This window comes from Pseudomonas sp. GM21, assembly GCF_000282215.1.
In the GTDB taxonomy this organism is placed as follows: Bacteria; Pseudomonadota; Gammaproteobacteria; order Pseudomonadales; family Pseudomonadaceae; genus Aquipseudomonas.
Genome location: NZ_AKJS01000005.1, coordinates 1 through 56771, shown reverse-complemented (window position 1 = coordinate 56771; position 56771 = coordinate 1). Strand labels below are relative to the sequence as shown.

The following is a 56771-nucleotide window of genomic DNA, read 5'->3' as shown; positions in this document are numbered from 1 at the left end:
ATCGAAGCCGAATGGCTCACCCGCGTCGACATCGTGCTGAACGCTCGCTGAAATTGAAAAGGCCTTCTTCGGAAGGCCTTTTTTATGCTCGCGATTAAGCAAGCGACACAATCCCCTGTGGGAGCAAGCTCGCTCCCACAAGTTTTGCGTGTTAACGCACCGTCAGGATCGGGCTACCCAAACGCTCCAGCAGCGTGGCCTGGGCACTGCGCGGGTTCTGGTTGCCAGTCGGCGTGTTACGGACGTAACGACCGTCCGACTGCAGGCTCCAGCTATGGGTGTTATCAGTGAGGTACAGCTCCAGCTCTTTTTTGACCCGCACAATCAGCTTGCGACCTTCCACCGGGAAGCAGGTCTCGACGCGCTTGTCGAGGTTGCGCTCCATCCAGTCGGCACTGGAGAGGAACATCTGTTCGTCGCCGCCATTAAGGAAGTAGAAGACCCGTGTGTGCTCCAGGAAGCGACCGATGATCGAGCGCACATGGATATTGTGCGAGACCCCGGCGATGCCTGGACGCAGGCAGCACATGCCGCGCACGACCAGGTCGATACGCACCCCGGACTGACTGGCCTTGTACAGCGCACGGATGATCTTCGGATCGGTCAGCGAGTTGAACTTGCCAATGATATGCGCCGGCTTGCCGTCGAGGGCGAACTGGGTCTCCCGGGCAATCATGTCCAGCATGCCCTTCTTCAGCGTGAACGGCGCGTGCAGCAGCTTCTTCATGCGCAGGGTTTTACCCATGCCGATCAACTGGCTGAACAGTTTGCCGACGTCTTCGCACAAGGCGTCATCGGAGGTCAGCAGGCTGTAGTCGGTGTAAAGACGCGCGTTGCCGGCGTGATAGTTGCCCGTGCCCAAGTGTGCGTACCGGACGATTTCGCCCGCTTCGCGACGCAGAATCAGCATCATCTTGGCGTGGGTCTTGAAGCCGACTACGCCGTAGATCACCACCGCACCGGCCGCTTGCAGGCGGCTGGCCAGTTGCAGGTTGGATTCTTCGTCGAACCGCGCTCGCAATTCGATCACCGCCGTGACCTCTTTGCCGTTACGCGCCGCATCCACCAGCGCATCGACGATTTCCGAGTTGGCGCCAGAACGATACAGCGTCTGACGTACGGCCAGCACGTGCGGGTCCTTGGCGGCCTGACGCAGCAGGTCGACCACCGGGGTAAACGATTCGAACGGGTGCAGCAGCAGAATGTCCTGCTTGCTGATCACACTGAAAATGTTCTCGCTGTTTTGCAGCAGTTTCGGGATCTGCGGCGTGAACGGCAGGTATTGCAGCTCGCGCTGGCTGTCCAGGCCGGTGATGCTGAACAGACGCGTCAGGTTCACCGGGCCGTTGACCTGATACAGCTCGGACTCGCTCAAGTTGAATTGCTTGAGCAGGTAGTCGGACAGGTGTTTCGGGCAGGTGTCAGCCACTTCCAGACGCACCGCATCCCCGTAACGACGCGAGAACAGTTCGCCGCGCAGTGCACGGGCCAGGTCTTCGACGTCCTCGGAATCAAGTGCCAGGTCGGCGTTACGGGTCAGACGGAACTGGTAGCAGCCTTTGACCTTCATGCCCTGGAACAGGTCATCGGCGTGGGCGTGGATCATCGACGACAGGAACACATAGTTGTCGCCCGCACCGCCGACTTCTTCCGGCACCTTGATGACTCGCGGTAGCAGGCGCGGCGCCGGGATAATCGCCAGACCGGAATCGCGACCGAAGGCGTCGATACCTTCGAGCTCGACGATGAAGTTCAGGCTCTTGTTCACCAGCAACGGGAACGGGTGCGTCGGATCGAGACCGATCGGGGTGATGATCGGCGCGATCTCGTCGCGGAAATAACGGCGAACCCAGGTCTTGAGCTTGGTGGTCCAGTGCCGACGACGAATGAAGCGGACCTGATGTTTTTCCAGTTCCGGCAGCAGAATGTCGTTGAGGATCGCGTACTGGCGGTCAACATGACCGTGCACCAGTTCGCTGATGCGGGCCAGGGCCTGATGTGGTTGCAGACCATCGGCGCCAGCTTGTTCACGAGCGAAGGTGATCTGCTTCTTCAGGCCAGCCACACGAATTTCGAAGAACTCGTCCAGGTTGCTGGAGAAGATCAGCAGAAACTTCAGCCGCTCCAGCAAGGGGTAGGACTCATCGAGCGCCTGTTCCAGCACGCGGATGTTGAACTGCAGTTGCGAGAGCTCGCGATGGATGTACAGGCTGCTGTCATCCAGTCCGGGAATGGAAATCGCCGGGGTCGGGGCTACGGTTTCGGCCACCACCGCGGGCGGAGCGGGCTCCAGCTCCGGCGGGGTTTCGGCGATTTGCTCGACCACAGGTTGAGCCTCTTTTACAGCAACTTCAGTGAGTCCTTCGGTATTCATGGAATGTTCCTGTGAGGGCTATTTTTGCTCTCGTAACAATTGAGCGGCACGGACGGCGAAGTAAGTCAGGATGCCATCGGCGCCTGCTCGTTTAAAAGCGGTCAGGGATTCGAGAATAACCCCTTCGCTCAACCAGCCATTCTGGATCGCCGCCATGTGCATGGCATATTCGCCGCTGACTTGATAAACAAACGTCGGCACTTTGAATTCTTCTTTGACCCGGTAAAGGATGTCCAGATACGGCATCCCTGGCTTGACCATGACCATGTCCGCGCCTTCTGACAAGTCTGCCGCCACTTCGTGCAGGGCTTCGTTGCTGTTGGCCGGGTCCATCTGATAACTGGCCTTGTTGGCCTTGCCCAGGTTCAGCGCCGAACCGACCGCGTCGCGGAACGGACCATAGTAGGCGCTGGCGTATTTTGCCGAATAGGCCATGATCCGCACGTTGACGTGATCGGCCAGTTCCAGGGCTTCGCGGATCGCCTGAATGCGGCCGTCCATCATGTCGGATGGGGCCACCACCTGGGCGCCGGCTTCGGCGTGGGACAGGGCCTGCCTGACCAGCGCATCGACGGTAATGTCGTTCTGCACATAGCCGTCTTCGTCGATGATGCCGTCCTGACCGTGAGTGGTAAACGGGTCCAGGGCAACGTCGGTGATGACGCCCAGCTCAGGGAACTGCGCCCTGAGTGCGCGGGTCGCGCGCTGGGCAATACCGTTCGGGTTCCAGGCTTCGGCGGCATCCAGCGTCTTGAGCTCAGGCGGCGTGACCGGGAACAGCGCCAATGCCGGAATCCCCAGCTCGACCCACTTCGCGGCTTCTTCCAGCAACAAATCGATGGTCAGGCGTTCGACGCCCGGCATCGAGGCCACCGCTTCGCGGCGGTTTTCACCGTCCAGGACGAACACCGGCAGGATCAGGTCATCGACGCTCAGAACGGTCTCACGGACCAGTCGACGCGAAAAATCATCACGACGGTTGCGGCGCAGGCGGGTGGCTGGAAACAAACGGTTGGCGGGGGTAAAGCTCACGGCAGACTCCTGAGCTCGCGCTGGCGGGCGAGCGTGACAGTTATAAGCGATCATTATGACTAACGCATTACAGTTATGTGCACCCTGTGACAGGTAGTCGCATTCCATTGTCCTTGTAGGAAATGTTCACGTCGAGACACATTTGGACACTTTCATGAATGTGCACGGCAGGTTAGGCTGCGCGTTCATTTCGCCAGCATCCAGACAATGCTCCAACAATTTCTGCACGACTTTGGCTACTTTGCCCTGTTTCTCGGCACGTTCTTCGAAGGCGAAACCATTCTTGTGCTCGCGGGCTTCCTCGCGTTCCGCGGATACATGGACATCAATTGGGTGGTGGTCGTGGCGTTCTTCGGCAGTTATGCCGGTGATCAGCTGTGGTACTTCATGGGGCGCAAGCACGGTCGCAAATTGCTGGCGCGCAAACCGCGCTGGCAGATGATGGGTGATCGGGCGCTGGAGCACATTCGCAGGCACCCGGACATCTGGGTGCTCAGCTTCCGCTTTGTCTACGGTTTGCGCACGGTGATGCCGGTGGCCATCGGCCTGTCGGGCTATCCACCGGGACGTTATCTGCTGCTGAACGGCATTGGTGCGGCGATCTGGGCGACTGCACTGGCAGCCGCGGCTTATCACTTTGGCGCCGTGCTGGAGGGTATGCTCGGCAGCGTCAAGAAGTACGAACTGTGGGTGCTCGGCGCCTTGTTGGTACTGGGCCTGGGCCTCTGGGCGCGTCGACGTTTCAAGAATGCCCGTCTGGCGAAGAAAGTCTACGCCGACGAGCAAGCCCTGAAAGCCGCACGGGTCAATGTCGAAGCGCCTAAGACGCCAGGCGAGTGAAGCGGTTTCTGCAACAGTAGAGACCGATAACGCTGAACAGGCTGTAACTGAGCAGGCCGATCCAGCCCAGCGCGCTGGCCGGCCACAGCCCGACCACCGGCGCCAGCCACACCAGCGGCACATTCGATGCCAGCCGCAGCAGCTCTAGCTTCAACGCCCAAGAACGACTCTCCAGGGCCACGCCCAACGTAAACAGCCCCAGCGCCACCACAATCCAACCGAGCACCAACGCGGCGGTTGGCAGGCTGCGCTCCAGATTCATCAAATAGCTACCCAGCGCGATGTAGGCGCAAAACTGCAGCACCACATACAGTTGTTGACGGCTGTCCAGCGGCACCTCGAATTTACGGAAAAGACTCAAGTCAGGCTTTGCTCGTCGGGTATCTGGCTGCCACATCCGCCGGTCGCCAACCGGTGCGCATGAACCAGATCCGCAGCTTGTCCCATTTGCTCTCGGCACGCCGCGCGTCTTCCCACAACTGCACATAGAACTGCACGTTGGCCCACAACGGATTCCAGCTCGCCAACGGCGTGGTCACGCCAAAAATCACCGGTTCATTGTCGTCTTCTTCCTGAAACGAGCCAAATAGACGGTCCCAAATAATGAACACCCCACCGTAGTTGCGATCCATGTAGAGAGCGTTCTGCGCATGGTGGGCACGATGATTGGAAGGCGTCACGAAGAACCCTTCGAACCAGCCGAGTTTGGGGATGTGTCGGGTATGCACCCAGAACTGATACAGCAGATTCAGCGCAGCCACACTAACGAACACCAGCAGCGGCACGCCGAGCACAGCCATCGGCAGGTAGAAAATAATGAGGTCCATGACGCGCCCTGATCGGAATCTTGAGGACAGAGGCTAGGTGTAACCGCGTATTAACCCTATGGCAACGAGCGTCAAATTAGTGGACATTTAACGCCATGAATCTGGAGAACAACCCATGAGCAAAAAAATTGCAGTGATCCTTTCCGGCTGCGGCGTGTACGACGGCGCCGAGATCCACGAAAGCGTGATTACCCTGCTGAGGCTGGACCAGCGTGGCGCTCAGGTACAGTGCTTTGCCCCGAACATCGCGCAATTGCATGTGATCAATCACCTGACTGGTGAGGAAATGCCCGAGTCGCGCAATGTCTTGGTGGAATCGGCGCGGATCGCCCGGGGCAACATCAAGGATATTCGCGAGGCCGATGTCGACGAATTTGATGCGTTGATCGTTCCCGGTGGATTTGGCTCGGCCAAAAATCTGTCGAACTTCGCCATCGAAGGCGCCGGTTGCACCGTGCAACCCGATGTCCTGGCATTGACCGAAGCCTTCGCCGAAGCAGGCAAGCCAGTCGGCTTGATGTGCATCTCGCCGGCACTGGCGGCGAAGATTTATGGCCCGGGGGTGAACTGCACCATCGGCAACGACGCCGAGACCGCCGCAGCCATGAACAAAATGGGCGCGACCCACACCGATTGCGCCGTGACCGAAATCGTCGAAGACCGGGCGCGCAAACTGGTGAGTACACCGGCGTACATGTTGGCGCAGAGCATCAGCGAAGCAGCGTCCGGCATCAACAAAATGGTCGACCGCGTTCTTGAGTTAACCCACGAAAACGACGCCTGACCCGGTTCAAAATGTGGGAGCGCAAGGCTCAGGGTTTGCGGGTCAGCCGGGTAAGTATCCGGTCCAGCGCATTGGCAAACGCCTGCTTCTCTCGTTCGCCAAACGGTGCCGGCCCACCACCCATCTGCCCCTGTTCCCGCAGGTCAGTGAACAGATTTCGCACTGCGAGCCGGTCGCCCATGTTCTGCGCATCGAATTCCTTGCCTCGCGGGTCCAGCGCAGCCACGCCCTTCTTCACCAGGCGGTCCGCCAGCGGCACGTCGCTACAAATCACCAGTTCACCCGGCACCGCGTGTTCCACCAGATAATCATCGGCGGCGTCCGGGCCGCTCGGCACGACGATCAACTTCACCAGTGCCAGCCCCGGCTTGATCTGCGGCTGCCCCGCCACCAGCACCACTTCGTACTGACGCTTGAGGGCGAACTTTACCACCAGATCCTTGGCCGCTCGAGGGCAGGCGTCGGCGTCGATCCAGACTCGCATCATGTTTTCCTCTTCCAAAAAAAATCGTGAGCAGGCTCGCCCCCACAGGTTATACGCCATCCTGTGGGAGCGAGCCTGCTCGCGATTGTGAGCGCAGCGAATGCTGTTTAAGAAACCTGCACCCGCTGCTTCTCGGCCAGCCAACTACGGCCATACAGCACAACAATCGCAATGATCGCCACCGCCTGAGCACTCAGCGAATACGCATCGGCATGAATGCCCAGCCAGTCAAATTCGAAGAACGGCACCGGTCGGGTGCCGAAGATCCCGGCTTCTTGCAACGCTTTCACACCATGCCCGGCGAACACCACCGACAGCGCGCACAGCAGACCGGCGTTGATGCTGAAGAACAACGACAGCGGCAATTTCGCCGAACCGCGCAGGATGACCCACGCCAGGCCCACCAACATCACCAGCGCCGTGGCGCCGCCGGCCAACACGGCGTTGTGCCCCGCAGGCCCGGCCTGCAACCACAGGGTTTCGTAGAACAGAATCACTTCGAACAGCTCGCGGTACACCGAGAAGAACGCCAGGATCGCAAAGCCGAAACGCCCGCCGCCGCCCACCAGGCTGCTTTTGATGTAATCCTGCCACGCCGCCGCATGGCGACGGTCGTGCATCCATACCCCCAGCCAGAGCACCATGACGGAGGCAAACAGCGCCGTCGCGCCTTCCAGCAACTCACGCTGCGAGCCACTGACATCGATCACGTATGCCGCCAGCGCCCAGGTCGCCAGACCGGCCACCAGCGCCAGGCCCCAACCGACGTTGACGCTGCGAACAGCCGACTGTTGGCCGGTGTTGCGCAGGAAGGCCAGGATCGCCGCCAGCACCAAAATGGCTTCCAGACCTTCACGCAGCAAAATCAGCAAACCGGAGATGAAGCTCAGGGACCAGCTCAGGCCATCGCTGCCCAACAGGCCTGCGGATTCCTTCAACTTGGCCTTGGCCGTGTCTAGACGCTGCTGGACCTGGGCCACCGGCAAACCGTCCTGCAATGATTGACGGTAGGCCATCAACGATTTTTCAGTGTCTTTGCGCACGTTGGCATCGACATTGTCGAGGGAGCTTTCGACCAGTTCGAAGCCTTCCAGATACGCGGCGACAGACAGGTCATAGGCCTGATCGTGATCGCCGGCACGGTAGGCGGCGATGCTCTTGTCCAGGGTAGCGGCGGTGTAATCGAGCAATTGCGCCGGGCCACGCTTGACCTGCGGCGGTTGCGCCCGCTGCGCACGGAACGTGGCGGCGGCTTGTGGGCCATCAGCAGTCAGCACTTCCGCCGGTGTCTGACGCCCGAGGTCGGCAATGTTGTAGGTCGTGGCGGATTTTGCAGCGGCTGGATCAGCGCTGAAACTGGCGATGTAGGTCGCCAGGTCCCAGCGCTGACGATCGTCAAGCTGATCAGCGAAGGCCGGCATGTCGGTGCCTTCGATACCCTGGCCCAAGGTGCTGTAGAGCGCGTAGAGGCTCAGATGATCCAGGCGTGTCGCATCACGCAGATTGGACGGTGGCGGCGTCAGACCCACCCCCGCCGGGCCGTCACCAGCCCCCGCATCACCGTGGCACACTGAACAATGCTGGGCATACAACGGCGCACCCCGAGTCGGATCCGGGGTAATGATCGGCGCCTGACTGATTTCATAAGTTACGGCCAGCTTCGCACCGAGTTGCCGGGCCTGGCGAGCCACGTCCGCACCGTCCTGACGGGCCGCGATAGCACTGGCCAGCGAGCTGACGCCCTGCTCCAGCCCGGTTTTCTCCGGCTTGGCCGGCATCGCACCGATCAGGCCTTGCAAGGTTTTGATGGATTCCAGCTGCCCGCGGTATTCGGACTCATCGATCACCTTGCCCGCTTGCACGGTTTGCGGGTAATCCGCGCTGATGTAATCGAGCAAATGCAGCGCTTGCGGCGCGCCTTCCACGGTGTCGGCCAGCAGATTGGAACTGCATAAGGCAAACAACGGAAGTACCAGCCAGGCCAGAAAACGGGACGGGGCAGTCATGAATGAATCTCAATTGGTAATACGAAGTAACACATTGTTCCCTCCCAATGACTTTCACTCAAGCTTTGTTCGCGCGCGCCGGGGTATCTGTGCTTGTCCGGACATGAAAAAGGCGACCTCAAGGGTCGCCTTTTTTATACCTGGGTGCTTTTAAACGGCGGCTTTGCGCAACGTCGCCATGAACGCCGCCGCGCCGATGAACAGCCCGGCAAAGGTGCGGTTCATGCGTTTTTGCTGCGCGGGTGTGCGCAACAGGCGCAGCACCTTTGAGGCCAGCCCGGTGTAACCGGCCATGACGATCAAGTCGACACAGATCATGGTCACGCCGATGATCAGGTACTGGGCCAGCAACGGTGCATGCGGGTCAATAAACTGCGGCAACACCGCGAGCATGAACACCAGCGCCTTGGGGTTGCTGATGTTGACCAGAAAACCCCGGAACACCAACGCCATCGGTTTGCCAATCTGACGCACTGCCGCGTCATCGCTCATGTCGCTGGGCAACGCGCGCCATTGCTTGATGGCCAGGTACACCAGATACGCCACGCCAAACCATTTGATCGCATAGAAGGCGGAGGCTGAAGCCGTGAGGATCGCGCCCACACCGGCGCCGACAATCGCGATTTGCACCGCCAGGCCCAATTGCAGGCCCAGGGCATTCCAGTAACCGCGCCAGAAACCGTACTGCAAACCGCTGGACATCGACGCAATGGCGCCAGCACCGGGAGAAAGACTGATCACCCAGCAGGCGGCAAAAAACGCCAGCCATGTTTGAAGCTCCATTGCACACCTCGACTCAGACTCGTGACAGACGCCTAAGCTAATGCGGGTTTGGGTTGGTGACTACCAATTTTTTGCCGGATGTTGCGGCTGCCGACCAGCGTTTACAGCCTTAGACCGCCATCGTCGGGCAGCAGAAGGCCTACTTTCCAAACCCGTTGGAAGGGAAAACATCCGTCCCGCGCCAGCGGCGAACCGAGCGCTGGAAGAACAGGCTGTTAGGCACCTGAACCATGGCACTGCCGGTGCCGAGTTCTTCCGCTTCGATCAACGTGGTGTAAAGCAGATTGATCGCCACCACCCGACCTTTGACGCCGGGCTTGTCGGTGGTGTCCACCAACTCGACCACGTCGCCGAGGCGAAACGGGCCGACTGTGAAAATCAGGATCGCGCACAGCAGGTTGGAGAGCACGCTCCACATAGCGAAGAACGCGACCGCCGCCACCGCGACGAAGCCAGACAGCGCGGTCCAGAGCACCGTGGCCGACACCCCGAGGCGCTCCAGCACGAAAATCAACGCACTGCCCATGATCAGCCAGCGCAGTCCACCTCGCAGCGGCATCAGCAACTGCGGCGGAAACGGATAACGCTCGCCCAGCCGGTTCAGGCCCTTGGCAACAAAGCGCTGGGCTAAATAACCGGCCAGCAGAATCAGCAGGATCTGTAAGACGAGCCAGAGGGGATCGATCCACACCGCCGGCAACGGCAGCTTGAACGCCTCCATCAAGACAGCGCCTCCAGCTCCGCCTGCATGCTTTCCAGCTGTTCCAGCGCTTCCATCCAGGCTTCTTCCAGTTCGGCTTCGCGCACCTTCAGCCTGGCCTGTTCGGCCAGCAGATCGCGCAAGTCGTTCTTGCGCGCCGGTTCGTAGATATCACTGTCGCCAAGGCTGGCATCGATCTTCGCCAGCTTCTCGTGCAGCTTGCCCAGTTCGGCTTCCAGCTTGTCAGCCTCACGTTTGTGCGGCGCCAGTTGCTGACGCAGCGCAGCAGCGGCCTGGCGCTGGGCTTTCTTGTCGGTCTTGTCCGGATTGACCGGGGTGTTGCTGACGGGTGCGTTGCGCTGACGATAATCGACCAGCCAACGGGCGTAGTCTTCCAGGTCACCGTCAAATTCCTCGACCTTGCCGTCCGCCACCAGATAGAAATTGTCCGTGGTGCTTTTGAGCAAATGACGATCGTGGGAAACCACCAGAACTGCACCACTGAACTCCTGAAGCGCCATGGTCAGCGCCAGACGCATTTCCAGGTCCAGGTGGTTGGTCGGTTCGTCGAGCAGCAGCAGGTTCGGCCGATCCCAAGCGATCAACGCCAGGGCCAGACGGGCCTTTTCGCCACCGGAGAAATTCAGCACTGGCTCATCAATGCGCGCACCACGGAAGTCAAAACCACCGAGGAAGTCGCGCAGGGTCTGCTCACGCTCGGTCGGGGCCAGACGCTGCAAGTGCAGCAACGGGCTGGCCTTGGCATCGAGAGAGTCCAGTTGATGCTGGGCGAAGTAACCGACGACGGTGTTCTCACCACGGGTCAGGCGACCCGCCAATGGCTCAAGCTCACCGGCGAGGTTTTTGATCAGGGTCGATTTACCGGCGCCGTTCGGGCCGAGCAAACCAATGCGCGCACCAGGGGTCAGTTGAAGCTTGACCTTCTCCAGCACGGCTTTGTCGCCGTAACCCAAACGGGCATCGGACAGGTCGATCAGCGGGCTGGAGATTTTCTGCGATTCACGGAAAACGAAATCGAACGGCGAATCGACGTGGGCGGCAGACAGCTCTTCCATCCGCTCCAGCGCCTTGATCCGGCTCTGGGCCTGACGGGCCTTGGTGGCCTGGGCCTTGAATCGGGCAATATAGCTTTCCATATGCGCACGTTGCGCCTGCTGCTTCTCGTACGCCTGCTGTTGCTGGGCCAGACGTTCGGCGCGGGCGCGTTCGAAAGCGCTATAGCCGCCGCGATACAGCGTGATCTTGCGTTGATCGACGTGAGCCACGTGATCGACCACGGCATCGAGGAAGTCCCGGTCGTGGGAAATCAGCAACAACGTGCCGGGGTAACTTTTGAGCCACTCTTCAAGCCAGATGATGGCGTCGAGGTCCAAGTGGTTGGTGGGTTCATCGAGCAGCAACAGGTCCGAGGGGCACATCAATGCCTGCGCCAGGTTCAGACGCATCCGCCAGCCACCAGAGAAGTCTCCTACCGGGCGATCCATCTGCTCGTTGGTGAATCCAAGGCCGGCCAGCAGCTTGCGGGCCCGCGCGTCGGCGGTGTAACCGTCGGCACTGTCGAGTTCCGAGTGCAGGCGGGCCTGAGCGGCACCGTCATGCGCCGCTTCGGCTGCGGCGAGGTCGCGTTGCACCTCACGCAGGCGAAGGTCGCCATCGAGCACGTAGTCGACCGCCAGGCGTTCGAGCGTCTCGATTTCCTGACGCATGTGGGCGATGCGCCAGTCGGCCGGCAGGAAGCAGTCACCCGAGTCCGGGTGCAGTTCGCCCCGGATCAAGGCGAACAGGCTCGATTTGCCGGCGCCGTTGGCACCGATGAGGCCGGCTTTATGGCCGGCGTGCAGGGTCAGCTCGGCGTCTTCTAGCAGACGTTGCGGGCCACGCTGTAAAGTCAGGTTCTGAAGTCGAATCATAATGGCGGCGGAGTCTACCAGCTTCGCTCGCAACTGGCGCGAGTAGCACTATGTCCTCTGACCTGTGGAGCTTTTCCCTGACGACTTACGCCCGTCCTGGCGTTGAACGCGCTTGCCTGCAATTGCAGTCGGCAGGCGTCAATGTGTGTTTGCTGCTCTGTGGATCGTGGCTGGGACAACGTGGCGTCACCTGCAATGAACAACGATTACAGCGGCTGCGCGTCGTGGCACAACCTTGGGATGCGGATGTCGTGCAACCGCTGCGCGCATTGCGTATGCAATGGAAAGACTGCGCGACTGAGGATGCAGAACTGAAAAAGTTGCGCGAACAAGTGAAGGCCCTGGAGCTGGAAGCCGAGCGGCATCTGCTGTTGCGACTGGAGCGATCGGCACAAAACTGGCCGCAGGGTGAGGCGACCGATCTAACGGCCTGGCTGGAAGGTGTGGCGGCCGGCGCCGCCAACCTGGACCGCGACGCGCTGCATCAGCTGCGCGTCGCGGTAACCGGCACTTAGGAAGCGCTGGTCGGGGTGGTTGCTGCGATTGATGCGGCGGCCGGCGTTGGCGCTGGCGTGGCTGTCGAAGTGGCAGCTGCTAGAGCAGACGTCGCTACCGGAGCCGGGTTGGCTGTCTTGGCAACTGGCGCGGCGGCCGGTTTGGCAACGGCAGGTTTTGCAGCAGCAGGCTTGGCTGCTGGTTTTGCAGCCGGTTTTGCAGCCGGTTTTGCAGCAGCTGGCTTAGCGGCTGGTTTCGCTGCGGCTGGTTTGGCGGCAGTGGCTGGCTTGGCGGCAGCTGCGGGTTTCGCGGCAGCAGTTCTGACAGCCGGTTTAGCGGCAGGTTTGGCTGCAGGTTTTACAGCCGGTTTAGCAGCTGGCTTGGCTGCAGCTTTTACAGCCGGTTTAGCAGCGGCGGTTTTCGCAGCGGCCGGCTTGGCAGCAGGTTTCGCAGCGGCTGTTTTAGCGGCAGGTTTTGCAGCGGGTTTGGCTGCTGCGGTTCTTGCTACTGCGGGTTTGGCAGCGGGCGATTTTGCAGCCGGTTTGGCCGCAGCAGTTCTCGCAGCGGCTGGCTTGGCGGCAGGTTTCGCAGCAGCTGTTTTAGCAGCAGGTTTCACCGCAGCCTTGGCAGCAGGTTTAGCCGGTGCTTTTGCAGCAGCGGGCTTGGCAGCGGCTTTATTGGCAGGTGCCGCAGCAGGTTTGGCCGCACGCAGGGACAATGCCTTGCTGACAGCCTCTTGCACACGACCGACGCCCTGGGCCAGTTTCAGGCTTTCTTGAGCATCGCGCTTGAGTTGCAGAATGTAGCCGCGGGTTTCCGATTGACGATCCTTGAGGGCATCGAGCAATTCCTCAAGCTCACTCACCGCGCCCTTGGCTTTGGCTTGTGCCTTGGCCTTACCGGCCGCCGCAGCGTCCTGCAATTTGGTACGGGACTTGTGCAATTTTTCCTGCGCTTTTCCGCGCTGCTTTTCCAGTTTGGCGAGCAGTTTTTCAGCATCAGCCAAGGCTTGGGAACAAGCGTTTTCCAAATGCTCGAGCAGGCTGCCCGACAGTTGTTGGAGTAAGTGCAATGGGGTATTTACAGGCTTCTTGGTGGCCGACATGGTTTACCTCCTGGCTGACGTGGGTGCGGCTCATACTAGACCTCTGCTGCTACCGCCGCTAGGGCATGTTGACAGTATCGAATGCGCTGCGTTGCAACGGATAGAAAATCTTCTGCGCTTGCGCAAAACCAGTTCACCTTTGTGCGCATTCACACTGGCATAATCCACCGCATCTCAGGCCGGAGAGTGCCCATGTCGCGCTACCTTTTTTTATCGCTGTGCGTGTTTTTTTCGGTGGCTCAGGCCGACGAAAAAACTGCCGCAAATAACGCTCACGACCTTGCCTACAGTCTGGGGGCGAGCCTCGGCGAACGCTTGCGCCAGGAAGTTCCCGACCTGCAACTCCAGGCACTGCTGGAAGGCTTGCAGCAAGCGTATCAAGGCAAGCCACTGGCATTGAAAGACGAGCAGATCGACCAGATCCTGGCCGAGCATGAAGCGCAAATCGCCGAGCAACCGGCGCTGCCGCAAAGCGAAGCCGCGCTCGAAAAAGAGCAGCGCTTTCTTACCTGGGAAAAAGCCAAACCGGGCGTTCGCGAATTGGCGGATGGAGTATTGCTGACGGAGCTGACACCTGGTAACGGAGCCAAGGCTGGCCCTGACGGCAAGGTCCAGGTTTTGTACGTCGGGCGTCTGCCGGATGGCACAGTGTTCGATCAGAACAGTCAGCCGCAGTGGTTCAGTCTCGACAGCGTGATCAGCGGCTGGCGCAGCGCGCTGCAAAACATGCCGGTCGGTGCGAAATGGCGCCTGGTGATTCCATCGTCTCAGGCCTATGGCGCGGAAGGTGCCGGCGACCTGATCGCACCGTTCACACCGCTGGTATTTGAAGTCGAATTGCGCGGCGCCACCAGCTGAATTGCGGACACAAAAAACGGCGCGCATAGCGCACCGTTTTTAGGTTGCAGGAAGAGATTCAGGCCTGAACCGAATCTTCTTCCTTGTGAGCCGTGTGCAACACTTCGATCAGGCAATCTTCCAGCTCGAAGCGTTCGTGCAACAGGCCGCCCAATTCCTTGAATTTCTCCGCGACGCACTTGCCTGCATCACACAGGTCATTGAACGCCAGCAGCTTCTCGGTGATGACATCGATGCGCGGGTAGAGGGTCTCGGCCAGTTCCAGACCACGCTTGTCGTTGAAAGCCTTGGCCTCCCCCGTCAACTGCTCGTAGATCTCGAAGTGTCCGGCAGACACGTAATCGACCAGCACGCCGCAGAACTCCTGCAACGGCTTGCGGTTTTCGCCGAGAGCTTCTGGCTTGGCGCCGAGAGCATCATAGGATCGAACCAGCTCGTGACGTTCCTGCAACCAACGATCGATCAGCAGATGTACTCCACCCCAACGTTCCTGAGCATTCTGACAACTTTCGAGCATGGTGATCTCTCTTCCCTTGTGGGTCATGCTGCCCTACACCTGTCGCACACTTGAAGGTCAAGTACCGGTCAGGCAGAGCGCCATCGAGCAACATAATACCAATGACACGTGCGGGCCAGATTATGCCCGCGCGGCTGTGGCTTCAAGGTACGCAGCAGATAAAGTTCATACAAGTGTTTAATCGCTCAATTGCACCCGGTGCGACGACTCGCCGCTGAGCGGTCGCTCACACGCAAGCCAGACGATGTGCAACAACTGATAAATTCCCAAAATCGTCATCGCAACAAAGAACAGAAGACTCCACTCCGGTACGCTCAGGTCAAACAACGTCCAGGCAATCTCGGCACAATCGGCATCCCCTTGGAACATCTGCGTGACTTGGCATAACCAGGGCATGTTCTCGTACGCCGCGTCCAGGTTGGGCGGGCACGTCAAAAGCTGATGCAAAGGATCACTCTGCAACAAAATCTGCCGCCACGCCGTAATCGTGCCCGCGAGGCTGCAGAAAAATCCGAGCAACCAATACAGGAATGATCCAAAACGCCCGGGTCCCTGCACGGAGGCGGTCAGGCTGATACCCGTTAGCAACGCCAGGCAAAACCGCTGCAAAAGGCACAAGCCGCAGGGCCTGAGACCGACCGCATATTCCAGGTAAAAGGAAACACCCAAGGCCAGGGAGCCGGTAATGAAAATCATGAAAAACAAGGAGCGTGAGCAGGCCAAAGACATGGCTTTTCCGTACCAGTAGAGACAGGTGGTTACGGTAGAGGAAAGCGCGCCAGCCTTTCAAGGCAGGCCGGCACGGACACTTCACCAGAAGCGTAGGGATTTCCCGACAGCATCGAGAGGATTTGATGTAGTCCTCTGTAGGACGAAGCCGACCAGGGACTACAAAGCTAAACACGCGACGAATTTCGAGCGCCAGAGAACGCCTCTCCGCCCTTGTAGATACCGTCTTGAACCTCACCGGGCAATCGCGTTTTGTCAGGCAAATCCCAGACGCAGCCTCGCGTTGCTCGTCAGCTGCTACGGGGAGGGTGGTGAGTCAGAGATAGTTGAGGGGACTTGTAGCAGCTGTCGAGCAACGCGAGGCTGCGTTCGCAAGCAGCCGGACGCAGGCTGTGCCAGCTGCTACAAACCAGCTTCAGGCGTGAGCCAGCGCCGGAAGCGGTGCCGCCAGCAGGCGCTCATCGAGCATGCCCAGGCCTTCCTGAAACAGCTGATTACTGCGCTCCGTGTCACCCAGTTGCGCCAGCAATCGCGCCAATTCGGCACAGGCTTCCGGATTGCGCTGCACCCGCAGGCTGCTTTCCAGATAATCTCGCGCCTTGCCCCACAAACTGTTTTGCAGACACAAGCGGCCCAGTGTCAACAACAGGCTTGGGTCGCCCGGATGACCTTTGAGCCAGCCCTCGGCATTCTGTAGCTGCCGAGCCGGATCGCTCCCGCGAACCAGCCCATACAGGCGCGCCAGATGACTGTCGTAATTGCGCTTGAGGGCCGTGCGCAACACCTCCTCTGCCTCGACCTGCGCGCCAAGTTGCCGCAGCTGCTCGGCATAGGCCAGCACCAGTTGAGGCTCCTGACGCTGAGCCGAGGTGAGCTGCTGCCAGGCGCGATTGAGCGATTGCAAACCGACCTTGCCGTCCTCTTCCTGATGCGCCGCCAGAGACAGGTTTTCACCCCACGCACGGCGCTCCAGTTCGGCCAGTTCGGCAGGCGGCAAGACTTTATCCTTGCGCAGCTCGGGCAACAGGCGGATCACTGCCGACCAGTCACCCCGCTGCTGAAGCAGGCGCTGCAACTGGCGCAACATCTGGGCGTTATGGGGGTGACGCTCATGCATGACCTGAAGCGTTGCCAAGGCGCTGTCGGTGTCGCCACGGTCGGCCTGCAATTGTGCGTGGTTCAAGGCAATCGCCAATTCGGCCTGCGGCTGGCGTTCGAGGGCACGTTCCAGCAAGTTGTCGCTTTCTTCGTAATGACCTTGTTCGTTTGCGGCACGAGCAGCGCCCAGGTAATAGAGCAATGGCTGGCGCTCGGCTTCGGCAGCCCGCTGCAGATGACGCTGCGCACTGGCCCAGCGACCTTCCGCCAAATCCAGCTGACCGTGCTCGATCGCCACTTGCACCCGTCGGCTGCGATTACGGCGCGACCAGGGATTGACCACGCCGCTGGAGGTCATCACCAGCTCAACTAACACCTTGATGCCCCAGAACACCAGCCACAATACCGCGAACAACGCCAGGGTCGCCCACAGGCTCGACTCGTAACGAAAGCTCTTGTAAGCAACCAGCACGTAACCGGCATGCTCGGCAATCGCCAATCCCAGCGCGGCAGCAGCGGCAATTACCAGGAACACGATCACATAGAGGCGTTTCATGGCGTTGCCTCCTGAGCGTTACCTGCGGCCGGTTTATCCATTGGTTTGATCGAGTCTTCGGCGTTTACATTACGCCGCTCCAGATAACCCTGGACCGCGCTTAACGTGGCGGTCAAATCCGGCGTCACGACGGTGACCCGCTGTTTGCTCAATTCACTCACTTGCTCGAGCATCACTTTGCTTTGTGGGTTGTCCGGGTTGAAATTACCGGTCAGAACATCTCGCGCCTCCGCCAGCGCCTGAGTGTAAACCGCTGCCTGGCCGTTGAGCGCGGCCCATTGCGCCTGTTCCAGCGCCAGGCTCAGGGCCAGACGCACCTGGCTCAGGCTCTGCCCGGCCAATAGTGGCCTGACATTTTTGTCGGCGTTGAAGTCAATGCGGATGTAGTGGGAGATCTGATCCCACCACTGCGCCCAACGACTGGCTCCGTCGCCATCGGCGGTCAGGCCCAGCAGCGAATCCCCCCGATCCTTGTACTCGGGCGCCAGCTCGGTGAGGTCGATCACCTGATCACGCAGAGCGCCCAGCCGCAGGAACAACCCGGTGCGATCCGGCTGCTCGGTGCTGCGCAACGCCACCAGGGTTTTGGCCACTTGCTCGCGAGCGGCGAAGGACCCTGGATCGTTCTGCTCACGAAGAATGTCGTCGGCACCCTGCACCAGCGCCTGGGCGCTGCTGATGTCCTGCAATGCAGACAAACGCAGGCTGGCCAGACGCAGCAAGTGCTCGGCCTCGGCCAGACGCCAATCCTTGCGGCTGGCGCCGAGGATGGTTTCCAGACGCTGGTTCAGGCGCTGTTGATCGCCCTGCAACTGTGCCACCAGACGGGCGCGCGCTTCGAGTTCATCGACGGCAGGCAGCTGCTCCAAGCGGGCGCTAATGCGCTGTTCATTGAGCTTGAGGCTTTGCGCCTGATCGTTCAACGCCTGCACCTGAGCCAGTTGCTGCTGGTTATTGGCCTGCAGGTGACGCACCTGCCAGACGCCCCAGCCACCCACTGCAATACCGGCAGCGCCGAGCAACAGCGCAACGATTGCCAGCCCATTGCCTCGGCGCTGCACGGCGGCAGGCGGCGCAGTTTCATCCGGAGTTTCAACCCGTGCATCGAGCACTGGCTGGACGTCATCTTTAGGCAAGGCAGTTTCGCTCACGTATCCATCCTTTGCATTAGAGAACGGGTTCGGGATGCTCCCGTAACGCCGTCAGCAAAGCCGCGGCACTGGCACCGCGACAATCCACAACTGTTTGGGCCCCGGCAGCACGTGCCAGCTCGGCGACCCTGGGGCTTGGAACAAACAACGGCAACCGCGCCAATTGAGGCCAGGCAGCGCCGGCCAGTTGATGCAGATGCTCAAAACCTTGCCCACTGCTGACCACCAGCCCGTTCAAGCGTTCCGCTTCGATCCGGCCAGGCAGTGCCGTCAGCGGGTAGTGAGGCAGGCCGCGACGGTACAACTCCAGATATTCGACACTAGCACCAAGCTCGCGCAAACGCTCAGCCAGGAGCTCGCGCCCACCCTCCCCGCGCATGATCAATACTCGCGGATCGGGCTGGGTGATCACCTCGCGCAACTGCGCAAGCTCAAGCAATGCTTCGCTGTCATCGCCTTCGGCTGGACAGGTTACGTCCAGCCCGCCATCTTCAAGGATTTGCGCGGTGGCGGCGCCCACACTGAACCACTTCAGCGCGGGGGGTTGCGGCCAATACCGGCCGAGCAGTTCGACACCGGCTCGGGCCGCGGGTTTACTGACCACAATCACCGCGCAAAAGCGATCCAGCCTCTGAATCGCCGCGCACATTGTGTCAGAGACTGGAATCGGCTCGATTTCCAAAAGCGGCAAGCTGCTGCTGAAAATCCCCGCATGCGCAAGAATTTCGCCCAGTGCTGCGGACTCATCCGCAGGGCGCGTGAGCAGCAAGCGCCAACCCGTCACTCGTGTCCCGCCTCGCCATAAACTGCTTTCAGAATATCGTCAGCGCCCTGGCTCAAAAGATCCTCGGCCACTTGCACGCCCAGGGCCTCGGCGTCGGCGCGTGGTGCGCGGGCCTCGGCACTGAGCAACAGACCGCCACTAGGATCACCGACCAGACCACGCAACCAGATCTGCTCGCCTTCGAGCACGGCGTAGCAGGCGATCGGTACCTGGCAACCACCATTCAAATGTTTGTTGAGCGCACGTTCGGCGGTCACGCGAGTGGCGGTGTCCTGATGATGCAACGGCGCCAGCAAGGCATGAATTTCGCTGTCCGCCGTGCGGCATTCGATGCCCACCGCGCCCTGCCCACCTGCCGGAAGGCTGTCGTCGACACTGATCGCCGAGGTAATACGATCTTCGAAGCCCAGACGAATCAGGCCAGCAGAGGCGAGAATGATGGCGTCGTATTCACCGGCGTCGAGCTTGGCCAGGCGCGTATTGACGTTGCCGCGCAGGAAGCGGATTTCCAGGTCCGGCCGACGGGTCAGCAACTGGGCCTGACGGCGCAGGCTGGAGGTGCCGACGATGCTGCCTTTTGGCAGCTCATCCAGACTGGCGTAGGTGTTGGAAACGAACGCATCGCGCGGGTCTTCGCGCTCGCAGATGCAAAACAGGCCGAGGCCTTCGGGGAAGTCCATCGGCACGTCTTTCATGGAGTGCACAGCGATGTCGGCTTCGTTTTCGAGCAGTGCGGTTTCCAGTTCTTTGACGAACAGGCCCTTGCCGCCGATTTTCGACAGCGGTGAGTCCAGCAGCTTGTCGCCGCGACTGACCATGGGCACCAACGTGACGAGCAGACCGGGATGGGCCTCTTCCAGACGGGCTTTGACATACTCGGCCTGCCATAGGGCCAGAGCACTTTTGCGGGTGGCGATGCGGATTTCGCGAGTGGACATGGATCAATCCGTACTGAATAGATACGGCGGATAATAACAGCTCAGCCAAATCCACTTTGACTTGTATCAGAGACTGCGTGGCCTCCCTGGCCTCGATGTCCTGCAAGCGGGTGTAAAATTCGCCGCTGAATGACGGTTTAAAGCTGCTGCATCATCTTGCGCACGCCGGCCACATGCCGTCGGCTGACAATCAATGCGTCACCGTTCAAGCCTTTAAGGAACAGCTGGAAATGCCCCAGAGGCGTGCGCTGCAGACGTTCGATGCGCTCGCGGGCGACCAGAGCGTTGCGGTGGATACGCACGAATCGATCGCCAAACTCATCCTCAAGGGCCTTTAACGGCTCATCCAGCAACACTTCGCCGCCTTCGTGGCGCAAGGTCACGTATTTGTGATCGGCAATGAAGTACACCACCTGATCCAACGGGATCAGCTCGATGCCCTTGCGGGTTCGGGCGCTGATGTGGCTACGGGGACCGCTGCCACTTTCAGCGGCGGGGCGTGTCAGGGCGGCGAGCTGGATACGATTGGGTCGCTCGGCTTTCTTTAATGCTTCGTGAAGATGTTCAGTACGCACAGGTTTCACCACATAGCCTACGGCGCTGGCCTGTAAGGCTTCCACGGCAAATTCATCGGGTCCTGCACAAAACACCACCGCGGGCGGAGTTTCGCGTTCGCACAATCGCGCAGCCACTTGCAGGCCATCGAGGCCTGGCATGCGGATATCGAGCAGCACGATATCCGGCTTGTGGCTGTCGATCAGTGCCAACGCCTCTTCGCCGTTCGTGGCGCTGGGCTCCAGGACACTATATCCCTCGAGTTCACCGACCATTCGGCTCAGGCGCTCGCGGGCCAGGGGTTCGTCATCAACGATCAGGACATTCATATTGCGCTGGATTCCTGCGTGAGTCTCGCACAAGGATAGCGTAGACAGGTGAAGTGACGTCCGTCACCGCGATCCACGCTAAGACTAGCGCGAGGTCCAAAAAGTGCCGCAAAATCGGCGGCTAAATTTTCAACTGCCGCGTGATTGGAGGCTCTGGCCCGCGTTGGCGAGGGATTCCCGCAGGGTTTGCCGATACACAATATGATCACCCTCTCTTCTTATAGTCGGTTGTCGCGCCAAGAAGTGCGCGGATCCTACTGTCCAACTGTAGACGGTTGCCGGGACGATATTGCTCAATTGAAAAATATCGTTGCGCAATTTTCCCAAAGACTCACCTTGAGTATGGACCGCGGCATCAGAAAAAAACCTGTCGACCAGTGTCAGCGACAGGATTGGCAACCCTGTTATTATCCGCCACAGCTTTCTACGTCACTTTTCTCCAGCCGATACGAGCGAATTCATGAGCACTGACAAGACCAATCAGTCCTGGGGCGGCCGCTTCAGTGAACCCGTCGACGCCTTCGTCGCCCGCTTCACCGCCTCCGTCACTTTCGACCAGCGCCTGTATCGCCACGACATCATGGGTTCGATCGCCCACGCCACCATGCTGGCCAAGGTCGGCGTACTGACCGATGCCGAACGCGACAGCATCATCGATGGCCTGAACACCATCCAGGGTGAAATCGAGGCTGGCCAGTTCGACTGGCGCATCGACCTCGAAGACGTGCACATGAACATCGAGGCGCGCCTGACCGACCGCATTGGCGTCACCGGCAAAAAATTGCACACCGGCCGCAGCCGTAACGACCAGGTTGCCACCGATATCCGCCTGTGGCTGCGTGACGAGATCGACCTGATCCTGAATGAAATCACCCGCCTGCAAAAAGGCTTGCTGGAGCAGGCCGAGCGCGAAGCCGGCAGCATCATGCCCGGCTTCACCCACCTGCAAACCGCGCAGCCCGTGACCTTCGGGCACCACATGCTGGCCTGGTTCGAAATGCTCAGCCGCGACTACGAGCGTCTGGTCGACTGCCGCAAGCGCACCAACCGCATGCCATTGGGCAGCGCTGCGCTGGCCGGTACCACCTACCCGATCGACCGCGAATACACTGCGCAGTTGCTGGGCTTCGACGCCGTCGGCGGCAACTCGCTGGACAACGTTTCCGATCGTGACTTCGCCATCGAGTTCTGCTCGGCGGCAAGCATTGCGATGATGCACCTGTCGCGCTTCTCGGAAGAGCTGGTGCTGTGGACCAGTGCGCAGTTCCAGTTTATCGATCTGCCGGATCGTTTTTGCACCGGCAGTTCGATCATGCCGCAAAAGAAGAATCCTGACGTGCCGGAACTGGTTCGCGGTAAATCCGGCCGTGTCTTCGGCGCCCTGATGGGCCTGCTGACCTTGATGAAGGGCCAGCCTTTGGCCTACAACAAGGACAACCAGGAAGACAAAGAGCCGCTGTTCGATGCCGCCGATACCCTGCGCGATTCATTACGGGCCTTTGCCGACATGATCCCGGCGATCAAACCCAAGCACGCGATGATGCGCGAAGCCGCGCTGCGCGGTTTCTCCACCGCCACCGACCTGGCCGACTACCTGGTGCGCCGCGGCCTGCCGTTCCGTGACTGCCACGAAATCGTTGGCCATGCGGTGAAATACGGCGTGGAAAGCGGCAAGGATCTGGCGGAAATGAGCCTGGAAGAACTGCGCAAATTCAGCGACCAGATCGATCAGGACGTGTTTGCCGTGCTGACCCTGGAAGGCTCGGTCAATGCCCGCGACCATATCGGCGGTACTGCGCCAGCGCAGGTCAAACTGGCAGTGGTTCGCGGCCAGGCGTTGCTCGCCAGCCGCTAAAAGCTTCGCGGGCAAGCCCGCTCCCACAGGGTCCGGTGTGTTCAACACTTTCCACTGTGGGAGCGGGCTTGCCCGCGATGACTGACTACAGAACACTACAAAACCTACTTCTTGGACGCGATCATCGCCATAAACGCTGGCATCGCCGCTTCCTTGTCCGCCGCAATCTTCTGCACATGGGGATTCTGCTCAAGCCGCTGCAACAGCGCTTTGGCCGCCGGCATTTCTGCCAACAAATCGACTCCAAACAGCTTCTGCCCCACGGCACACGCCAACGGCACGCTGTACAGGAAATACAAATCGGCAATGCTCAGACTATCGCCCGCGACATAAGGCGCGAACTTGCCGTGCCGCGCCAATGACGCGAACCCCAGCAGCAACTCGGACTTGGTCCTCTCCTTGATCGCCTCTGGCACCGGCGTGCCGAAAAACGCCTCGCCGTAGCACATGCGTCCCGGCAACTCTATGTACAGCTCGATTTCCTTGGCCAGCGCCAGCACCTGGCCACGCTCGAAAGGGTCGCCTGGCAACAGCGGCGTGCCTTTCTGGCTTTGCTCAATGTACTCAAGAATGATGGCGGTTTCATTAACGAAACCCTGTTCGACGCCCAGCACTGGCACCTTGCCGCGCGGGCTGATGGCCAGCGCTTCTGGGCTCGGGCCAGGGTAAAACAGCACTTCTTCGAACGGCAGTCCCTTCTCCAGCAGTGCCAGTTTCACCATGTTGTAGTAGTTGCTGACAGAGAATCCATAAAGCTTAAGCATCACAAAGCCTCCAGGCCGTGCGGGGTTGGCAGTCCTGGTTTATAGAACGCCCCAGCGTTTCTTGCCAGCAGCATCACAGCGCTGAATGCAGGTAAACTGGCGGCCTTAACTTGAGGAGCCTGCCATGAGCGAGCCAACTGATATCGAAATCGACGAAGAAGAGTTCGCCGAAAACACCCTGATCGAAGCCATCGAAAACCAGATCGAAAGCGACAACCCGCCAGCCGCCAAGGCGACCTTCAACAAGCTCACGCTGGTCGGTTACGAGCGTGAAGAAATCCTCAACCTGATGGCCCATGTTTTAGCGGTAGAAATCGACGCAATCCTCGAAGAAGACCGCGCGTTCAATACCGAATGGTACGAAACCGCTCTGCGTGCGCTACCCGAATTGCCGCCGGAAAAGAAGTAAGCAAAATGGATGGGAGACAGGCTTCAACACAAATTGTCACCCATCATTCCTGCCTTCCCCCAGACCCTGACTACACTGGAACGCACCCCGCTGCCGAACCACTGCCGGGGAATGCTTCCCGAGGTGAAAAAACCCTGATGCAGGCACTGGACATGCCGCACAAGTGGGCTCACCTTAGGGGCGCTGTCGTCTAATTCCTAGAAAGTCTGGAGTCCTTATGTCGCTTACCCCTGAGTTGGTTGCCGAACTGGAAATCCTCGCACTCTTCAACCTGGACAGTTCCCAGGAAGGTTTGAAAATTCATCAGACCGCTGCCCCGAAAGCCATTGCCGCCGCCCAACGCCTGTTTGAAAAGGAACTGATCGACCAGCCCGATGGCGGTTACCTGACCAGCCTGGGGCGTGATGCCGCACAAAATGTGCAGACTCTGCTGACCATACTGAGCGTCGAAGAAACAGCCTGAAGATCACCACATCGCCCACGGGAACCCCTGCAACCGGGTTTTCCGCGGGCACACCCTGTGACCTTCGCACCCGCGCGATAAAAATCTGACGTCAAAAAACGAATTCAGCTTAAGAGTGGCAGGCCCGAGGCGCTAAACTGCCTCCATCCGCCGACCCCACTTCCGAGCCTCGCGAGCCGGTTTGAGCTGACATGACCCGCACCCATGAAATCCGCCCCGATCTGGACGAGGGAATCGACCGCAAGGTTCTCAGTCAACTGCGCGCACGCTTTCTAAAGCTCAATGAAGGTCGCATGGCCCGGGCCATGGAAGGTTTGTCGACCCGCCAGCAAACGGTACTGACGCTGCTACCGCTGTTTTTCCACGTTAATCACCCGTTATTGCCGGGGTATGTATCCGGCAGCACACCGGCCGGGCTGTCGAACTTCGAGCCGGATGCCAACGCCCTCGCGGAAGCGCAACGCCTGACCCGCTCGTTTTCCTACAAACCGCGCCACGGCAGCAATCCGCCGCGACCGATCCACGGCCTGTTCTTGATGGGCAGCCTTGGCACGCTGGCTCAAGCCGATCAAAGCGACATGGACGTTTGGGTCTGCCATGCGCCGGACCTCAACGAAAGCGAACTCGCGGAGCTGCGTAAAAAGTGCCAGCTGCTGGAAGTCTGGGCTGCCAGCCAGGGTGCCGAGGCGCATTTCTTCCTGATCGACCCGACGCGCTTCGTGCTTGGTGAGCGCGATAACCAGTTGAGTTCCGAAGACTGCGGCACTACCCAGCACTACCTGCTGCTGGACGAGTTCTACCGCACCGCCATCTGGCTGGCGGGCCGCACACCGATCTGGTGGCTGGTACCGGTCTACGAAGAATCAGCGTACGACCGATACACCCACACGCTCCTGTCCAAACGCTTCATCCGCGCCGACGAAAGCCTGGACCTGGGGCATCTGGCCTACATCCCTCCCGGCGAATTCATCGGCGCCGGGCTCTGGCAGTTGTTCAAGGGCATCGAGTCGCCCTACAAGTCGGCGCTCAAGCTGCTGCTGACCGAGGTCTACGCCAGCGAACACCCGAAGGTTCATTGCCTGAGCCTGCGTTTCAAGCAAGCCGTGTTCGCCAATCAACTGGACCTCGACGAATTGGACCCTTACGTAGTGGTCTACCGCCGTATCGAGGAATACCTTAAGGCCCAGGGCGAACCGGAGCGGCTGGAGTTGGTGCGTCGAGCGCTGTACCTGAAGGTCAATCGCAAACTCACCGGTAACAGCCGCACCCAGAGCTGGCAACGATCATTGCTTGAGCGCTTGGCCCGGGAATGGGGTTGGGATCAGCGACAACTGGCGCTGCTCGATAGCCGCAGCCAGTGGAAAGTGCGCCAGGTCAGCGCTGAACGCCGCGCCTTGGTCAACGAACTGAACCACAGCTATCGCTTCCTGACCCAGTTCGCCCGCACTGAACGCACCGTCAGCCTGATCAACAAACGCGACCTCAACGTGTTAGGTCGACGGCTGTATGCAGCCTTTGAGCGCAAGGCCGACAAGGTCGAGTTCATCAACCCGGGCATCGCCCCGGACCTGGCCGAAGACACGCTGACGCTGGTGCAGGCGCCCAACAAGAAAGAGCCGGGGCAAACCCAATGGGGCTTGTACAACGGCAGCCTGACCGCTCAGGAGTGGGAGCATTTCGCGCCGCTAAAACGCAGCCGCCAACTGCTCGAATTACTCACCTGGTGCCACCGCAATGGCGTGATCGACAGCAGCACGCGGCTCGCCCTGCACCCCGGCACCAGCGACCTGAGCGAGTTCGAACTATTCAACCTGCTCGGCAGCCTGCAACAGAGCATCGCCCTGCCCTTGTCCACCGTCGCAGAGGAGCCTTTGCTGCGCCCCAGCGTACCGAGCGAGGTGTTGATTCTGGTAAACGTCGGCGTCGATCCGCTCAAGCACCATCGCGACCTGAACATCCTGATGACCACCGAGCGCACCGACTCACTGAGCTATGCCGGGGTCCGCGAAAACCTGGTGCTGACGCTGGATCAGGTCACACTCAACAGCTGGAACGAAGTGCTGGTCAGCCGCTTCGACGGCGCCCACGCCCTGCTCGACTGCCTGTGCGCTTACCTCAACAATCTGCCGAGCGGGCCACAGCAGCCCAGGCTACGGGTGCGTTGCTTCTGCCATAACCGTGCGCAGTTCATTGCAAGACGGGTAGAAGAGGTGATCGATGCCGCGCAAAACCTGCTACTGAGCAACCTCAATCACCGCTACCTGATACAGGTCCAACAGCACTATCACGTTCTGGAATTGGTGCCGGGGCAGGTTAATCATGTCGCCATTGCCACGTTGCCTGCGCTGATCGATTACCTGGGGAAGGAGCAGACAGGGTACAGCCCGCTGCACCTGGACCCGATGGCGCTGGAAGACCACGACCTCGCGCTGATCCTGCCGATGGGCCAGCCCGAGTGCATTCAGGTGTTCTACAGAATCTTTGAGGATCAGGCCGATCTGTATGTCCTGGACGAGTTGAATGCGCTGTGGCAGCAACGCTTGCCCTATCACGACGAACACAGTCTGTTGGTGCCACTGCAACGCTTTCTGCAATCGATCCAGTACCGGCGTGATGCCTTGTTGCCAATGGACGCCGCGCAGCCCTTGAGCCTGGACACGTTGTACTACCAACTGCTGCCGTCCGGCCCAGGGCGAGCACGCCGAGTCGAAGCGCGACCGGCGCCGCAAACGCCGGTCAACAAACCGTTCTACGACGTACAGGCAATCATCGGTAAAGCCGCACCGGACAAGGTGCAGGTGACGTTGTATTGCAATCAACGAGAGTTTTCGGAGCTGGAACATGGCGACCAACTGTTCAGCGTGGTCGCACAAGAAATCGTTGAGCAGCGTCGCGAAACCGAACGCTATCGCTGCTATATCACCGACCTGGACCTCTCGGGCCTGCTCGGTGACAGTCAGAGTTCCAGCAATCTGTACCTGCGATACAAGGCCGACCTGGAGCGCTCGTTAAACGAGGCGCTCGAACAGGTCTGAGGGGCGTTATTCCGGGAAGTCGCCGCCATGGGCAGGTTGTGATTCGACTTCCAGCAACGTCAGCTTGAGGGTCTTGCCGCCCGGTGCCGGCCAGTCGATGTGCTGACCGACCTTGAGACCCAGCAGCGCACTGCCGACTGGCGCCAGAATGGAAATCCTGCCTTCGTCAGCGTTGGCATCCTTGGGATAAACCAGCGTCAGGTGGTAGTCCTTGCCACTGCTTTCTTCACGGCAATGCACGCGGGAGTTCATGGTCACGACATCGGCAGGCACTTCGTCGTGACCGACCACGGAATCGGCGCGATCGAGTTCGGTTTGCAGCGCGATAACGCCCGGCAGCGTGTCATCCAGGCTTTCGATCAGGCGTTCCAGACGTTGTACGTCCAGACGAGTAAGGGTGATGGAAGGTGCGGTCATGATTGAGGCAGACTCCTTTCTTCTGCACAGAAAAAGCAAAACCCCGCCAGAAGAAGACGGGGTTTTAACGAGCCTCGATGGGTTGAGGCGTTTCTGGACACTATCACAGCTCAATAAATATACAAGCCAGGGACGACAGACACACCTTGCAGCTGGCGAAGCAGCTGGCGAAGCCTGCGTCGGCCGGTCGTGCATGGTGTCAGATGCAGGTTTTGCGCTTGGCAGCCTGCGCACAAATAACGCGCCGCCGCTCATCATCCGCCGAGCGCCATTCGCGGATGTCTTCGACATGGCGAAAACACCCGAGGCAGACTTTCTGCTCGTCCAGCCGGCACACACCGCTGCACGGCGAGGGCACCGCCGGGCTGACATTGCTGTAGGGCGGTTTAGGCGCGCGGACGGGCACGGGCTGGGTCACGATTTCACAGACCTTCGAAATCCAGTTCGGCGTCAGCTTGCTGCTTGACGATGCGCTCAAGCATCTCGCCCAGTTGCTCATCGCTCTTGTCGCACATCCAGCGCTTGCTCTCTTCGTCGTAGTCGAAGTGGAAGCCGCCAGACACAGCCGCCAACCACAGCTGACGCAGCGGCTCCTGACGACTGAAAATCAACTGGCTGCCGTTTTCGAACTTGACGGTTAGCACACCGGCCGAGCTCTCCAGATCGATATCCAGGTCACACTCGTCGAAAACATCTTCCAGCGTCTGCTGGGTGGCATCGACCAGATCGTGGAAACGGGCTTCGGTCAAACTCATTGCGGCAACCTCAAAAAGTGTCTGTTCACGCTCAAGCGCCGCAAGATACGGGCGAGCCCCGGTGATTGCAAAGGATAACGATCATGGGCCCTTCCTGCAGACCTGGAAACCTGTGGGAGCGAGCCTGCTCGCGATGAGGCCATCATATTCAAGATCTTTGTAGACTGACACTCCGCCATCGCGAGCAGGCTCGCTCCCACAGGGGTTGCAGTATTCCGCCCGAGGCTGATCAGCAAAGAGCCAAGCCCCGCCGGACGGGTGCTCCATCGCATAGGCAAGCTGTCGGGTGGCCGGTATACTCCGGCGCAATTAATGCATTTTCAAGGATTTCGCCATGAAGCGCCTGATCTCGTCCTTTGCTGCGCTCGCTTCGCTCGTCGCTTTTGCCTGCTTGTTATCGGCCTGCGGTCAAAAAGGCCCGCTGTACCTGCCTGATGAAGACATGGATCCTGTCGAGCAGGCCAAGTCGTCGCAGCAGCAGCCTGCATCCAAAGCACACAAGCACGACGTCTACCAATAAGGGAACGCCATGGACGCTTTTAATTACCGTGGCGGGGAGCTGTTCGCCGAAGGTGTGGCCTTGTCTGCCATTGCCGAACGTTTCGGCACACCGACCTACGTCTACTCCCGCGCGCACATCGAAGCTCAGTACCTGGCTTACGCCGATGCGCTGGCCGGCATGCCGCATCTGGTTTGCTTTGCGGTCAAGGCCAACTCCAACCTGGGTGTGCTGAATGTCCTGGCGCGTTTGGGCGCTGGTTTTGACATCGTCTCCCGTGGCGAGCTGGAACGTGTTCTGGCCGCTGGCGGCAGCGCCGACAAGATCGTGTTCTCCGGTGTCGGCAAGACCCGTGACGACATGCGTCGCGCCCTGGAAGTCGGCGTGCACTGCTTCAACGTCGAATCCACCGATGAGCTGGAACGCCTGCAAGTGGTTGCCGCCGAGCTGGGTGTTCGCGCGCCGATCTCGCTGCGTGTGAACCCGGACGTTGATGCCGGCACGCACCCGTACATTTCCACCGGTCTCAAAGAGAACAAGTTCGGCATCGCCATTGCTGACGCGGAAGACGTATACGTCCGTGCCGCGCAGCTGCCAAACCTGGAAATCCTCGGCGTCGATTGCCACATCGGTTCGCAACTGACCACCCTGCCGCCGTTCATCGATGCCCTCGACCGCCTGCTGGGCCTGGTCGACCGCCTCGGCGATTGCGGCATCTACCTGCGCCACATCGATCTCGGTGGTGGTTTGGGTGTGCGCTACCGCGATGAAGAGCCGCCACTGGCTGGCGACTACATCAAGGCTGTGCGCGAGCGTCTCGACGGTCGTGACCTGGCGCTGGTGTTCGAACCGGGTCGCTTCATCGTGGCCAACGCCGGCGTGTTGCTGACGCAGGTCGAGTACCTCAAGCACACCGAACACAAAGACTTCGCCATCGTCGATGCGGCCATGAACGACTTGATCCGCCCGGCGCTGTATCAGGCCTGGATGGACGTCACCGCTGTGCGCCCTCGAGATACGGCGGCTCGTGCCTACGACATCGTCGGCCCGATCTGTGAAACCGGTGACTTCCTGGCCAAGGACCGTCAGCTGGCCCTGGAAGAAGGCGACCTGCTGGCCGTGCATTCGGCTGGCGCTTATGGGTTTGTCATGAGTTCCAACTACAACACCCGCGGCCGCGCCGCTGAAGTGTTGGTGGACGGTGATCAGGCAGTTGAAGTGCGTCGCCGTGAGACGGTAGCCGAGTTGTTTGCTGGCGAAAGCCTGCTGCCGGAGTAACCCCATGCTGCTGCGTTTTACCAAGATGCACGGCTTGGGCAATGACTTCATGGTCCTCGACCTGGTCAGCCAGCACGCGCATATTCTGCCCAAGCACGCCAAGCAATGGGGCGACCGGCACACCGGTATCGGTTTCGATCAGTTGCTGATCGTCGAAGCGCCGAGCAACCCGGACGTGGATTTCCGTTATCGGATCTTCAACTCCGACGGCTCCGAAGTGGAACAGTGCGGCAACGGTGCGCGCTGTTTCGCCCGCTTCGTGCTCGACAAGCGCCTGACCGCAAAACGGCAGATTCGCGTCGAAACCAAAAGCGGCATCATCGAGCTCGATGTGCGTAGCGATGGCCAGATCAGTGTCAACATGGGTGCGCCGCGCCTGGTGCCGGCCGACATTCCGTTTGTGGCCCCGGAACAGGCCCTGAGCTATCCGGTTGACGTCGATGGCACGTCGGTCGAACTGGCTGCTGTGTCCATGGGCAACCCCCATGCCGTGCTGCGGGTCAGCGACATCAACAATGCACCGGTGCATGAACTGGGTCCGAAAATCGAACACCACCCGCGCTTCCCGGCGCGGGTCAATGTCGGTTTTCTTCAGGTCATCGACCGCAGTCGTGCGCAGTTGCGCGTCTGGGAACGTGGTGCCGGGGAAACCCAGGCCTGCGGAACCGGCGCCTGCGCAGCCGCAGTGGCCGCGATCAGCCAGGGGTGGATGGATTCGCCGCTATTGATCGACCTGCCTGGCGGGCGCTTGTCCATTGAGTGGGCAGGCCCTGGCCAACCGGTCATGATGACTGGCCCGGCAGTACGCGTATATGAAGGACAAGTGCGTCTTTGAGTGAGCGAAATCCATGACCGATAAGCCCCAGGCTCCCGCCCTGCACACCGACGAAGCCCCTAGCGAAAGCCTTGAGGCGGCGGCGATTGCCGCGTACCTGGAGGCTCATCCGGATTTCTTCGTCGAACACGAAGAACTGCTCCCGGCCATGCGCATTCCGCACCGGCGCGGTGACACCGTGTCCTTGGTCGAACGCCAGATGACCATCCTGCGCGACCGCAATATCGAGCTGCGTCATCGTCTCTCGCACTTGATGGACGTGGCCCGCGACAACGACCGCCTCTTCGATAAAACCCGCCGCCTGATTCTCGCGCTGATGGACGCCACCAGCCTGGAAGATGTAGTGATCAGTGTCGAAGACAGCTTGCGCCAGGACTTCCAGGTGCCCTTTGTCAGTCTGATCCTGCTGGGTGACAACCCGATGCCGGTGGGCCGCTGGGTCACTCACGCCGAGGCGCAAACGGCCATCGGCGGCTTGCTGACGGAAGACAAAAGCGTCAGCGGCAGCCTGCGTGAACACGAACTGGATTTCCTGTTCGGCGAAGAACAGCGCAAGCAGATCGGCTCCACCGCTGTCGTCGCGATCAGTCACCAAGGCATTCACGGCATCCTTGCCATCGCCAGCCGTGATCCGCAGCACTACAAAAGCTCGGTCGGCACTCTGTTCCTGAGCTACATCGCCGAGGTCATGGGCCGCGTGCTGCCACGGGTCAACAGCTCCCTGCGCTCGGTACGCTGACCATGGAACGGCAACTGGACGCTTACTGCGAACACCTGCGCAGTGAGCGACAGGTGTCGCCTCACACGCTGTACGCCTACCGCCGCGATCTCGACAAAGTGCTGGGCTGGTGCGTCAAACAGAACATCGACAGCTGGGCCGCACTGGATATCCAGCGCCTGCGCAGCCTGATCGCCCGCCTGCATTCCCAAGGTCAATCGTCCCGCAGCCTGGCGCGGTTGCTATCGGCGGTGCGCGGGCTTTATCACTATCTGAATCGCGAAGGTCTTTGCGACCACGACCCGGCCAATGGCCTGGCGCCACCCAAGGGTGAGCGCCGCCTGCCGAAAACCCTCGACACCGACCGTGCGCTGCAACTGCTGGAAGGGGCGGTGGAAGATGATTTCCTGGCGCGGCGTGATCAGGCGATTCTGGAGCTGTTCTATTCATCGGGATTGCGTCTTTCGGAGCTGACCGGGCTCAATCTGGATCAACTGGACCTGGCCGACGGCATGGTTCAAGTTCTGGGCAAGGGCAGCAAGACCCGTCTGCTGCCGGTCGGTAAAAAAGCACGCGAAGCGCTGGAACTCTGGTTGCCGCTACGGGCCATGACCAACCCGGCGGACGACGCCGTGTTTGTCAGCCAGCAAGGCCGGCGCCTCGGCCCACGGGCCATTCAGGTTCGCGTCAAGGCTGCGGGAGAGCGTGAGCTGGGGCAAAACCTGCACCCGCATATGCTTCGGCATTCCTTTGCCAGCCATTTACTGGAATCTTCGCAAGACTTGCGCGCGGTGCAGGAACTGCTCGGCCACTCAGACATCAAGACCACCCAGATCTACACCCACCTGGACTTCCAGCACCTGGCCACGGTTTACGACAGCGCTCATCCACGGGCCAAACGCATTAAGGGCGATGACTCATGACCATCCAATTGATCACCTTCGACCTCGACGACACCCTGTGGGACACCGCCCCGGTGATCCTCAGCGCCGAAGCCGTCCTGCGTGAATGGCTGACCGAGCACGCGCCGAACCTTGGGGGCGTGCCGGTAGAACATTTGTGGACCATTCGGGAGCGAATCCTGAGCAGCGAACCGGGGCTCAAACATCGCATCAGCGCATTGCGCCGTCGGGTGCTGTTCCATGCGCTGGAAGAGGCGGGCTACGACCATAACCAGGCAAACGATCTCGCCGACAAAAGCTTTGAAGTGTTTTTGCATGCGCGGCATCAGATCGAAGTATTCCCTGAAGTCGAGCCGACCCTGATAACACTGGCCAAGCACTACGCCTTGGGCGTGGTCACCAACGGCAATGCCGACGTGCGCCGGTTAGGGCTGGCGGATTACTTCAAGTTTGCCCTGTGCGCCGAAGATATCGGCATCGCCAAACCTGATGCGCGCCTGTTTCATGAGGCGTTGCAACGGGGTGGGGCGACGCCCGAGACGGCCGTGCATATTGGCGATCATCCGGGTGACGACATTGCCGGGGCGCAGCAAGCAGGGTTGCGGGCGGTCTGGTTTAACCCGCAAGGCAAGGTGTGGGAAGCTGATCGCCTGCCTGACGCGGAGATTCGTAGCCTGACCGAATTGCCGGCATTGTTGGCCCTCTGGAATTCCCAACACTGACATTGAATTCACACCCCCCTGTGGGAGCGGTGAAAGTCAGATTTTTGTACCACCCATGAAAAAGCCCGCGGCGACGGCGGGCTTTTTCAGAAAGCAAGGGCAGTCGCTTAGATAGGCCGGCTGCCGTACTTGTTATCAGGCTTCTTGGGAGGATCGGCGACCACGTTGGCCTCCACTTCCTGCACCTTGCCGCCCTTGGCCAAAAACTCTTCCATGGCCCGCGCGAGTGCATCGCGTTCCTTGTTCTTGGCTTCAACGCTCGGCAGTTCGTCGACCGATACCGCTGCCTTGGCTTTGCCCTTGGCGGTCGGAACGGGCGCTTCACCGCCATCGTCTTCAGCGACGTCTTCGGCCGCTGCTTCCAGACCTTCTTCGGTTTCGTCGTCGTCGCCTACTTCGAGGTCGTCGTTTTCCAGATCATCGTCGCTCATGTTCTACCTCATGACTTGCGAAAAGCAGATTAGTTATAGCCCAGCTTCACCGTCTGTCGACAGTCGCCGGAAAAAATTCAATAACCGCTGGTGACCAGCGGTTCATGCCTCTTCACCGTGTACGGTGGCGAGGACTTTACGGGCACCGCCAAAATCACGGTGCTCGCCCAGATAAACACCTTGCCAGGTCCCCAGCGCCAGTCGGCCTGCCGAGATCGGCAAACTGAGCTGACAGCCAAGCACGCTGGCCTTGAAGTGCGCCGGGAGGTCGTCCAGGCCTTCGTCGTTATGCTCATAGCCGTCTGTTCCTTGTGGGACCAGACGATTGAAAAACCGTTCGAAGTCACGACGTACCGCCGGATCGGCGTTCTCGTTGATGGTCAACGACGCCGAGGTATGCTGCAGCCACAGATGCAACAGACCAACCCGACACGCCTTGAGTTCAGGCAGGCCGGCGAGTAACTCGTCCGTTACCAGATGAAAGCCCCGGGGCCTTGCCCGCAGGGTAATCAGAGTCTGTTGCCACATACAGTTCTCCGCACGTTCGGGGCGCATTCTAGCGCGCTCTGGGAAAAAACAAAGGCCCTAATATTCCTTCAATCAAGTAAGCCATCGGCCGCAGAAAAACGCCCGTCGTAAACGCCCCTGAACGTGTACGAAAAAACCTTTCAGCAGTTCCTTCACTGACAAACGCCAGACAAAAAAATGCCCGGCAAGCCGGGCAAATTTTTGTGCGCGTCTTACACGTTGTAGCCGCGTTCGTTATGAAGTGCCAGGTCGATGCCGACCGCCTCTTCTTCTTCCGAGATCCGCAGGCCCATGACGGCGTCCAGGACCTTGAGAATGACGTAGGTGGCGATCGCGGTGTAGATCACCGTGAAGCCCACGCCTTTGCACTGGATCCAGACCTGTGCGGCAATGTCGGTGACGGTGCCGAAACCACCCATGGACGGTGCAGCGAACACACCCGTCAGGATCGCGCCGAGGATACCGCCGATACCGTGCACGCCGAAAGCGTCCAGGGAATCGTCATAACCGAGTTTGCGTTTGAGGGTCGTGGCGCAGAAGAAGCACACCACGCCGGCTGCCAGGCCAATGACCAGCGCGCCCATCGGGCCCACGGTGCCAGCCGCTGGCGTGACGGCTACCAGACCGGCAACAACACCTGAGGCGATGCCCAGTGCACTTGGTTTGCCATGAGTGACCCACTCGGCGAGCATCCAGCCCAGTGCAGCAGCGGCTGTTGCGATCTGGGTCACCAGCATTGCCATACCGGCCGTGCCGTTGGCCGCCGCAGCGGAACCGGCGTTGAAGCCGAACCAGCCGACCCACAACATCGCGGCGCCCATCAGGGTGTAACCGAGGTTGTGCGGAGCCATCGGGGTGGTCGGGAAGCCTTTGCGCTTGCCCAGTACCAGGCAGGCAATCAGGCCGGCCACACCGGCGTTGATGTGCACCACGGTGCCGCCGGCGAAGTCGAGCACGCCCCAGTCCCACATCAGGCCGCCGTTACCGGACCAGACCATGTGCGCAATCGGTGCGTAAACCAGAGTGAACCACACGCCCATGAAGACCAGCATGGCAGAGAACTTCATCCGCTCGGCGAAGGCACCGACGATCAGCGCTGGGGTGATGATGGCGAAGGTCATCTGGAAGGTGATGAACACCGCCTCAGGGAACAGCGCCGCAGGACCGGTCAGGCTCGATGGCGTGACACCGGCGAGGAATGCCTTGCCCATGCCGCCGACGAAGGAGTTGAAGTTGACGACGCCCTGCTCCATGCCAGTCGTGTCGAACGCGATGCTGTAGCCATAAATGACCCACAGGACGCTGATCAGACCGGTAATGGCGAAGCACTGCATCATCACGGAAAGAATGTTTTTGGACCGAACCATGCCGCCGTAGAACAGCGCGAGGCCAGGAATGGTCATGAACAGCACGAGGGCTGTCGAGGTCATCATCCAGGCGGTATCGCCGGAGTTCAGGACTGGGGCTGCCACTTCGTCTGCCGCCAAAGCCAGGCCGGGCATTACGAGGGACAACAGGGCTCCTAGCCCTGCGAATTTACGCAGAGTCATATTGTTTTCTCCTGGGGCGTTGGGTTTGTGGCGGCTTAGATTGCGTCGGTATCGGTTTCGCCGGTACGGATGCGAATCGCCTGTTCCAGATTGACCACGAAGATCTTGCCGTCACCGATCTTGCCGGTGTTGGCCGCCTTGGTTATCGCCTCGATAACCCGATCCAGATCCTTGTCGTCAATGGCGACATCGATCTTCACCTTTGGCAGAAAATCGACCACGTATTCCGCGCCGCGATACAGCTCGGTGTGACCCTTCTGCCGACCGAAGCCTTTGACTTCAGTAACGGTAATGCCCTGCACGCCGATCTCGGACAACGACTCGCGCACGTCGTCCAGTTTGAACGGCTTGATGATGGCAGTGACTAGCTTCATGAAAACTCTCTCCCGAATTGGTGGACTTGCCCCAGGAAAACAAACCCGTCTCAAGTCTAAGCGCAGTGCCTGGCTTTGTAACGCATCGTCGGCCTTGAATGCCCGTCCGATTCCAGCTAACCACTCCGTACGAAACACTTCCCCCCCGTTTCGCCTGGCGCACTGCATTCGACACAGCGACTGCATCAGTGCATGGGTTGATTGTCACTAAGCAGAAAGCTTGCCATCTCGACAAAACCTACTGAATTCAACCCCTTGGCCAATACCGCAGTCCGCCACCCTGATTTACCCGAGAACTAACGCACAACAACAGTGCGCCGCCGTCCGTCCGCATGCGCGAAAAACGTGCGCCACCTGGCTACCGGAATTGACTATAGACACTGCGTGATACACTGCCCGCCAATGTTTCCAGGACCTTTCCCATGCTCGCGCCCAAAGACTTCCTAGACGCCCTGACGGGCACCGCCTCCCGCCTCTTCAGCGGCGATACCCCGCTGCCGAAAAGCGAAATCGAAAGCCAGTTCAAGGCATTGCTGCAGAGCGGCTTCAGCAAGCTCGACCTGGTGAGCCGGGAAGAGTTTGATAGCCAGATGGTTGTGCTGGCTCGCACCCGCGCACGGTTGGAGAGTCTTGAGGCGAAGGTGGCGGAGCTGGAAGCGAAGCTGAATCCGCCTGCCGAGTAACACCGCGATTCCACAGTGAAGTCCAATCCACTGTGGGAACCCAATCTACTGTGGGAGCGAGCCTGCTCGCGATAAGGTCGGAACGACCTTCAGATTTACCTGTAGGAGTTGCCGAGGGCTGCGAGCTTTTGATCTTCAGCCCGCAACAGTCCCGGCAACGTCCTACAAGAAAACCACCGCCGTCCGATTGCGCCGCAATGCCTCCGGTTTCTATGCTCACCCAGCTGAATAATCAGCTCTGGGTTTGGCGACCCGGAAGACCCCGACGCAACGCGACCACATTCGACCGAGGATTTTATTCCCACCTCGAATTATGGCGGCTGTGCGTGGGAGACCTTCGGGTCTGCCGGTTCTCGGGTGTCACCGGTTCGCCAACCCGCGCATGGCTGCCACCCTTTTCGTTTGGCGACGATCAGAGGCAGTTTTCTTCATTTGATCCCGAGAACTGCTTGATGGACGAAAACTATCTGATTCCTCACATCTTCACCCGCCACAAACTCCACCTCCACGCCCTCCTCCTCGAAAACCAGCCCTGGTTCAGTGCCCGCGACCTCGGCCGACTGCTTCGCCTTTACCTGGACGAACGCGCCGTCCGAAAACTCGACCCCGATCAACATCAAGTCGCGCGAGTCGTCATCCACGGCACCATCGAAAACACCCTGCTAATCAGCGAATCCGGCGTCTACGCCCTGCTGGTCTACCACTACTGCCCCGAATACCGAACCCTGCGCGAATGGCTGACCCACGACGTGGTCCCCACCCTCAGGGATGCACAGCAACCGACCACAAACGAACGCCCGATCCTGAGCCTTTTGAACTGGCCTGAGATGTCATTGAGTTTGCTGCACTGGAATAACCAGCCGTGGGTTCGGTTGCAGGATATTCCGCAGATGCTGCCTGGCCTGGAACGACCAAAACGTGCGGTTAACGAGTCGTGGTGGAAGCGTGCTTCGCGAGTACTCCAATCGTATTGAGCACCCGACGTTCAACCACGACCGGCTTCGGCGATCCGCGCATCGTAGGTCGATTGCAGACTTAGCCAGAAGTCGGGGGTGGTGTTCAGAAGGATAGAAAGTTTGTTGGCTAGATCAGGGCTGACACCTACGTTCTGCGCCATCAGCTCACGCACCTCAACCTCGGACATACACAACCGGACCTGAAGATCAGCCACCGCAGTACCTAACGGTTCAAGAAACTCCTTTTCAAGGATTTCGCCGGGATGAATCGGCCGCATACCATTAGCGTTCATTTCTCCTCCAGAGCACTTAATTTGCGGTGAGCATAAGCAGCTCCTTTTCACACACAAGAGCGCCAGCGCTCTTTCGCCGAGGTCCTTCAACGATCTCGGCACGGTCTTACAAAAATCTGCTTCAGCAGCGGGTTGCACCCAATACCTGCCCCGACGCAACATTGGTAGCAGCTGGCGCAGCCTGCGTTCGGCTGCGCAGCAGTCGTAAACTCGAAACACACGGTGGATCAGACAGACTTTGCCCGTTGAATGCACGCCTGCTGCGCAGCCGAACGCAGGCTGCGCCAGCTGCTACAGATCGTGCGCCCCAGCAACATCCTGCGAATATTTCCCTCTTCTTCAGCCACGCTCAATCAAGACGCCCCGTCTACCCTTACAAAAACCGCAGGAAGCGGCCCCCGTAAAGCTCAAGGAACGACCATGTCCCTCTCCATCGTCCACAGCCGCGCCCAGATTGGCGTGGATGCGCCCGCCGTCACCGTCGAAGTCCACCTGGCCAACGGTTTGCCATCGCTGACAATGGTCGGTTTGCCCGAAGCGGCGGTGAAGGAAAGCAAGGACCGGGTTCGAAGCGCGATCATCAACTCCGGCCTGCAATTCCCTGCGCGGCGTATCACGCTGAATCTAGCCCCGGCGGATTTACCAAAAGACGGCGGACGATTTGATCTGGCGATTGCCTTGGGGATTCTGTCAGCCAGTGTGCAGGTGCCGTCGTTGACGCTGGATGATGTGGAATGCCTGGGGGAGCTGGCGCTGTCGGGTGCCGTGCGGGCGGTGCGCGGGGTGTTGCCAGCGGCGCTGGCCGCGCGAAAGGCCGGACGGTCGCTAATGGTGCCGCGGGCCAATGCTGAAGAAGCATGCCTTGCCTCAGGGCTTAAGGTGATCGCGGTGGATCATTTGCTGGAAGCGGTCGCGCACTTTAATGGGCACACACCGGTCGAGCCTTACGTTTCCAACGGTTTGCTTTACGCCAGCAAACCCTATCCTGACTTGAATGAAGTGCAGGGCCAACTCTCGGCCAAGCGCGCTTTGCTGATTGCGGCGGCGGGGGCCCATAACCTTCTGTTCAGCGGACCACCGGGGACGGGGAAAACGCTGTTGGCGAGTCGTTTACCGGGGCTGCTTCCTCCTTTGGCCGAAAATGAAGCACTGGAAGTCGCAGCCATTCAATCCGTTACCAGCTGCGTCCCCTTGAGCCACTGGCCACAACGCCCGTTCCGCCAACCCCACCACTCCGCTTCCGGACCGGCACTGGTGGGCGGCGGCTCGAAACCGCAACCCGGCGAAATAACCCTCGCCCATCATGGCGTTTTATTCCTCGATGAACTCCCGGAATTTGATCGCAAGGTGTTGGAGGTTTTGAGGGAGCCGCTGGAATCCGGCCACATCGTGATTTCCCGCGCCAAAGATCGAGTGAGGTTTCCGGCCCGCTTTCAATTAGTAGCCGCAATGAACCCGTGCCCCTGTGGATATCTTGGCGAACCCAGCGGCAAATGCAGTTGCACTCCGGACATGGTCCAGCGTTACCGCAACAAACTGTCGGGGCCGTTGCTGGACCGAATCGACCTGCACCTGACCGTCGCCCGGGAAGCCACGGCGTTGAACCCCGCGCTGAAACCCGGTGAAGACACCGCCACCGCCGCAGTACTGGTTGCCGACGCACGCGAGCGACAACAAAAACGCCAAGGCTGCGCGAACGCCTTCCTTGATCTGCCGGGCCTGCGCGAACACTGCAAGTTATCCACAATCGACGAAACCTGGCTGGAAACGGCGTGTGAGCGATTGACCTTATCGCTGCGAGCGGCCCATCGACTGCTCAAAGTGGCGCGCACCTTGGCGGACCTGGAACAAGTCGACGGTATTACTCGCGAGCACTTGGCCGAAGCGCTTCAATACCGGCCAACCTCAAACTAGCAAAGATTATTCTTTGCTGAGGTCCACCAACGGCGCCTCCCTCACCTCAGTCTCCCGCCCACCCTGTATATCGCTCACCGTCTTCAACGCCTTATCCACAGCCCCCTTATCCGCCAACAAGCTATACCTGATCTGAAACTGCCTCTGCTCTTTAGCCCCAATCATCGGCACCAAACCGATCGGCCGCTGATACCGACGGTTGTAAGAAAAACTCGTCCCCGGCTCCAGCCCGGTCACATACCCCTGCCCTTGTGTATCAGTGTTCTTCCACAACGAAAAAACCGGCAACTGCTGAGTATTAAACCCAACCGACACCCCAAGGCTGCCTGCCTTGTTATGCAGCACGGTCAACGTGTCACCTTTGGCATCGCCATAAGGCACAACGTTGTAAACCGTTTCGTCATAGTCCTTGGTCGGCGCGCGATAGGTTTGCCAATCCGCCAGATCCCCTTTGGCCTTGTCGTTGAACGGCGACACCTGCTTCACCGGCGCAGCAAATCGGGCGCCCTGCTCAAGGAACGGCGTACTGAAGTTACTGTGGTAAAGCGCTTGGTATTCCTTCGGATAATCACCGTTGTTGGTCAGGGTGTCATTGAGGGTAAACGCTACGCTACCGGGCTCGGTGACCAGTTCGGTCATCACCGAGAAATCGACTTTCTTGAACGCCTGCTCTTTGAGTTCGCCGCGCAGGCTGATCGCGTAAGGCGGTTTTTCATCGATATGCAGGGTAACTTTGCTGGCCGGGATGTTGGCGGCGCGGCCATGCAGGGTCAGCAGTTCGCCGTTGTCCATGCCAGGATGACCGACCCATTCGTAGCCGCAGCGAGTGACGAGCTCGTTGAAGCCTTCCAGCCAGCCCAGGCCGCCACGACCGTTGAGCTCGATGAAGGACGGATTGACCACGTCCTTGACCGGCGAATCCCAGCCCATGCGCACATGACCGACCGACGCCTGCAGGACGTTCATACCACGAGTCGGCACTACCGAGAGTTTCATCGTGCCGTTATCGATGTCGACGATGCTGACGCCCTCTTGCCGACCGCCGTGCAAGGTACGAAGGCTCACTGAGAAGGGTTGGTCAGTCTTCACACCCAGTTGCTGGCTAGTGATCTGCCAGTTTTGTGCGGCTTTGTCGCTGTCGAGCAGGACGTAATCCCAGGCCATGGCGTGGGAGGCGGACAACGCGCCAAGGGCGACGACGAGTTTGAGTGGGGTCATGGGGAAAGCCTTTCTTGGAGTTGTGCATTTTTATAGCGCTGATGAAACGATTCAGCAAGCTTAAAAAACGTACTCCCGAGCGAACCCAACCCAATTAAATTTGACCTCATGCAACCTCCGCACGCTTACGTTAGTCTCATGAGGTTTAAACCTCCGGCAGATTGACGGCGATATCATGATGACATTAAGGTCGCCCGCTAACTGCAGGAGCAGGTACAGACAGTTTTGTCTGTCATTTTTGCGCAACGGATCGTATGGAGTTTGAATGCGCGGGGCACTATTACGCAGCGGTAAGAGCGGGTCATTCACTGCCCTCGGCGAAACAGGTCAACCGGTCTACCGGGCAGCCCTTCAATTGCGCGAAGCCATTCGCCGCAAGAACCCCGATTTGGTCGATCATCTGGCCATCCCTCAAAGCGATGAACTCGGCAACCAGATCGATTGGTACAGCGCCCTCGACGGCGATGTGATCCCGTGGAGCAGCGCGACCGAAGAAGAACGCGCCCCTGCCCGCCGCCAACTTGAAGCCCTCAAGACCGCGCTGGAGGAATTGAGCCAGCGTTTCCTGAGCACTGAATCCGGCGAACAGCAGCAAGGCGACAAAGCCGTGTTCGGCAAGTTGCTCAAGCGCGTGATTCATATCCCTGACGAAAACTTCGTTTACCTGGTGCAAGGCAAACCGGTGCTGACCTTTTGGGGTTTCGAGCACGCCGGTACCGACCTCAATCGCGATCCCCTGCACTGCCTCTATCAGACGCCGGCCCCCGTGGTCGAAGCGCCTGTTGTTGCGCCCGTCGCACCGGTGGTTGCCCGTCCGTGGTGGCGGCGCTGGTGGTGGCTGTTGCTGCTGCCGCTCCTGCTGTTGCTTTTGTGGCTATTGCTCGGCCTGCGCGGTTGCGTCCCGCTTCCGTTGGTGGCGGTAGACCTGTTGCCCAAGGGCGTCGTGCCGGTGGAAAAACAGCTGGAAGAGCCACCACTGACTGGCAATGTCAGGACGTTGAATGGCGTGCCGGTGACAGGCACCGTTATCGGCTCCACCACAGGAACCGGCACCGCCGTGACCGGAACACAGGGTTTGGAAACGCCCGGCGTCGAGGGTAACGAGGCTGACGCGGCACCCGCCGACGTGTCCAAGGACCCTTCCACAACCCCTTCCACAGACCCAGCCAAAGACCCGGCTGCCGAATCCCCAACCGCGCCACCCGAAAACAAAACCGCGCCGCCGGATGTCACATCGCCCGAGGCCGAAAAATCCGCCGCCGCAAAAGCCGGCCCTCCCCTGAGCATTCCGCCAGACGCCGCCGACGGTGCCGCCAAGTTTCTCGACGGACAGTACAACGCAGGCGCCGGGATACAGGACCGCCGGACCGGCAAACCGCTGCGTCTGGAGTACCAGCTCAAGGACGGTAAGGGCCAAGTCACCGTACACCAGGCCGACGGTTCGAAATGCAGCGGGCCGGTAAGCGCTACCATGAAGGGTGGGAGCCTGGCCATCGACAGCCAGGGCCAGGCCGTGTGCGGCGATGGCAGCACTTACGAGATGCCCAAGGTCAACTGCCGCCCAGGGGCGACCACGGTCGCGGACTGCACCGGCGGTTACGGAACAGAACAATTCCCCATGTCCATGCGGCAAGCGGCCGAAAAAACGGAATAACCCGACATGTTGCCTGAAGTCACTCAATTCGAAGACACCGTCACGCTGGTCAGCGACACCGGCATCCAGTTCATGGATTTCGCGCTGCGCCTGGATCCCCGCAAGGAACCGGCGGGCGAGTTTGCACCGATGATCAGTGGGCTGATCTGCCGCCTGGCGTACAACCAAGAGAAAGACTTCTTTTTCTACGAGCCCGAACCGGAAAAGGTCGAAAAAGCCAAACCTGCGTTCAGCGTCGACATGAAAAGCAGTCTCGATTTGCTCGACGGCATCTGGCTGCCGACCCCGTTTTTCCGCTTCATGCCGCCCCATCGCTTCGATGAGGGCCCTACGAACTGGTCGCGCATGCGTCTGGTGAAACTGGCGACACCCGACATCGACGGTAACACCCACCGCCTGACGATGGCGTTCGACAGCCGTGTGATGCCCAAGCGTGACGGCACGGCTTACCTGGCGCCAAACGAAGAAGACATCAGTTCCGGCGTGTCTTTCAAACTGGCGACCAAGGCCAGCGAAACCCGCTGGTTCCTGGCGCAGCCGTGGGTCAACGAGTGGCTGCTGGAAGTGTTCAACGAGGGCAATGCCCACCGTTCGCGCGCAGAGCTGGACACCGATATCCGCGCCAGCTATCACCTGGCGCACTACCTCAACTTGCTCAGCCTGCTGAGTACGCCGTCAGCCGCCCAGCAGTCGACGGCCCGGGCGAAAGTTGAAATCCCCGAACTCAAAGTGGTCGCCAACGACAGCAATGGCCTGGTCAAACCGATTCCGGTGGACCTGGTGCTGGACGTCGGCAACTCGCGCACCTGCGGCATCCTGATCGAAAACCACGGCCAAGCCGGCTCCGGGCTGAAGCAGAACTACGTGCTGGAACTGCGCGACCTGATCACCCCCGAACACACCTACAACCTGCCGTTCGAAAGCCGCGTGGAGTTCGCCCAGGCGTACTTCGGCAAGGACCACTGCTCGGTCAAGAGCGGCCGGCACGATGCGTTCCAATGGGCGACGATTGCCCGTGTCGGCAATGAGGCCAGCCGTCTGGCCAGCCGTCGTCGCGGCACCGAAGGTTCCACTGGCCTGTCCAGCCCGAAACGCTATCTGTGGGACGAAAACGCCTATGGCCACGGCTGGCGCTTCAACTGCTCGTACATCAAGACCGACAACGAGCCGTACGCCACCGCCGCGCCGTTCTCGCACCTGATCAACGAAACCGGCGAGGCGCTGTACAGCCTCGAAGAAGACGATCGTCTGCCAGTGTTCATGCCGCGTTATTCACGCAGCTCGCTGATGACCTTCATGCTCGCCGAAGTACTGGCCCAGGCGCTGTCGCAAATCAACAGCCCGGCCCAGCGCTCGCGCCAGGGTCATACCCGCGTGCCGCGCCAGCTCAACAGCATCACCCTGACCGTGCCGCCGGGCATGCCGCAGGCCGAGCGCAGCATCCTCAACGAACGCATGCTGCAAGCCATCGGCCTGGTGTGGAAAAGCCTCGGCTGGCATGCCGGCGAGGAAGATCCACATCAGGATCAGGCCGTCAGCCCGCGCACGCCGATTCCGAGTATCCGCGTGGAATGGGACGAAGCGTCCTGCGGCCAGTTGGTGTACCTGTACACCGAGGTCAACGAGAATTTCGCCGGTCACCCGGAAGAGTTTTTCGACACCATCGCCCGGCCGGACAAGACCGACCGCCAACGCATCACCCTCGCGACCATCGACATCGGCGGCGGCACCACCGACCTGGTGATCACCGACTATCGCCTCGACCGCGCGGGCAATACCGGCAGCGGCAGCAACGTGCACATCGTGCCCGAGCAGCGCTTTCGCGATGGTTTCAAAGTGGCCGGCGACGACATCCTGCTGGACGTGATTCAGGACTTCATCCTGCCGAGTTTCGAAAAAGCCTTGCAGAACGCCGGTGTCAGAGCTGCGGATTCGCTGATGTCACGGCTGTGTGGCGATGAATCGGTCAGCGCCCAGGACATGATCCTGCGCCAGCAATTGAACCTGCAGGTGTTCGCACCGCTGGGCCTGGCGCTGCTCAAGGCGTACGAGCATTACGATCCGCAGGTCCCGCAAGAAGTCACACCGCAAAGTTATCGACAACTACTCGGTGACAACGCGATCAGCAAAACCGTGCTCGACTACGTCAACGCCGCCGTGCGCCGCGATGTCGGCGGTCAGAGTGCTTTCGACCTGTATGCCGCGCCGATCAGCTTCGACCTGCAAAAGCTCCACGCCGCGTTCCTCAACGATCAGATCAACATCACCAAGATCCTGGGTGCGCTGTGTGAAGTGGTCGCGCATTACCCGTGTGATGTCTTGTTGCTGACCGGCCGTCCTTCGCGCCTGCCCGGCATCCAGGCGTTCATTCGCAAGGTATTGCCGCTGCCACCGGGGCGCATTCTGGCGCTGCAAAACTACCGCACCGGAGGCTGGTACCCGTTCCACAAGAACGGCCGGATCGACGACCCGAAAAGCACCGCCTCGGTCGGCGCCATGCTCTGCCTGTTGTGCGCCAACCACAGCGTGCCGAACTTCTACTTCCGTGCGTCGGCGCTCAAGCCGTATTCGACGGTCAAGCACATCGGCGTCATCGACCTGAACAACGTGATCAAGGATGCGGACGTGCTGTACCGCGACATCCAGTCCGAGGACTACAAAATCAAGCTGCCGGAAATCGGCGTTGGCGATGCCGCCGACACGCCGCAACTGGAAATGCGCGGCGATCTGCGCCTCGGTTTCCGCCAGTTGGCCACCGACCGCTGGGCCGCCTCGCCGTTGTACACCTTGCGGTTCACCAAGGCCGGTCGGGAGAAGTTTTCCCGGGCAATCGGTGAAAACGGCAGCGCGCCGCTGCTCAAGGTGCGGTTCGAGGTCAAGCCGGCGGACAAATACACGCGCAAGCAGGATCTGGTGAGCGACCGCCTATCGGTTCGCGACATCGAATCCAACAGCAACAACGTCAACTTCAACCCGCGCAGCGACCTCGAGCTGGAACTCAACACCATGCTCGACGCCGGCCTGAGCGAGACCAAGTACTGGCTCGACAGTGGAAGTGTGAAACGCAAATGAAAGACCTGACCCCCGATCAAACTCAGCTCTCTGCCAGTTGGGCCGCTGTTTATGAAGGCGCCGGTCAGGCGCTGGACTGGATTGACCAGACGCGCGGCAATGCGCCGCGCCTGGACAGCGAAGCCGACAACCTCAACATCCGCCTGCACCGCGCCCGCAATCTGGCTCAGAGCCTCGGTCGCGTGGCCTGCACGCCGATGACCATTGGCTTTTTCGGCTTGTCCCAGGCCGGCAAGTCCTACCTGATTTCGGCCCTCGCCGCCGGTCAGAACGGCAAACTGGAAACCGAGTTCGGCGACCATCGCCTCGACTTCATCAAGCACATCAACCCGGTGGGTGGTGGCAAGGAAGCCACCGGCCTGGTGACGCGTTTCAGCCGTCGGGCGACGGAAAGTCAGGACAAGGACTTCCCGGTAGAACTCACGCTGTTCAAGGAAATCGAGCTGGCAAAGATTCTCGCCAACGCCTGGTTCAAGGATTTTGACCTTGAGCGGATTTCCTACGAGATCGACGAAGAGCGCATCCAGCGCGCACTCAAACCGTTCGAAGGCCGCGAAAGCGGCCCGCTGCAAGCGGGCGTCAACGCCGACGATCTGGTGTCGCTGTGGGATTACCTGCGCGACAACTTCCGCAACTCGGTGAAGAAGCTTGAGCACCTGTACTGGCCCAAAGCGTTGCAACTGGCGCCACGCCTGAATTTCCAGGAACGGGCCGAGCTGTTTTCGATCCTCTGGGGTGAGCAACGCGAGTTGACCCGCGTGTACCAGCAACTGGCCGGCGCGCTGCACAAGCTGGGCCTGCCCGAGACCGTGTTCGCGCCGTTGAAGGCCTTGGTGAGTTTCGAAGACGACAGCTACAGCCAGCGCGACAGCATCATGAACGTCGACATCCTCGAACGCTTCGGCAGCCCGTTGGACTTGCCGATCGAAGTTCGACCGCTGGTGGGCGATCGCCTGCAAAACAGTCAGGCGATTGCAGTCGCGCAACTGGCGGCACTGACCGCCGAAATGACCTTCCGCCTGATCGAAGCGCCGGTGGATGACATCGTCAATCAGGTCGACTTGCTGGACTTCCCCGGTTATCGCGGACGCCAGAAACTGCACGAGATCGCCGATTCCACCGACCCGCAATCCACCGCCAAGGACAACTCCGTTTCCCAGCTGATCCTGCGCGGCAAGGTCGCCTATCTGTTCGAACGCTATACCGACAACCAGGAAATGAACGCGCTTGTAGTCTGCACAGGCACGACCAAGCAGAGCGATGTCAACGACGTGGGCCCGGTGCTGACCCGCTGGATCGAAAAAACCCAGGGCGCCGACTCGGCCGCTCGCAGCAAGCGCGATACCGGCCTGATCTGGGCGCTGACCATGCTCGACCTGCGCATTACCAACTCCCTGAGCCTGACACCCGATCAGTACGACGAGAGCTGGAACGGCATGGTCAAGCTGACCATGCTGGAGCGCTTCGGCAGCCTGAGCTGGATGAATGATTGGGCCGGCACGCCATTCCAGAACACCTATCTGGTGCGCAAACCGCGTATGGACGCGGCGTTCATCGGGCAAGACGCGACCGGTGCGGAAACCGGCCTCAACGCCATCTATCAAGACCGTGTCGACGCACTGGGTTCCAGCTTTGCCAGCAACGCCCTGGTGTGCAAACACATCAAGAACCCGGCCAACGCCTGGGCAGAAATGCTGCGCAACGATGACGGTGGCATCAGCCACTTCAGCGGAAGTTTCAAAGGTGTGGCCAATATCGAATTCAAATTGCAGCGCATCCGCGAGCAATTGAGCGAATGCCTCGAAGGCCTGACCACTCACGGCCTCAGCACCTGGTACCACGCTGACGACGACAGCGCCGCAGCCGCCAAAAAAGCCAAGGCGCAAATGATTCTGACAGGCCTGGGGCGTCGTCCGGCGGTGCTCGGTGAGTTGATCGATCAACTCGACATTCCGAGCGAAGAGGTGCGCGACCTGTACCTCAGCGGCGTGTACGAAACCGATGACGGGCCGGCCGCGAAAGACGAGCCGATCGCCCCGACACCGAGCCAGAGCCTGTATGGCAACGACGCCGGTTTCGATTTCGATTTCAGTGACGACCTCAGCCACGAAGCACCGGTCAGCAGCAAAACCGGCGCCCCGGCGCCCGAGTTGCAAAGCAACGAGCACCGCTTTGCCAAAGCGGCCTTCAAGGCCTGGATCGCACATCTGCGTGAACTGACCACCCGGCAGAGCCTGCTCAACCTGCTGGGGCTGGAAAAGGCCTTGCTGGAAGCGGTGGTCGATGAGCTGATCACCGCCGGTTATCGCCAAGACTTGCCGGGGCAACTGAGCCGCGCCGTCCTCAAACGAGCACAAAGCGGCGCACGGCGCGACCAATTGGTCGAGCGCCAGGTACTGGAAGTGCAACGGGTGCTGCGCGATTTCGTGTCCTGGTTCGGCTACCTCCAGAAACCGGTGAGCGAGCGTCCGAACAGCCGCGCCGGTACCAAGGAGCCATTGTTTTCGTTCTACACCGACATTGGCCCGGGACAAGTCCCGGTGCTGCCAGCGCAACCGGCGAATCAGGCACAGCGGTATCTGGGCGACTGGCTCTCGGGCCTGGCCTACATCACGCAGGACAATGCCGGCCATGGTGCCGGACGTGAAATCACCCCTGAACAGAACGAACGGCTGGGCCAAGTGCTCACAGCCTTCGCAGCGAGATAAGCAATGCCCATTCGTGTCGACCTGCTCGCGTTAGAGCCCAATTTGCCTGGCCAGGCCCGCCTCACTGTGAAAAAATGGCAGGGTTGCGAGGAACAGCTGGAGTTTTCCCTTCAGCGTAACCAGGACGGTTTTTACCTCCAGGACCACAAGGCCTGGAGCAACAATCCATTCTGGTTCAAGGTCTCGCGTTTCAACGTGACGGCCAACGGCGAAGCCCTGGAAACGCAGGTCGGTCCGGAGGTGGTCGACCCGCTGCTGGAAGGCGGTGCCAACGCGCAATTCCAGATCGAACTGCGTGAACAGAACCACGGTCATGCCGACAAAGGCGTGGTTCGCCCTGGCGTTGGCGTGCTGCCGTCCATGGCCGGCGGCCAGACGCGCTCGACCTACGGCGGCACTGAACTGACAGCGCCGAGCGTACCGGCGCCGGACATCCCGGAAATTCCGGACATGCCTGAACTGGTCCTGTCCACCGCCGAGCCAGAACTGGAGTTGGAGTCGGTGCTCACCGAGACCGACTACACGCCGCCTCCCCCGCCAGTGAAGAAAAGCAACAAAGGCCTGATCGGCCTGTTGATTGTGGTGTTGTTGCTGGCAGCGGGCGCCGGATTCTGGTTCTACAAACGCACCCCGGCCCCTGCGGTTGCAGCCACTTCCGCCGCACCCGCGGGCGCCGATGCTCAAGCCTGTACCCTCGACAGCATGAACAGCCTGCCCGAGTTGACCTTCGTCCAGACCTGCATCAAGGCGGCACCCGACAGCGCCAGGTTGCTGGAGATCATCAACCAGGCCAAGGCCAGTAAACACTGTGGCGTCGCCCAACGTCTGTACGCCAACCGTGCCCAGGCCGGTGACGCGCTGATCGCCAACGCCTATGCCCGTGAATACGACCCTAAATACCTGAAGGCCAGCGAGTGCTTCCCGGCCGCGGACAACGCCACCGCCGCCTACTGGTATGAAACCATCCTTCTTCAGGACCCGAACAACGCCGAAGCCAAGCAGCGCTTCGAGGAGTTGCAGAAGTGATGCGTTCCCCCATGAGTCGATTCCTGCTGAGCAGTGCCGCCTTGCTCGCACTGTGCATCAGCCCCCTGTCCCAAGCCGATGACAAACCGCTGATCCAGGCTGGTAAAAAGACCCTGTTCCAACGCGTGCTGACCACGCCGGGCTGCAAAATCAGCCCGACGGCGGGTGGTGCCGAAGGTGACGCACAACCGGTCTTCAGCCGCTTTTATGTGTACGAACGTGCGCAAGCGAAGAACGCCGAGTGGCTAAAAGTCGGCCCCGACAGTTACGGCAAAACCATTGGCTGGCTGCCTGCCAGCTGCACGACCGACTGGAAGATGCAACTGACGCTGGCTTTCACCAACCCGGCCAACCGCGACCGGTTGCTGTTCTTCAAGGACCGCGCCACCGTCGAAGGCATCCTTGATGCGCCGGACCCGGTCAGCAAAGTCGCTCCGCTGCGGGCCACGCTGAAAAAGGGCCAGCAAGCACCGGGCGTACTGGCTGAAGAACCGGAATACTTCGTCGACCTGCAAAAGCAGTTCTACCTGCTGCCGGTGCTCAGTGGCGAAGAAGTCATGACCGAAAGCGGATTCCGCACGCGCCTGCTCAATGTCGCCTCCGTCAGCAAGCCGGATGACAAGAACGCCAAGGCCGGTGCTGGAAGCAGCGCTGCCGGCAGCAAGGAAGCCGAAGAGAAAAAGGCCAACCAGCTGAAGGAATTCAGTGCGGCCGTGGTATTTGTCATCGACTCGACGATTTCGATGGACCCCTACATCGACCGCACTCGCGAGGCGATCCGCAAGGTTTACCAGAAGATCGAAGCGCAGAACCTCGGCAAACAGGTCAAATTCGGCCTGGTGGCTTTCCGCTCCAACACCCAGGCGGTGCCGGGGCTGGAGTACACCACCAAGATGTACGCAGACCCTACCAAGGTGAAAGACAGCGCCGACTTTTTCGCCAAGATCGCCGACCTCAAACAAGCCAGCGTGTCGAGCAGCAGCTTTGATGAAGACTCGTTTGCCGGCGTCATGGAAAGCATCGACAAGGTCGACTGGAACCAGTTCGGCGCACGCTACGTGGTGCTGATCACCGATGCGGGCGCCATCGAAGGTGACGACAAGCTGTCGAAGACCGGTTTGAGCGCCGCACAGGTGCGTATGGAAGCCGCCAACCCGGGTGTGGCGATTTACACCCTGCACCTGAAAACCCCGGCCGGCGCCAAGGACCACGCCAAGGCCGAGGCCCAATACCAGAACCTGTCGACCTACCCGGGCACCAACACCTCGCTGTACTACCCGGTGAACGCTGGCGATGTGCAAGAGTTCGGGCGCAAGGTTGACGCCTTGGCCGGGGCGATCACGACACAAGTGAAAGCCGCCTACATGGGCGAAGACGCCATCGGCAGCGCGGCGAACGCCAAACAGGACCCGGCCGAGAAGAAAATGCTCGACGACGCGGCGCTGATCGGCCACGCCATGCAACTTGCCTATCTCGGCGAGAAGACCAACAGCAAGGCCCCGCCGGTGTTCAAGGCATGGATCACTGACCGCGACCTGATCAAGCAGAACATCCCGACCACCGACGTGCGGGTGCTGCTGACCAAATCCCAGCTCAGCGACTTGAGCGACGTGATGAAGCAGATTCTCGATGCCGCCAACGAAGGCCTGATTTCGCCGACGGAAATGTTCGATCGCCTGCGTTCCGTGGCGGCGACCATGGGCGCCGATCCCAATCAGCTCAAGCAGAACAGCAACGCCAAACTGGCGGACATGGGCGTCCTCGGCGAGTACCTCGAAGACCTGCCTTATCACAGTGAAGTGCTGAACCTGGATGAAGAGACCTGGAAGAGCTGGGACGGCCTGGCGCAAGAAAAATTCATCCGCACGCTGAACACCAAACTGCGGCATTACCAGCGTTACAACGCCGATGTCGACCGTTGGGTAGCGTTGGCCAAAGACAGTGATGCGCGGGATAACGTCTACCCCGTACCACTGGAAATGATGCCTTAACGAGACGCCGATGCTTGATATCAAGAACCTGCTGGTGCGCCGTGGTGAAGGCGCACAGGCTCATCACGTGCGATTGCCGCACTTGCAGGTTGGCGCCGGGGAAATCCTCGCCATCACCGGCGAAAGCGGCAGTGGCAAAAGCACGTTGCTCGAAGCCATCGGCCTGTTGCTCGCACCGGTGGAACTCGAGCGCTTTCGCCTGGGCCCAACGTATGCTCAGGATATCGCCCAACTGCTGGCTACTGACGATCAGCCTGCTCTGGCAGCGGTGCGTTCACGGCATCTTGGATTCATTTTGCAGAGCGGCGGCTTGCTGCCATTCCTGAGCGTGCGGGACAACATCAGCCTGCCGCGCCGTTTGCTCGGGATGCCGCCAAAGAGCGAGCACATCGACCACGCCGTTGACGTGTTGCGCCTGCAAGGGTTGCTGGATAAACAACCACAGGCCTTGTCGATCGGCGAACGCCAGCGCGTGGCCTGCGTTCGGGCAATTGCCCATGAACCGCTGCTGCTGTTAGCCGACGAACCGACCGCCGCGCTCGATCCTCACAGTGCCCGGCGTTTGTTCGAGTTGCTCCTGAGCCTGGTGTCGAGCATGGGTTTGAGCGCACTCGTTGTGTCCCATGACTGGGCCTTGCTGAAGGATTTCGGTTTGCCGCGACTCGGCGCTATCAGCCGCCAGGGAGAGACTCTGTTTGAACCGATGGACTGATCGCTTGCACCTGCTGGGATCACTGGCGCTGCAAGACCTCTGGCACGACCGCAAGGTCTCGCTGTGCATCGCCGCGTCCCTGGTGGCGGTGATTGCGCCGTTGTTGTTGCTGTTCGGGCTCAAACACGGGGTGGTCAGCCAGCTGCAGGACGAACTGCTGCGCGACCCGCGCAACCTTGAAGTGAAGATGCTCAGCAACGGCAACTACGACACAGCCTGGATCGAGCGTTTGCGCCAGCGCCCCGAGACCGGTTTTGCCCTCGGCCAAACCCGCTCGCTCAATACCCAGGCTGATCTGCTGATCGGCATGCAACGGTTTGTCGAAGGCGCGGAAATCATCGCCACCGAGCCGGGCGACCCACTACTGAACCTGGCGTCACTCAACCCCGTCGGCAATCAAGTGATCCTCAGCGCCAGCGCAGCACAACGCTTGCAGGCCAAGGCTGGCGACAGCGTGCAACTGCGTGCCATGCGCCGCCTGGACGGTGTCAATGAACGCGGCGAGATGACGCTGACGGTACTGGCCGTGCTCGACGCTGCTCGCTTCGGGCGCGCGGCCGGGTTTGTCGCCCCGCCGCTGCTGCTGGATCTGGAGCGCTTTCGCGACGGCTATCAGGTCAGTGGGTTCGGCGTTGACACCGGCAAGCCTCAGGGTAATCTGCAACCGTTGTATGCCCGCGCCCGCGTCTATGCGCGCGACATTGATCAGGTCGCACCGCTGGAACACTGGCTCAACGAACAACATATCGAAACCTCCAGCCGACTGGCCGACATCGACAACGTCAAAGCCATCAACCATGTGCTGGGGCTGATCTTCGGTGTAATCGCCATGGCGGCGTTGATCGGCTGCGTGGCGTCGATGGTCGGCGCGTTCCTGGCCAACATCGACCGTAAACGCAAAAGCCTGGCGGTCCTGCGCCTGCTGGGTTTCAAACGCCGGGCCGTTGGCGGTTTCGTGGTCCTGCAAGCGCTGGTGCTGAGCCTTGCCGGCTACATTGGTGGGTTGGGGTTTTATGCGGTGGGCAGCCATTTGTTCGACTACCTGCTCGGCAGCAGCCAGACCACCGGCACCTTCGTTTGCCACATCACCGCCTGGCACGGCGTTGCCGCCCTGCTCCTGACCTTCCTGGTCGCTGCATTGGTGGCCGCGATCGGCGCCCTGCGAGCGATCAACATCCAACCTGCGGAGAGTCTGCGTGAGCTATAAACGTTTTGGCTTGCTGTTGCCCCTGAGCCTCGGCTACGTGCTCGACGCCTCGGCGGCGGGCTGGGAAGAGAAGTATTACAACCCGATGCCAGACGCCGCCGACGTGGTGCTGCCGATGCCCTGCGAAGGCTCGATGGTGTTTCGCAAGGTGTTCATTCCGGTCGCCGGTCCGCTGGATGACTACCCGATCAACATCGGTCAGGACGGCGCGGAATACGGCTACGTCGAACAGACCCGTCCAACCTTTATCGCCGGCAGCTTTACCGGGGCCAAGAACGACAAATCCCGCTACTACCTGATGGCCAAGTACGAGATGAGTCAGTTGCAATACGCCGCGCTGACCGAAGCCACCTGCCCCACCGCCGCCACCAAGATGCGCTTGCCGCAAACGGCGGTGAGCTGGGTGCAAGCCATCGACGTCGCCGACAAATACAACCTGTGGCTGCGCAAAAACGCCGCCGGCAAGCTGCCCAAGGAAGACGGCGCGCAAGGCTTCCTGCGCCTGCCGACCGAGGTCGAATGGGAGTTCGCCGCGCGCGGTGGGCTGGAAGTCGGTGCCGCTGAATTCCGCGACACGCACTACCCGATGCCGGAAGGCATCAACGCCTATGAGTGGTTCGCCGGGGCGCAATCGTCCAATGGCAAAGTGCAATTGTCCGGTTTGCAAAAGCCCAATCCGCTGGGCCTGCATGACATGCTCGGGAACGTCGACGAAATGATGTTCGAGCCGTTTCGCCTGAACAAACTCGACCGCCAGCACGGTCAGGCCGGTGGCTACGTCGTCCGTGGCGGCAACTACCTGACCGCGCAGGCCGACCTGCATACGGCATTGCGTAAGGAAGAGCCGTATTACAATGCCGAAGGCCAGGTAAAAAACAAAACCACCGGCCTGCGACTGGTGCTGGTCTCCCCGACCCTTACCTCTCGCGAGCGGGTCGCCAGCATCGAAGACAGCTGGAAGAAACTCGGTACCGGCAGCAAGGAAGCGGAATCCGCCGACAAAGGCACGGTTCAATCCCTGAACAGCCTGGCCTCGGGTGTCGAAGACAAAGCGCTCAAGGATAAGCTCAAGGCCTTGGAAAACCAGCTGCGCGCCAGCAACCAGCAGCAGGAAGAAACCCGCGACCAAGCAATCCGTGCCAGCCTCAACCTCGGTGCATTCCTGTGCACCAAGATGCTCGACGATGGCCAGTACGTGGACTTCCTGCAAAAGAACTACAAGCTCAATTGCGAAGCCGCGGACAAAGACGCCAGTTGCGACATGCGTAAAGGCAAGCTCGAAGAGCAAAAGGATCGCCTGCACAAACTCAGCCGTTACTACGCCAGCAGCCTGGTGGAATCGGCTACCTTGTACGGCCAGCCACTGCTTGAAACGCAAGTCCCGGTGATGGAAGAAATCATCAGCCGCAACAAACAGCTGCAAGATCTGAAACCTTACTTGCGCACCCACTGGGCCAATCAGAAGGCGTTCCTGCAAAAGCAGAAAATCGACACTGAAGCCTGGCTGACCAGCTGCAAAACCGTCACTCAATAACTCACCTTAATAACAACGCGTCAACACCGTTACGTAGGAGTTTCACCATGTCGCGCAGCCTTTGGACTCGCTTCAAGCTACAGATCGCTTTCGTAGTCGCCGGCAGCCTGCTAATGACCGGTTGCGCCAACACCGGCAGCTCCATGCTCGGCGAAGGCGACGGTGCCGACCCGCGCCTGACCCAGGGCAATGACGCAGAGTTCTTCAGCAAATCCGGATACCAGGCCTGCGCCGTCGGCGCCGGTGTCGGCATCCTCGCTTGCGCGCTGTCCAACAGCAACAACAAAACCGTGTGCGTCATCGCCGCCGGTATTACCGCGTGTGGCGTGGCCATGGGCGCGAACTATTACCTGGATCAACGTCGTGCCGAATACGCCGACACCACCACCCGTCTGGCGAAGATGAACAGCGACGTCGAACAAGACACGCAGAAGGTGATCGCCCGTACCGAGACCGCTCAACAAGTGATCAAAGATGACCAGGCGCAAATCGCCCAGATCAAAAAGGACATCGCCAACAAAAAAGTCAACAAGAGCCAGGCACAGGCGCAAATCGCCGGGATCGATTCGGACATCGCGCGCCTGCGTAAAGACCTGGCCAACATGCGTACCAAAGTCACCGAGTACAGCAAAGTGGCAGACGCCGAGCGCTCACAAGGCACCAGCGCCGAGATCAGGCAGGTGGACATGAACATTCAGAGGATGAACCAGAAAGTCGTCAGCCTGCAGAAGGAAGTCGATGCTCTGTACAGCCAACGTTCCGCAATCACACTGGGTTAAGCACATGACGCTACAAAAACTGGTGGTCATCACTGCCGTCCTGACCTTGAGCGGTTGCGCAACCAACCCGGGCGAGTGCGATGCGACCAATCGCGACAGCAGCATGCTGACCAAGATGAACTGCGACTACTCCGGTGGTTACAGCGAACAGGTCAAGCAGAAGGAGCTGGCCCTGAGCGAGTCCCGGCAGCAAAACGCAATGTTCCATCAGGTGTACGAGAACATTCAGGCCCAGCAGCTCAGCACCAAGACCGATCTGGCCAGCCAGCAGAAATCCCAGGCGGCGCTGAATCAGTCGCTGGCGCAACTGCTGACCTCGCTCAAGGCCCGGCGCGGCAATGAAGCCCAGGTGCAGAAGCAGATCGCCGACCTCGAGAAGCAGCTCAAGGCTTCCCAAGCGGCGCCAACGACCAAATCAACGCCCGCGACGCTGGCGGCCAAGCAGCAAGAGCTGAAGGCGTTGCAGAAGAAGGTCAATCAGCTGCAATTCAGCCTCGGCTACGAAGAGTAACTTTTCACCCCGCAGGGCATCCCGACGGATGCCTGCACTTTTTCAGGAATCGTCGTCATGCAGCGGGTCATCAGGGATGCGCAAGCCACATCGGAGGGGGTG

53 protein-coding genes and 2 pseudogenes (1 of these 55 running past the window's edge) are annotated in these 56771 nt (G+C 60.1%); 28 read left to right on the top strand and 27 right to left on the bottom strand.

The window, feature by feature from the left end:
• Positions 1 to 51, top strand: partial view of an exopolyphosphatase gene (gene ppx, locus PMI22_RS28340; protein ID WP_007942410.1) — the end only. It extends 1452 nt beyond the left edge of the window; only the last 51 of its 1503 coding nucleotides appear in the window; the start codon falls outside the window, past its left edge; the stop codon is at positions 49 to 51.
• Positions 52 to 151: 100 nt separating this feature from the next.
• On the opposite strand, the gene ppk1 is transcribed toward ppx, so the two are convergent.
• Together ppk1 and hemB are read right to left on the bottom strand one after the other, a co-directional pair.
• Positions 152 to 2374: a polyphosphate kinase 1 gene (gene ppk1, locus PMI22_RS28345; RefSeq protein WP_007942408.1), complete on the bottom strand. Its 2223-nt coding sequence runs from the start codon at positions 2372 to 2374 to the stop codon at positions 152 to 154.
• Positions 2375 to 2392: 18 nt separating this feature from the next.
• Positions 2393 to 3406: a porphobilinogen synthase gene (hemB, locus tag PMI22_RS28350; RefSeq protein WP_007942407.1), complete on the bottom strand. Its 1014-nt coding sequence runs from the start codon at positions 3404 to 3406 to the stop codon at positions 2393 to 2395.
• A gap of 207 nt (positions 3407 to 3613) precedes the next feature.
• Between hemB and PMI22_RS28355 the strand changes: the two genes are divergently transcribed.
• Positions 3614 to 4246, top strand: coding sequence for a DedA family protein (locus tag PMI22_RS28355; protein WP_007942406.1), 633 nt, complete (start codon positions 3614 to 3616; stop codon positions 4244 to 4246).
• Here the strand turns inward: PMI22_RS28355 and PMI22_RS30075 are convergent.
• Positions 4227 to 5061: pseudogene (locus PMI22_RS30075) on the bottom strand (sterol desaturase family protein); the annotation flags it as partial. The gene PMI22_RS28355 and the pseudogene PMI22_RS30075 sit on opposite strands and share 20 nt — an antisense overlap.
• 127 nt (positions 5062 to 5188) lie before the next feature.
• Between PMI22_RS30075 and elbB the strand changes: the two are divergent.
• Positions 5189 to 5857, top strand: coding sequence for an isoprenoid biosynthesis glyoxalase ElbB (gene elbB, locus PMI22_RS28370; RefSeq protein WP_007942403.1), 669 nt, complete (start codon positions 5189 to 5191; stop codon positions 5855 to 5857).
• 28 nt (positions 5858 to 5885) lie between these two features.
• On the opposite strand, the gene PMI22_RS28375 is transcribed toward elbB, so the two are convergent.
• From PMI22_RS28375 to PMI22_RS28395, 5 genes are all read right to left on the bottom strand, one after another.
• Positions 5886 to 6341 (bottom strand): YaiI/YqxD family protein, encoded by a 456-nt coding sequence (locus PMI22_RS28375; RefSeq protein ID WP_027926433.1) that lies wholly within the window; start codon positions 6339 to 6341, stop codon positions 5886 to 5888.
• A gap of 107 nt (positions 6342 to 6448) precedes the next feature.
• Entirely contained in the window at positions 6449 to 8347 is a 1899-nt protein-coding gene (locus tag PMI22_RS28380; RefSeq protein ID WP_007942401.1) for an FTR1 family protein, read from the bottom strand.
• 150 nt (positions 8348 to 8497) lie between these two features.
• Positions 8498 to 9130 carry a LysE family transporter gene (locus PMI22_RS28385; protein WP_007942400.1) on the bottom strand — a complete coding sequence of 211 codons (633 nt, stop codon included), beginning with the start codon at positions 9128 to 9130 and terminating at the stop codon, positions 8498 to 8500.
• 139 nt (positions 9131 to 9269) lie between these two features.
• Complete coding sequence (locus PMI22_RS28390) at positions 9270 to 9851, bottom strand: mechanosensitive ion channel family protein (protein ID WP_007942399.1); 582 nt, start codon at positions 9849 to 9851, stop codon at positions 9270 to 9272.
• Entirely contained in the window at positions 9851 to 11761 is a 1911-nt protein-coding gene (locus PMI22_RS28395) for an ATP-binding cassette domain-containing protein (protein WP_007942398.1), read from the bottom strand. The genes PMI22_RS28390 and PMI22_RS28395 overlap by 1 nt, the downstream gene beginning before the upstream one ends.
• Positions 11762 to 11811: 50 nt before the next feature.
• On the opposite strand from PMI22_RS28395, the gene PMI22_RS28400 reads away from it, so the two are divergent.
• Positions 11812 to 12276 carry a TIGR02444 family protein gene (locus tag PMI22_RS28400; RefSeq protein ID WP_007942397.1) on the top strand — a complete coding sequence of 155 codons (465 nt, stop codon included), beginning with the start codon at positions 11812 to 11814 and terminating at the stop codon, positions 12274 to 12276.
• Here the strand turns inward: PMI22_RS28400 and PMI22_RS28405 are convergent.
• Positions 12273 to 13361 (bottom strand): AlgP family protein, encoded by a 1089-nt coding sequence (locus PMI22_RS28405; protein ID WP_007942396.1) that lies wholly within the window; start codon positions 13359 to 13361, stop codon positions 12273 to 12275. The genes PMI22_RS28400 and PMI22_RS28405 overlap by 4 nt on opposite strands.
• 192 nt (positions 13362 to 13553) lie before the next feature.
• Here PMI22_RS28405 and PMI22_RS28410 point away from each other — a divergent pair, with 192 nt between their 5' ends.
• Positions 13554 to 14219 carry an FKBP-type peptidyl-prolyl cis-trans isomerase gene (locus PMI22_RS28410; protein WP_007942395.1) on the top strand — a complete coding sequence of 222 codons (666 nt, stop codon included), beginning with the start codon at positions 13554 to 13556 and terminating at the stop codon, positions 14217 to 14219.
• A gap of 58 nt (positions 14220 to 14277) precedes the next feature.
• Here the strand turns inward: PMI22_RS28410 and PMI22_RS28415 are convergent, their stop codons facing one another.
• From PMI22_RS28415 to PMI22_RS32370, 8 genes and pseudogenes are all read right to left on the bottom strand, one after another.
• A complete protein-coding gene (locus tag PMI22_RS28415; RefSeq protein ID WP_033048628.1) occupies positions 14278 to 14736 on the bottom strand; it encodes an Rsd/AlgQ family anti-sigma factor in 459 nt (152 codons plus the stop codon).
• Positions 14737 to 14913: 177 nt separating this feature from the next.
• Positions 14914 to 15465: a disulfide bond formation protein B gene (locus PMI22_RS28420; RefSeq protein WP_007942393.1), complete on the bottom strand. Its 552-nt coding sequence runs from the start codon at positions 15463 to 15465 to the stop codon at positions 14914 to 14916.
• A gap of 415 nt (positions 15466 to 15880) precedes the next feature.
• Positions 15881 to 17119, bottom strand: a complete 1239-nt coding sequence (locus PMI22_RS28425) for a heme biosynthesis protein HemY (RefSeq protein ID WP_007942390.1) — start codon at positions 17117 to 17119, stop codon at positions 15881 to 15883.
• On the bottom strand, positions 17116 to 18270 hold the full coding sequence (locus PMI22_RS28430; RefSeq protein WP_007942389.1) for a uroporphyrinogen-III C-methyltransferase: 1155 nt from the start codon (positions 18268 to 18270) through the stop codon (positions 17116 to 17118). Before PMI22_RS28430 ends, PMI22_RS28425 begins: the two co-directional genes overlap by 4 nt.
• 16 nt (positions 18271 to 18286) lie before the next feature.
• Positions 18287 to 19054 carry a uroporphyrinogen-III synthase gene (locus tag PMI22_RS28435; RefSeq protein WP_007942388.1) on the bottom strand — a complete coding sequence of 256 codons (768 nt, stop codon included), beginning with the start codon at positions 19052 to 19054 and terminating at the stop codon, positions 18287 to 18289.
• On the bottom strand, positions 19051 to 19992 hold the full coding sequence (gene hemC, locus PMI22_RS28440) for a hydroxymethylbilane synthase (RefSeq protein ID WP_007942386.1): 942 nt from the start codon (positions 19990 to 19992) through the stop codon (positions 19051 to 19053). Before hemC ends, PMI22_RS28435 begins: the two co-directional genes overlap by 4 nt.
• A 137-nt stretch (positions 19993 to 20129) precedes the next feature.
• Positions 20130 to 20876, bottom strand: coding sequence for a LytR/AlgR family response regulator transcription factor (locus tag PMI22_RS28445; RefSeq protein ID WP_007942384.1), 747 nt, complete (start codon positions 20874 to 20876; stop codon positions 20130 to 20132).
• A pseudogene (locus PMI22_RS32370) lies at positions 20873 to 20989 on the bottom strand (sensor histidine kinase); the annotation flags it as partial. The pseudogene PMI22_RS32370 and the gene PMI22_RS28445, both read right to left, overlap by 4 nt.
• Positions 20990 to 21336: 347 nt before the next feature.
• Here PMI22_RS32370 and argH point away from each other — a divergent pair.
• Complete coding sequence (gene argH, locus PMI22_RS28450) at positions 21337 to 22731, top strand: argininosuccinate lyase (RefSeq protein ID WP_007942383.1); 1395 nt, start codon at positions 21337 to 21339, stop codon at positions 22729 to 22731.
• A gap of 104 nt (positions 22732 to 22835) precedes the next feature.
• Here argH and PMI22_RS28455 read toward each other — a convergent pair whose 3' ends face one another.
• On the bottom strand, positions 22836 to 23495 hold the full coding sequence (locus PMI22_RS28455) for a glutathione S-transferase family protein (RefSeq protein WP_007942382.1): 660 nt from the start codon (positions 23493 to 23495) through the stop codon (positions 22836 to 22838).
• Positions 23496 to 23619: 124 nt separating this feature from the next.
• On the opposite strand from PMI22_RS28455, the gene PMI22_RS28460 reads away from it, so the two are divergent.
• The 3 genes from PMI22_RS28460 to PMI22_RS28470 all read left to right on the top strand — a co-directional run bounded on the left by PMI22_RS28460 (position 23620) and on the right by PMI22_RS28470 (position 27402).
• Complete coding sequence (locus PMI22_RS28460; protein WP_007894899.1) at positions 23620 to 23904, top strand: hypothetical protein; 285 nt, start codon at positions 23620 to 23622, stop codon at positions 23902 to 23904.
• 217 nt (positions 23905 to 24121) lie between these two features.
• Positions 24122 to 24367 carry a TIGR02647 family protein gene (locus tag PMI22_RS28465; RefSeq protein ID WP_007942381.1) on the top strand — a complete coding sequence of 82 codons (246 nt, stop codon included), beginning with the start codon at positions 24122 to 24124 and terminating at the stop codon, positions 24365 to 24367.
• A 191-nt stretch (positions 24368 to 24558) separates the two neighbouring features.
• Entirely contained in the window at positions 24559 to 27402 is a 2844-nt protein-coding gene (locus tag PMI22_RS28470; RefSeq protein ID WP_007942380.1) for a class I adenylate cyclase, read from the top strand.
• Positions 27403 to 27408: 6 nt separating this feature from the next.
• Here the strand turns inward: PMI22_RS28470 and rnk are convergent, their stop codons facing one another.
• From rnk to cyaY, 3 genes are all read right to left on the bottom strand, one after another.
• Positions 27409 to 27819, bottom strand: coding sequence for a nucleoside diphosphate kinase regulator (gene rnk / locus PMI22_RS28475; RefSeq protein ID WP_007942379.1), 411 nt, complete (start codon positions 27817 to 27819; stop codon positions 27409 to 27411).
• A 199-nt stretch (positions 27820 to 28018) separates the two neighbouring features.
• Positions 28019 to 28237: a DUF1289 domain-containing protein gene (locus tag PMI22_RS30070; RefSeq protein WP_081502721.1), complete on the bottom strand. Its 219-nt coding sequence runs from the start codon at positions 28235 to 28237 to the stop codon at positions 28019 to 28021.
• Between the two features lie 4 nt (positions 28238 to 28241).
• Positions 28242 to 28574, bottom strand: a complete 333-nt coding sequence (cyaY, locus tag PMI22_RS28480; RefSeq protein WP_007942378.1) for an iron donor protein CyaY — start codon at positions 28572 to 28574, stop codon at positions 28242 to 28244.
• A gap of 334 nt (positions 28575 to 28908) precedes the next feature.
• On the opposite strand from cyaY, the gene lptM reads away from it, so the two are divergent.
• The 6 genes from lptM to PMI22_RS28510 are packed head-to-tail and all read left to right on the top strand — an operon-like array spanning position 28909 to position 33528.
• Positions 28909 to 29094 carry an LPS translocon maturation chaperone LptM gene (lptM, locus tag PMI22_RS28485; protein ID WP_007942377.1) on the top strand — a complete coding sequence of 62 codons (186 nt, stop codon included), beginning with the start codon at positions 28909 to 28911 and terminating at the stop codon, positions 29092 to 29094.
• Between the two features lie 9 nt (positions 29095 to 29103).
• Entirely contained in the window at positions 29104 to 30351 is a 1248-nt protein-coding gene (lysA, locus tag PMI22_RS28490) for a diaminopimelate decarboxylase (RefSeq protein ID WP_007942375.1), read from the top strand.
• A gap of 4 nt (positions 30352 to 30355) precedes the next feature.
• Positions 30356 to 31186: a diaminopimelate epimerase gene (gene dapF, locus PMI22_RS28495; RefSeq protein WP_007942374.1), complete on the top strand. Its 831-nt coding sequence runs from the start codon at positions 30356 to 30358 to the stop codon at positions 31184 to 31186.
• Between the two features lie 13 nt (positions 31187 to 31199).
• The gene (locus PMI22_RS28500) at positions 31200 to 31925 is read left to right on the top strand and encodes a DUF484 family protein (protein WP_007942373.1); all 726 of its coding nucleotides are present in this window, start codon (positions 31200 to 31202) and stop codon (positions 31923 to 31925) included.
• Between the two features lie 2 nt (positions 31926 to 31927).
• Positions 31928 to 32827 carry a tyrosine recombinase XerC gene (xerC, locus tag PMI22_RS28505; protein ID WP_007942372.1) on the top strand — a complete coding sequence of 300 codons (900 nt, stop codon included), beginning with the start codon at positions 31928 to 31930 and terminating at the stop codon, positions 32825 to 32827.
• A complete protein-coding gene (locus tag PMI22_RS28510; RefSeq protein ID WP_007942371.1) occupies positions 32824 to 33528 on the top strand; it encodes an HAD family hydrolase in 705 nt (234 codons plus the stop codon). Before xerC ends, PMI22_RS28510 begins: the two co-directional genes overlap by 4 nt.
• Before the next feature lie 107 nt (positions 33529 to 33635).
• Here the strand turns inward: PMI22_RS28510 and sutA are convergent, their stop codons facing one another.
• The 4 genes from sutA to glnK form a co-directional block, all read right to left on the bottom strand.
• Positions 33636 to 33959, bottom strand: coding sequence for a transcriptional regulator SutA (gene sutA / locus PMI22_RS28515; RefSeq protein ID WP_007942370.1), 324 nt, complete (start codon positions 33957 to 33959; stop codon positions 33636 to 33638).
• 102 nt (positions 33960 to 34061) lie between these two features.
• Positions 34062 to 34487 (bottom strand): secondary thiamine-phosphate synthase enzyme YjbQ, encoded by a 426-nt coding sequence (locus PMI22_RS28520; protein WP_007942369.1) that lies wholly within the window; start codon positions 34485 to 34487, stop codon positions 34062 to 34064.
• A gap of 212 nt (positions 34488 to 34699) precedes the next feature.
• Positions 34700 to 36037 (bottom strand): ammonium transporter, encoded by a 1338-nt coding sequence (locus PMI22_RS28525; RefSeq protein ID WP_007942367.1) that lies wholly within the window; start codon positions 36035 to 36037, stop codon positions 34700 to 34702.
• 35 nt (positions 36038 to 36072) lie between these two features.
• Positions 36073 to 36411: a P-II family nitrogen regulator gene (gene glnK, locus PMI22_RS28530; RefSeq protein WP_002555808.1), complete on the bottom strand. Its 339-nt coding sequence runs from the start codon at positions 36409 to 36411 to the stop codon at positions 36073 to 36075.
• Between the two features lie 422 nt (positions 36412 to 36833).
• On the opposite strand from glnK, the gene PMI22_RS28535 reads away from it, so the two are divergent.
• Both PMI22_RS28535 and PMI22_RS28540 read left to right on the top strand, forming a co-directional pair.
• Entirely contained in the window at positions 36834 to 37094 is a 261-nt protein-coding gene (locus PMI22_RS28535; protein ID WP_007942366.1) for an accessory factor UbiK family protein, read from the top strand.
• 452 nt (positions 37095 to 37546) lie between these two features.
• On the top strand, positions 37547 to 38068 hold the full coding sequence (locus PMI22_RS28540) for a BRO-N domain-containing protein (protein ID WP_007942365.1): 522 nt from the start codon (positions 37547 to 37549) through the stop codon (positions 38066 to 38068).
• Positions 38069 to 38079: 11 nt separating this feature from the next.
• On the opposite strand, the gene PMI22_RS28545 is transcribed toward PMI22_RS28540, so the two are convergent.
• Entirely contained in the window at positions 38080 to 38343 is a 264-nt protein-coding gene (locus PMI22_RS28545) for a HigA family addiction module antitoxin (protein ID WP_007942364.1), read from the bottom strand.
• Positions 38344 to 38763: 420 nt separating this feature from the next.
• Here PMI22_RS28545 and PMI22_RS28550 point away from each other — a divergent pair, with 420 nt between their 5' ends.
• On the top strand, positions 38764 to 40257 hold the full coding sequence (locus PMI22_RS28550; RefSeq protein ID WP_007942363.1) for a YifB family Mg chelatase-like AAA ATPase: 1494 nt from the start codon (positions 38764 to 38766) through the stop codon (positions 40255 to 40257).
• Positions 40258 to 40263: 6 nt separating this feature from the next.
• On the opposite strand, the gene PMI22_RS28555 is transcribed toward PMI22_RS28550, so the two are convergent.
• Entirely contained in the window at positions 40264 to 41475 is a 1212-nt protein-coding gene (locus PMI22_RS28555; protein WP_007942362.1) for an aldose 1-epimerase family protein, read from the bottom strand.
• A gap of 265 nt (positions 41476 to 41740) precedes the next feature.
• Here PMI22_RS28555 and PMI22_RS28560 point away from each other — a divergent pair, with 265 nt between their 5' ends.
• The 10 genes from PMI22_RS28560 to PMI22_RS28605 are packed head-to-tail and all read left to right on the top strand — an operon-like array spanning position 41741 to position 56669.
• The gene (locus PMI22_RS28560) at positions 41741 to 43129 is read left to right on the top strand and encodes an SrfA family protein (RefSeq protein ID WP_007942361.1); all 1389 of its coding nucleotides are present in this window, start codon (positions 41741 to 41743) and stop codon (positions 43127 to 43129) included.
• A 6-nt stretch (positions 43130 to 43135) separates the two neighbouring features.
• Positions 43136 to 46201: a virulence factor SrfB gene (locus PMI22_RS28565; RefSeq protein ID WP_007942360.1), complete on the top strand. Its 3066-nt coding sequence runs from the start codon at positions 43136 to 43138 to the stop codon at positions 46199 to 46201.
• Positions 46198 to 48909, top strand: coding sequence for a putative virulence factor (locus tag PMI22_RS28570; RefSeq protein ID WP_007942359.1), 2712 nt, complete (start codon positions 46198 to 46200; stop codon positions 48907 to 48909). The genes PMI22_RS28565 and PMI22_RS28570 overlap by 4 nt, the downstream gene beginning before the upstream one ends.
• A 3-nt stretch (positions 48910 to 48912) precedes the next feature.
• Positions 48913 to 49935: a hypothetical protein gene (locus PMI22_RS28575; protein WP_007942358.1), complete on the top strand. Its 1023-nt coding sequence runs from the start codon at positions 48913 to 48915 to the stop codon at positions 49933 to 49935.
• 11 nt (positions 49936 to 49946) lie between these two features.
• Positions 49947 to 51926, top strand: a complete 1980-nt coding sequence (locus tag PMI22_RS28580) for a vWA domain-containing protein (RefSeq protein ID WP_033048632.1) — start codon at positions 49947 to 49949, stop codon at positions 51924 to 51926.
• Positions 51927 to 51936: 10 nt separating this feature from the next.
• Positions 51937 to 52638 (top strand): ABC transporter ATP-binding protein, encoded by a 702-nt coding sequence (locus tag PMI22_RS28585; protein ID WP_007942354.1) that lies wholly within the window; start codon positions 51937 to 51939, stop codon positions 52636 to 52638.
• A complete protein-coding gene (locus PMI22_RS28590; RefSeq protein ID WP_007942351.1) occupies positions 52622 to 53845 on the top strand; it encodes an ABC transporter permease in 1224 nt (407 codons plus the stop codon). Before PMI22_RS28585 ends, PMI22_RS28590 begins: the two co-directional genes overlap by 17 nt.
• On the top strand, positions 53835 to 55379 hold the full coding sequence (locus PMI22_RS28595) for an SUMF1/EgtB/PvdO family nonheme iron enzyme (RefSeq protein WP_007942350.1): 1545 nt from the start codon (positions 53835 to 53837) through the stop codon (positions 55377 to 55379). Before PMI22_RS28590 ends, PMI22_RS28595 begins: the two co-directional genes overlap by 11 nt.
• 47 nt (positions 55380 to 55426) lie before the next feature.
• Positions 55427 to 56158, top strand: a complete 732-nt coding sequence (locus PMI22_RS28600; RefSeq protein WP_007942349.1) for a hypothetical protein — start codon at positions 55427 to 55429, stop codon at positions 56156 to 56158.
• 4 nt (positions 56159 to 56162) lie between these two features.
• A complete protein-coding gene (locus tag PMI22_RS28605) occupies positions 56163 to 56669 on the top strand; it encodes a hypothetical protein (protein WP_033048626.1) in 507 nt (168 codons plus the stop codon).
• Positions 56670 to 56771: the final 102 nt, after the last annotated feature.

Bases quoted from the DNA above. Each gene is read 5' to 3' on its own strand.
- elbB (WP_007942403.1), top strand. From the start codon at position 5,189: ATGAGCAAAAAAATTGCAGTGATCCTTTCCGGCTGCGGCGTGTACGAC.
- lysA (WP_007942375.1), top strand. From the start codon at position 29,104: ATGGACGCTTTTAATTACCGTGGCGGGGAGCTGTTCGCCGAAGGTGTG.
- PMI22_RS28355 (WP_007942406.1), top strand. From the start codon at position 3,614: ATGCTCCAACAATTTCTGCACGACTTTGGCTACTTTGCCCTGTTTCTC.
- PMI22_RS28455 (WP_007942382.1), bottom strand. From the start codon at position 23,495: ATGCTTAAGCTTTATGGATTCTCTGTCAGCAACTACTACAACATGGTG.
- PMI22_RS28555 (WP_007942362.1), bottom strand. From the start codon at position 41,475: ATGACCCCACTCAAACTCGTCGTCGCCCTTGGCGCGTTGTCCGCCTCC.
- PMI22_RS28470 (WP_007942380.1), top strand. From the start codon at position 24,559: ATGACCCGCACCCATGAAATCCGCCCCGATCTGGACGAGGGAATCGAC.
- PMI22_RS28565 (WP_007942360.1), top strand. From the start codon at position 43,136: ATGTTGCCTGAAGTCACTCAATTCGAAGACACCGTCACGCTGGTCAGC.
- PMI22_RS28415 (WP_033048628.1), bottom strand. From the start codon at position 14,736: ATGCTCGAAAGTTGTCAGAATGCTCAGGAACGTTGGGGTGGAGTACAT.
- cyaY (WP_007942378.1), bottom strand. From the start codon at position 28,574: ATGAGTTTGACCGAAGCCCGTTTCCACGATCTGGTCGATGCCACCCAG.
- PMI22_RS28380 (WP_007942401.1), bottom strand. From the start codon at position 8,347: ATGACTGCCCCGTCCCGTTTTCTGGCCTGGCTGGTACTTCCGTTGTTT.
- PMI22_RS28605 (WP_033048626.1), top strand. From the start codon at position 56,163: ATGACGCTACAAAAACTGGTGGTCATCACTGCCGTCCTGACCTTGAGC.
- lptM (WP_007942377.1), top strand. From the start codon at position 28,909: ATGAAGCGCCTGATCTCGTCCTTTGCTGCGCTCGCTTCGCTCGTCGCT.
- PMI22_RS28540 (WP_007942365.1), top strand. From the start codon at position 37,547: ATGGACGAAAACTATCTGATTCCTCACATCTTCACCCGCCACAAACTC.
- xerC (WP_007942372.1), top strand. From the start codon at position 31,928: ATGGAACGGCAACTGGACGCTTACTGCGAACACCTGCGCAGTGAGCGA.
- PMI22_RS28525 (WP_007942367.1), bottom strand. From the start codon at position 36,037: ATGACTCTGCGTAAATTCGCAGGGCTAGGAGCCCTGTTGTCCCTCGTA.
- PMI22_RS28400 (WP_007942397.1), top strand. From the start codon at position 11,812: ATGTCCTCTGACCTGTGGAGCTTTTCCCTGACGACTTACGCCCGTCCT.
- PMI22_RS28580 (WP_033048632.1), top strand. From the start codon at position 49,947: ATGAGTCGATTCCTGCTGAGCAGTGCCGCCTTGCTCGCACTGTGCATC.
- PMI22_RS28560 (WP_007942361.1), top strand. From the start codon at position 41,741: ATGCGCGGGGCACTATTACGCAGCGGTAAGAGCGGGTCATTCACTGCC.
- PMI22_RS28550 (WP_007942363.1), top strand. From the start codon at position 38,764: ATGTCCCTCTCCATCGTCCACAGCCGCGCCCAGATTGGCGTGGATGCG.
- hemC (WP_007942386.1), bottom strand. From the start codon at position 19,992: ATGTCCACTCGCGAAATCCGCATCGCCACCCGCAAAAGTGCTCTGGCC.
- PMI22_RS28570 (WP_007942359.1), top strand. From the start codon at position 46,198: ATGAAAGACCTGACCCCCGATCAAACTCAGCTCTCTGCCAGTTGGGCC.
- PMI22_RS28535 (WP_007942366.1), top strand. From the start codon at position 36,834: ATGCTCGCGCCCAAAGACTTCCTAGACGCCCTGACGGGCACCGCCTCC.
- sutA (WP_007942370.1), bottom strand. From the start codon at position 33,959: ATGAGCGACGATGATCTGGAAAACGACGACCTCGAAGTAGGCGACGAC.
- dapF (WP_007942374.1), top strand. From the start codon at position 30,356: ATGCTGCTGCGTTTTACCAAGATGCACGGCTTGGGCAATGACTTCATG.
- PMI22_RS28600 (WP_007942349.1), top strand. From the start codon at position 55,427: ATGTCGCGCAGCCTTTGGACTCGCTTCAAGCTACAGATCGCTTTCGTA.
- PMI22_RS28510 (WP_007942371.1), top strand. From the start codon at position 32,824: ATGACCATCCAATTGATCACCTTCGACCTCGACGACACCCTGTGGGAC.
- PMI22_RS28460 (WP_007894899.1), top strand. From the start codon at position 23,620: ATGAGCGAGCCAACTGATATCGAAATCGACGAAGAAGAGTTCGCCGAA.
- PMI22_RS28425 (WP_007942390.1), bottom strand. From the start codon at position 17,119: ATGAAACGCCTCTATGTGATCGTGTTCCTGGTAATTGCCGCTGCTGCC.
- PMI22_RS28385 (WP_007942400.1), bottom strand. From the start codon at position 9,130: ATGGAGCTTCAAACATGGCTGGCGTTTTTTGCCGCCTGCTGGGTGATC.
- PMI22_RS28465 (WP_007942381.1), top strand. From the start codon at position 24,122: ATGTCGCTTACCCCTGAGTTGGTTGCCGAACTGGAAATCCTCGCACTC.
- PMI22_RS28575 (WP_007942358.1), top strand. From the start codon at position 48,913: ATGCCCATTCGTGTCGACCTGCTCGCGTTAGAGCCCAATTTGCCTGGC.
- ppk1 (WP_007942408.1), bottom strand. From the start codon at position 2,374: ATGAATACCGAAGGACTCACTGAAGTTGCTGTAAAAGAGGCTCAACCT.
- PMI22_RS28420 (WP_007942393.1), bottom strand. From the start codon at position 15,465: ATGTCTTTGGCCTGCTCACGCTCCTTGTTTTTCATGATTTTCATTACC.
- glnK (WP_002555808.1), bottom strand. From the start codon at position 36,411: ATGAAGCTAGTCACTGCCATCATCAAGCCGTTCAAACTGGACGACGTG.
- PMI22_RS28410 (WP_007942395.1), top strand. From the start codon at position 13,554: ATGTCGCGCTACCTTTTTTTATCGCTGTGCGTGTTTTTTTCGGTGGCT.
- PMI22_RS28520 (WP_007942369.1), bottom strand. From the start codon at position 34,487: ATGTGGCAACAGACTCTGATTACCCTGCGGGCAAGGCCCCGGGGCTTT.
- PMI22_RS28545 (WP_007942364.1), bottom strand. From the start codon at position 38,343: ATGAACGCTAATGGTATGCGGCCGATTCATCCCGGCGAAATCCTTGAA.
- argH (WP_007942383.1), top strand. From the start codon at position 21,337: ATGAGCACTGACAAGACCAATCAGTCCTGGGGCGGCCGCTTCAGTGAA.
- rnk (WP_007942379.1), bottom strand. From the start codon at position 27,819: ATGACCGCACCTTCCATCACCCTTACTCGTCTGGACGTACAACGTCTG.
- PMI22_RS28500 (WP_007942373.1), top strand. From the start codon at position 31,200: ATGACCGATAAGCCCCAGGCTCCCGCCCTGCACACCGACGAAGCCCCT.
- PMI22_RS28445 (WP_007942384.1), bottom strand. From the start codon at position 20,876: ATGAATGTCCTGATCGTTGATGACGAACCCCTGGCCCGCGAGCGCCTG.
- PMI22_RS28585 (WP_007942354.1), top strand. From the start codon at position 51,937: ATGCTTGATATCAAGAACCTGCTGGTGCGCCGTGGTGAAGGCGCACAG.
- PMI22_RS28395 (WP_007942398.1), bottom strand. From the start codon at position 11,761: ATGATTCGACTTCAGAACCTGACTTTACAGCGTGGCCCGCAACGTCTG.
- PMI22_RS28405 (WP_007942396.1), bottom strand. From the start codon at position 13,361: ATGTCGGCCACCAAGAAGCCTGTAAATACCCCATTGCACTTACTCCAA.
- PMI22_RS28375 (WP_027926433.1), bottom strand. From the start codon at position 6,341: ATGCGAGTCTGGATCGACGCCGACGCCTGCCCTCGAGCGGCCAAGGAT.
- PMI22_RS28390 (WP_007942399.1), bottom strand. From the start codon at position 9,851: ATGGAGGCGTTCAAGCTGCCGTTGCCGGCGGTGTGGATCGATCCCCTC.